52 protein-coding genes and 1 tRNA gene (1 of these 53 running past the window's edge) are annotated in these 56701 nt (G+C 66.0%); 30 read left to right on the top strand and 23 right to left on the bottom strand.

From position 1 onward, the window contains the following. The 3 genes from galU to cysQ form a co-directional block, all read right to left on the bottom strand. Window positions 1-826, bottom strand: partial view of a UTP--glucose-1-phosphate uridylyltransferase GalU gene (galU, locus tag BLR51_RS03580; RefSeq protein WP_089843969.1) — the 5' portion only. 68 nt of this gene lie to the left of the window's left edge; only the first 826 of its 894 coding nucleotides appear in the window; its start codon is at window positions 824-826; the stop codon falls past the left edge of the window. A gap of 127 nt (window positions 827-953) precedes the next feature. Beyond that, window positions 954-2183 (bottom strand): glycosyltransferase family 2 protein, encoded by a 1230-nt coding sequence (locus BLR51_RS03575; protein WP_089843965.1) that lies wholly within the window; start codon window positions 2181-2183, stop codon window positions 954-956. Window positions 2184-2189: 6 nt separating this feature from the next. Continuing rightward, complete coding sequence (cysQ, locus tag BLR51_RS03570) at window positions 2190-2987, bottom strand: 3'(2'),5'-bisphosphate nucleotidase CysQ (RefSeq protein WP_089843963.1); 798 nt, start codon at window positions 2985-2987, stop codon at window positions 2190-2192. A 125-nt stretch (window positions 2988-3112) separates the two neighbouring features. On the opposite strand from cysQ, the gene BLR51_RS03565 reads away from it, so the two are divergent. After that, entirely contained in the window at window positions 3113-3943 is an 831-nt protein-coding gene (locus BLR51_RS03565; protein ID WP_089843960.1) for an ABC transporter permease, read from the top strand. Here the strand turns inward: BLR51_RS03565 and BLR51_RS03560 are convergent, their stop codons facing one another. Next, the gene (locus BLR51_RS03560) at window positions 3944-4549 is read right to left on the bottom strand and encodes an alpha-ketoglutarate-dependent dioxygenase AlkB family protein (protein WP_089843958.1); all 606 of its coding nucleotides are present in this window, start codon (window positions 4547-4549) and stop codon (window positions 3944-3946) included. It abuts the gene before it with no gap. A gap of 218 nt (window positions 4550-4767) precedes the next feature. Between BLR51_RS03560 and dnaK the strand changes: the two genes are divergently transcribed. The 3 genes from dnaK to radC all read left to right on the top strand — a co-directional run bounded on the left by dnaK (window position 4768) and on the right by radC (window position 8781). Beyond that, window positions 4768-6690, top strand: coding sequence for a molecular chaperone DnaK (gene dnaK, locus BLR51_RS03555; RefSeq protein ID WP_089843955.1), 1923 nt, complete (start codon window positions 4768-4770; stop codon window positions 6688-6690). A 75-nt stretch (window positions 6691-6765) separates the two neighbouring features. Beyond that, entirely contained in the window at window positions 6766-7914 is a 1149-nt protein-coding gene (gene dnaJ / locus BLR51_RS03550; RefSeq protein WP_089843952.1) for a molecular chaperone DnaJ, read from the top strand. 102 nt (window positions 7915-8016) lie between these two features. Beyond that, window positions 8017-8781, top strand: coding sequence for a RadC family protein (radC, locus tag BLR51_RS03545; protein ID WP_089843949.1), 765 nt, complete (start codon window positions 8017-8019; stop codon window positions 8779-8781). Window positions 8782-8783: 2 nt separating this feature from the next. Here radC and BLR51_RS03540 read toward each other — a convergent pair whose 3' ends face one another. The 3 genes from BLR51_RS03540 to secA all read right to left on the bottom strand — a co-directional run bounded on the left by BLR51_RS03540 (window position 8784) and on the right by secA (window position 14124). Then, window positions 8784-10340, bottom strand: coding sequence for a phosphate ABC transporter substrate-binding/OmpA family protein (locus tag BLR51_RS03540; protein ID WP_089843946.1), 1557 nt, complete (start codon window positions 10338-10340; stop codon window positions 8784-8786). A 19-nt stretch (window positions 10341-10359) separates the two neighbouring features. Continuing rightward, the gene (locus BLR51_RS03535; RefSeq protein ID WP_089843943.1) at window positions 10360-11283 is read right to left on the bottom strand and encodes a hypothetical protein; all 924 of its coding nucleotides are present in this window, start codon (window positions 11281-11283) and stop codon (window positions 10360-10362) included. 117 nt (window positions 11284-11400) lie between these two features. After that, window positions 11401-14124, bottom strand: a complete 2724-nt coding sequence (gene secA / locus BLR51_RS03530) for a preprotein translocase subunit SecA (RefSeq protein ID WP_089843941.1) — start codon at window positions 14122-14124, stop codon at window positions 11401-11403. Between the two features lie 185 nt (window positions 14125-14309). Here secA and BLR51_RS03525 point away from each other — a divergent pair, with 185 nt between their 5' ends. The 4 genes from BLR51_RS03525 to BLR51_RS28420 all read left to right on the top strand — a co-directional run bounded on the left by BLR51_RS03525 (window position 14310) and on the right by BLR51_RS28420 (window position 17199). Next, window positions 14310-15182, top strand: coding sequence for a peptidylprolyl isomerase (locus BLR51_RS03525; RefSeq protein ID WP_089843938.1), 873 nt, complete (start codon window positions 14310-14312; stop codon window positions 15180-15182). After that, window positions 15183-16412, top strand: coding sequence for a bifunctional glutamate N-acetyltransferase/amino-acid acetyltransferase ArgJ (gene argJ, locus BLR51_RS03520; protein ID WP_089843936.1), 1230 nt, complete (start codon window positions 15183-15185; stop codon window positions 16410-16412). It begins immediately after the preceding gene. A gap of 91 nt (window positions 16413-16503) precedes the next feature. Next, window positions 16504-16905: an 8-oxo-dGTP diphosphatase MutT gene (gene mutT / locus BLR51_RS03515; RefSeq protein ID WP_089843933.1), complete on the top strand. Its 402-nt coding sequence runs from the start codon at window positions 16504-16506 to the stop codon at window positions 16903-16905. A 165-nt stretch (window positions 16906-17070) separates the two neighbouring features. Continuing rightward, window positions 17071-17199, top strand: a complete 129-nt coding sequence (locus tag BLR51_RS28420) for a hypothetical protein (RefSeq protein WP_089843929.1) — start codon at window positions 17071-17073, stop codon at window positions 17197-17199. Window positions 17200-17333: 134 nt separating this feature from the next. Here the strand turns inward: BLR51_RS28420 and infB are convergent, their stop codons facing one another. The 4 genes from infB to rimP are packed head-to-tail and all read right to left on the bottom strand — an operon-like array spanning window position 17334 to window position 22754. Further along, window positions 17334-19865 (bottom strand): translation initiation factor IF-2, encoded by a 2532-nt coding sequence (gene infB / locus BLR51_RS03505; RefSeq protein WP_089843926.1) that lies wholly within the window; start codon window positions 19863-19865, stop codon window positions 17334-17336. Next, window positions 19855-20529 (bottom strand): RNA-binding protein, encoded by a 675-nt coding sequence (locus BLR51_RS03500; protein WP_089843924.1) that lies wholly within the window; start codon window positions 20527-20529, stop codon window positions 19855-19857. The genes infB and BLR51_RS03500 overlap by 11 nt, the downstream gene beginning before the upstream one ends. 7 nt (window positions 20530-20536) lie before the next feature. Then, window positions 20537-22156: a transcription termination factor NusA gene (nusA, locus tag BLR51_RS03495; protein WP_089843921.1), complete on the bottom strand. Its 1620-nt coding sequence runs from the start codon at window positions 22154-22156 to the stop codon at window positions 20537-20539. A gap of 4 nt (window positions 22157-22160) precedes the next feature. Then, window positions 22161-22754, bottom strand: coding sequence for a ribosome maturation factor RimP (gene rimP, locus BLR51_RS03490; protein WP_089843918.1), 594 nt, complete (start codon window positions 22752-22754; stop codon window positions 22161-22163). Window positions 22755-22959: 205 nt separating this feature from the next. Between rimP and BLR51_RS03485 the strand changes: the two genes are divergently transcribed. After that, on the top strand, window positions 22960-23961 hold the full coding sequence (locus BLR51_RS03485; protein WP_089843914.1) for a zinc-binding metallopeptidase family protein: 1002 nt from the start codon (window positions 22960-22962) through the stop codon (window positions 23959-23961). Here BLR51_RS03485 and BLR51_RS03480 read toward each other — a convergent pair. Together BLR51_RS03480 and BLR51_RS03475 are read right to left on the bottom strand one after the other, a co-directional pair. Continuing rightward, window positions 23929-25383, bottom strand: a complete 1455-nt coding sequence (locus tag BLR51_RS03480) for a sensor histidine kinase (protein ID WP_311135829.1) — start codon at window positions 25381-25383, stop codon at window positions 23929-23931. The two genes, BLR51_RS03485 and BLR51_RS03480, sit on opposite strands and share 33 nt — an antisense overlap. Then, window positions 25380-26108, bottom strand: a complete 729-nt coding sequence (locus tag BLR51_RS03475; RefSeq protein ID WP_089844112.1) for a response regulator transcription factor — start codon at window positions 26106-26108, stop codon at window positions 25380-25382. The genes BLR51_RS03480 and BLR51_RS03475 overlap by 4 nt, the downstream gene beginning before the upstream one ends. Before the next feature lie 167 nt (window positions 26109-26275). On the opposite strand from BLR51_RS03475, the gene BLR51_RS03470 reads away from it, so the two are divergent. The 11 genes from BLR51_RS03470 (at window position 26276) to BLR51_RS03420 (ending at window position 38837) form a co-directional block, all read left to right on the top strand. Then, entirely contained in the window at window positions 26276-27520 is a 1245-nt protein-coding gene (locus BLR51_RS03470) for an ABC transporter substrate-binding protein (RefSeq protein WP_089843910.1), read from the top strand. Window positions 27521-27586: 66 nt separating this feature from the next. Continuing rightward, window positions 27587-28459, top strand: a complete 873-nt coding sequence (locus BLR51_RS03465; protein WP_089843906.1) for a carbohydrate ABC transporter permease — start codon at window positions 27587-27589, stop codon at window positions 28457-28459. Beyond that, a complete protein-coding gene (locus BLR51_RS03460) occupies window positions 28452-29354 on the top strand; it encodes a carbohydrate ABC transporter permease (protein ID WP_089843902.1) in 903 nt (300 codons plus the stop codon). Before BLR51_RS03465 ends, BLR51_RS03460 begins: the two co-directional genes overlap by 8 nt. Window positions 29355-29359: 5 nt before the next feature. Next, window positions 29360-30445 carry an ABC transporter ATP-binding protein gene (locus tag BLR51_RS03455; protein WP_089843899.1) on the top strand — a complete coding sequence of 362 codons (1086 nt, stop codon included), beginning with the start codon at window positions 29360-29362 and terminating at the stop codon, window positions 30443-30445. Window positions 30446-30588: 143 nt separating this feature from the next. Then, entirely contained in the window at window positions 30589-32061 is a 1473-nt protein-coding gene (locus BLR51_RS03450) for an aminotransferase class V-fold PLP-dependent enzyme (RefSeq protein ID WP_207543540.1), read from the top strand. A gap of 202 nt (window positions 32062-32263) precedes the next feature. After that, window positions 32264-33352 carry an ABC transporter substrate-binding protein gene (locus BLR51_RS03445; protein ID WP_375342673.1) on the top strand — a complete coding sequence of 363 codons (1089 nt, stop codon included), beginning with the start codon at window positions 32264-32266 and terminating at the stop codon, window positions 33350-33352. Between the two features lie 164 nt (window positions 33353-33516). Further along, complete coding sequence (locus tag BLR51_RS03440; protein ID WP_089844106.1) at window positions 33517-34332, top strand: ABC transporter permease; 816 nt, start codon at window positions 33517-33519, stop codon at window positions 34330-34332. Further along, window positions 34329-35111, top strand: coding sequence for an ABC transporter permease (locus BLR51_RS03435; protein ID WP_089843893.1), 783 nt, complete (start codon window positions 34329-34331; stop codon window positions 35109-35111). Before BLR51_RS03440 ends, BLR51_RS03435 begins: the two co-directional genes overlap by 4 nt. Next, window positions 35108-36154, top strand: coding sequence for an ABC transporter ATP-binding protein (locus BLR51_RS03430; protein WP_089843890.1), 1047 nt, complete (start codon window positions 35108-35110; stop codon window positions 36152-36154). The genes BLR51_RS03435 and BLR51_RS03430 overlap by 4 nt, the downstream gene beginning before the upstream one ends. 99 nt (window positions 36155-36253) lie before the next feature. Beyond that, entirely contained in the window at window positions 36254-37975 is a 1722-nt protein-coding gene (locus BLR51_RS03425; RefSeq protein WP_089843887.1) for a tetratricopeptide repeat protein, read from the top strand. Next, on the top strand, window positions 37962-38837 hold the full coding sequence (locus BLR51_RS03420; RefSeq protein ID WP_089843884.1) for a 4-(cytidine 5'-diphospho)-2-C-methyl-D-erythritol kinase: 876 nt from the start codon (window positions 37962-37964) through the stop codon (window positions 38835-38837). Before BLR51_RS03425 ends, BLR51_RS03420 begins: the two co-directional genes overlap by 14 nt. On the opposite strand, the gene BLR51_RS03415 is transcribed toward BLR51_RS03420, so the two are convergent. Then, window positions 38831-39832: a polyprenyl synthetase family protein gene (locus tag BLR51_RS03415; RefSeq protein WP_089843881.1), complete on the bottom strand. Its 1002-nt coding sequence runs from the start codon at window positions 39830-39832 to the stop codon at window positions 38831-38833. The genes BLR51_RS03420 and BLR51_RS03415 overlap by 7 nt on opposite strands. On the opposite strand from BLR51_RS03415, the gene BLR51_RS28695 reads away from it, so the two are divergent. From BLR51_RS28695 to BLR51_RS03400, 3 genes are all read left to right on the top strand, one after another. After that, a complete protein-coding gene (locus BLR51_RS28695) occupies window positions 39722-40102 on the top strand; it encodes a putative signal transducing protein (protein WP_511229352.1) in 381 nt (126 codons plus the stop codon). The genes BLR51_RS03415 and BLR51_RS28695 overlap by 111 nt on opposite strands. Further along, the gene (locus tag BLR51_RS03405; protein WP_089843876.1) at window positions 40092-40889 is read left to right on the top strand and encodes a tRNA1(Val) (adenine(37)-N6)-methyltransferase; all 798 of its coding nucleotides are present in this window, start codon (window positions 40092-40094) and stop codon (window positions 40887-40889) included. Before BLR51_RS28695 ends, BLR51_RS03405 begins: the two co-directional genes overlap by 11 nt. A 91-nt stretch (window positions 40890-40980) precedes the next feature. Then, on the top strand, window positions 40981-41154 hold the full coding sequence (locus BLR51_RS03400) for a YdcH family protein (RefSeq protein WP_089844103.1): 174 nt from the start codon (window positions 40981-40983) through the stop codon (window positions 41152-41154). A gap of 151 nt (window positions 41155-41305) precedes the next feature. Here BLR51_RS03400 and BLR51_RS03395 read toward each other — a convergent pair whose 3' ends face one another. The 4 genes from BLR51_RS03395 to BLR51_RS03380 all read right to left on the bottom strand — a co-directional run bounded on the left by BLR51_RS03395 (window position 41306) and on the right by BLR51_RS03380 (window position 45409). Next, on the bottom strand, window positions 41306-42232 hold the full coding sequence (locus BLR51_RS03395) for a VOC family protein (RefSeq protein WP_089843874.1): 927 nt from the start codon (window positions 42230-42232) through the stop codon (window positions 41306-41308). 141 nt (window positions 42233-42373) lie between these two features. Further along, window positions 42374-43096, bottom strand: a complete 723-nt coding sequence (gene phbB, locus BLR51_RS03390; RefSeq protein WP_089843871.1) for an acetoacetyl-CoA reductase — start codon at window positions 43094-43096, stop codon at window positions 42374-42376. Window positions 43097-43242: 146 nt separating this feature from the next. After that, window positions 43243-44418, bottom strand: a complete 1176-nt coding sequence (locus BLR51_RS03385; protein ID WP_089843868.1) for an acetyl-CoA C-acetyltransferase — start codon at window positions 44416-44418, stop codon at window positions 43243-43245. 181 nt (window positions 44419-44599) lie between these two features. Next, window positions 44600-45409, bottom strand: coding sequence for an EAL domain-containing protein (locus BLR51_RS03380; protein ID WP_089843864.1), 810 nt, complete (start codon window positions 45407-45409; stop codon window positions 44600-44602). 247 nt (window positions 45410-45656) lie between these two features. Between BLR51_RS03380 and rpsD the strand changes: the two genes are divergently transcribed. The 3 genes from rpsD to preA all read left to right on the top strand — a co-directional run bounded on the left by rpsD (window position 45657) and on the right by preA (window position 49092). Beyond that, the gene (gene rpsD / locus BLR51_RS03375) at window positions 45657-46277 is read left to right on the top strand and encodes a 30S ribosomal protein S4 (protein WP_089843861.1); all 621 of its coding nucleotides are present in this window, start codon (window positions 45657-45659) and stop codon (window positions 46275-46277) included. A 175-nt stretch (window positions 46278-46452) separates the two neighbouring features. Beyond that, window positions 46453-47775: an NAD(P)-dependent oxidoreductase gene (locus tag BLR51_RS03370; RefSeq protein ID WP_089843858.1), complete on the top strand. Its 1323-nt coding sequence runs from the start codon at window positions 46453-46455 to the stop codon at window positions 47773-47775. A 12-nt stretch (window positions 47776-47787) separates the two neighbouring features. Then, window positions 47788-49092 (top strand): NAD-dependent dihydropyrimidine dehydrogenase subunit PreA, encoded by a 1305-nt coding sequence (gene preA / locus BLR51_RS03365; RefSeq protein WP_089843855.1) that lies wholly within the window; start codon window positions 47788-47790, stop codon window positions 49090-49092. A gap of 76 nt (window positions 49093-49168) precedes the next feature. On the opposite strand, the gene BLR51_RS03360 is transcribed toward preA, so the two are convergent. Together BLR51_RS03360 and BLR51_RS03355 are read right to left on the bottom strand one after the other, a co-directional pair. Continuing rightward, window positions 49169-49411 carry a hypothetical protein gene (locus BLR51_RS03360; protein WP_089843852.1) on the bottom strand — a complete coding sequence of 81 codons (243 nt, stop codon included), beginning with the start codon at window positions 49409-49411 and terminating at the stop codon, window positions 49169-49171. 23 nt (window positions 49412-49434) lie between these two features. Further along, window positions 49435-50085: a TetR family transcriptional regulator C-terminal domain-containing protein gene (locus tag BLR51_RS03355; protein ID WP_089843848.1), complete on the bottom strand. Its 651-nt coding sequence runs from the start codon at window positions 50083-50085 to the stop codon at window positions 49435-49437. Between the two features lie 168 nt (window positions 50086-50253). On the opposite strand from BLR51_RS03355, the gene BLR51_RS03350 reads away from it, so the two are divergent. Continuing rightward, complete coding sequence (locus tag BLR51_RS03350) at window positions 50254-51504, top strand: Zn-dependent hydrolase (RefSeq protein WP_089843844.1); 1251 nt, start codon at window positions 50254-50256, stop codon at window positions 51502-51504. A 93-nt stretch (window positions 51505-51597) separates the two neighbouring features. Next, on the top strand, window positions 51598-53052 hold the full coding sequence (hydA, locus tag BLR51_RS03345) for a dihydropyrimidinase (protein WP_089843841.1): 1455 nt from the start codon (window positions 51598-51600) through the stop codon (window positions 53050-53052). A 182-nt stretch (window positions 53053-53234) separates the two neighbouring features. Here hydA and BLR51_RS03340 read toward each other — a convergent pair whose 3' ends face one another. Further along, the gene (locus tag BLR51_RS03340; RefSeq protein WP_089843836.1) at window positions 53235-53606 is read right to left on the bottom strand and encodes a hypothetical protein; all 372 of its coding nucleotides are present in this window, start codon (window positions 53604-53606) and stop codon (window positions 53235-53237) included. Window positions 53607-53698: 92 nt separating this feature from the next. On the opposite strand from BLR51_RS03340, the gene BLR51_RS03335 reads away from it, so the two are divergent. After that, the gene (locus tag BLR51_RS03335; RefSeq protein WP_089843833.1) at window positions 53699-54430 is read left to right on the top strand and encodes a Crp/Fnr family transcriptional regulator; all 732 of its coding nucleotides are present in this window, start codon (window positions 53699-53701) and stop codon (window positions 54428-54430) included. A gap of 3 nt (window positions 54431-54433) precedes the next feature. On the opposite strand, the gene BLR51_RS03330 is transcribed toward BLR51_RS03335, so the two are convergent. Further along, window positions 54434-55456, bottom strand: coding sequence for a LacI family DNA-binding transcriptional regulator (locus BLR51_RS03330; RefSeq protein WP_089843830.1), 1023 nt, complete (start codon window positions 55454-55456; stop codon window positions 54434-54436). A 169-nt stretch (window positions 55457-55625) separates the two neighbouring features. Here BLR51_RS03330 and BLR51_RS03325 point away from each other — a divergent pair. Continuing rightward, window positions 55626-55702, top strand: a tRNA-Arg gene (locus tag BLR51_RS03325). 77 nt (window positions 55703-55779) lie between these two features. On the opposite strand, the gene BLR51_RS03320 is transcribed toward BLR51_RS03325, so the two are convergent. Further along, window positions 55780-56691, bottom strand: a complete 912-nt coding sequence (locus BLR51_RS03320) for a LysR family transcriptional regulator (RefSeq protein WP_089843827.1) — start codon at window positions 56689-56691, stop codon at window positions 55780-55782. Window positions 56692-56701 lie beyond the last annotated feature (10 nt).

The following is a 56701-nucleotide window of genomic DNA, read 5'->3' as shown; positions in this document are numbered from 1 at the left end:
CGCGCGCCAGACCGAAGGCCACGGTGGCCTGCAGGAACCCGGCCTTGGAGCCGCAGTCATAGCGTTCGCCGTTGAAGCGGAAGCCGAACACGCCCTCTGCGCCGCCGATTTCCTTGGCGATGGCATCGGTCAGCTGGATTTCGCCGCCCGCGCCTGCGGTCCGGTTGTTGAGGTTCTTGAGGATCTGCGGCGACAGGATGTAGCGGCCGATCACGGCAAGGTTCGACGGCGCCGTGCCGGGAGCGGGCTTTTCGACCATGCCCTTGACCGAGACGAGCGCGCCCATGTCCTCGGCGATGTCGAGCACGCCATAGGACGAGGCCTTGTCGGCAGGCACTTCCATGGCCGCGACCATGTTGCCCCCGGTTTCCTGATAGGCTTCGACCATCTGCTGCAGGCAGGGCTTGTCGGCGGCGATGACGTCATCGGGCAGCATGACCGCGAAGGGCTCGTCCCCGATCAGGCGACGGGCGCACCACACGGCGTGGCCCAGACCCAGTGCCTTGTGCTGGCGGATATAGGCGACTTCGCCCGAATCCATGTTGGTGGACTGGAGAATCTCCAGAAGGTCATCCTTGCCCTTGCGCTTCAGCTCTTCTTCCAGTTGCGGGGCATGGTCGAAATAATCTTCCAGAGCGCCCTTGCCGCGCGAGGTGACGAAGATGAATTCTTCAATGCCAGCGGCGCGGGCTTCGTCGATGGCGTATTGCACCAGCGGACGGTCGACGAGGGTCATGATTTCCTTCGGCACCGACTTGGTGGCGGGCAGGAAGCGGGTTCCCAGCCCTGCCACCGGGAAAATCGCTTTGGTAACCTTGTTGCTCATAATCTGGCTCCTTGTGCGTCACGGGTATCGCCGGACCCCGCGACTGAAATCTTCTGCGCATTTTATTGCCTGCGCCTATCCAATGTAAATGACGCTTCTGGGCGCCGGATCACTCGTATAACGACTTTCAGGTCGACCCGCGGAATTTTGCCACTCGATTGACCTCTGCCCGAAGTCTTGCTGCAAACAGCCATGGCTGCAAGGGCACATCGCCACGCAGGCTACGCCCCCAAAGTCCGCCGATCTGTTCCCAGTATCCTTCGGGTCGAAATGTGACATGATGATAAAGGGCGGTGTGGCTAAATCGGAAAACACTGACAATTTCGCCGCTTGCGGCAAATTCGGCAGCCTGCCGCCGCATCCGGCGGCGCGACCAGACCCGCCCGGACAGGATGCGGCGGGGGGCTCCGGGGCGCCCGGGGAAGGGCAGGAAGGCCGCGGCAGGGGCTGCGAGCGGGGGCAGCGGACCCGCCGGACGCAGCAGCCCCGCCGCATGGCCCCGGTCGAGCCCGCGCAGCAGGCCCATCACGTCATCAGGGCCCAGCGGGCCGCGGATCATATGGTCCAGCAGGCGGCGGCGCTGCGCCTCGCGCAGGCGGGCCCAAGCGGCGGCGCGCTGCGGTTCGGGACAGTGCTTGCGCAGGAACAGCGCGAGCGAGGCGCCGATCTCGGTCAGATCGCGCGGGCTGCGGTCGGGCCCGCGCCGCGCGCTTTCGGCATAGCCATGATGCACCTCGGCCAGCGGCACCACCGCGACGCGGTGCCCGGCCCGGGCGTGACGCAGATCCAGATCGGTGTCGTCCATATAGAAGCGGAAGCCCGGATCGAACCCGCCCATCCGTGCCAGAACATCGCGGCGATGCGCCATGTTGGTGCCCTGCAGCTTGACCGCAGCGTCAGACAGGTGGGGGAAATGCGGCCCGTCGCCGGGCAGATCCAGCGGCCTGTCGCAGCCGGTTGCGGTGATGCTGCGCGCGCGCCACTGATGGTCGATGCCGTTGCGCCCGCGCACATATCCGCCCGCCGCCGCGACCTCCGGATCGGCAAAAGGCGCGCAGAGGCGGGCAAGCCATGTCGGTTCCGGCACCGCGTCATCGTCGATGAAGGCCACCACCTCGCCCGCAGCCTGCGTCAGCGCCAGATTGCGCGCGGCGGCGATGTTGGGCGCGTCGAACTCCAGCAGCTTGATATGCGCGGCATGGGGCCCTGCCCCCAGGGCGGCGGCGCCGGCGGGGCAGGCGACCACCACCACCTCATAGGCGGGATGGTCGAGGTGCGCGATGCCGGTCAGGCACAGGCTCAGCGCCGCCGGACGGCCCCGGCTGACGATGACCACGCTGACCGGCATTGCGGCCATGGGCGATCAGCCCTCTTTCAGATCCACGCCGGGAGCATAGGCGATGAAGAACGGGTTGGCATAGCCCGCCTTGCCATAGGCCAGCGGCGTCAGGTCATCAAAGCGCACCACATGGCCGCCCGCGCCGTTCAGCACCGCATGGCCTGCGGCGGTGTCCCATTCCATCGTGCGGCCAAGCCGCGGATAAAGATCGGCCTCGCCCGTCGCCACAAGGCAGAACTTCAGCGAGGATCCGGCGCTGGTCATGTCCTTGACCTCGTATTTGCCGATGTAATCGTCGGTGGCCTGATCGCGATGCGATTTGGAGGCCACGACCATCAGCGCGGAATTGTCGGGCTTCGACACGTGCAGCGGCGTGGTTTCGCCCGCCGCGTCCTTGTCGAAGGGGCCGGTTTCCTCGACCGACTGGCCGACGCTGTTGGTGTAGAACATGCGGCCCTTGGCGGGCGCATAGACCACGCCGCGCGTCGGCACGCCGTCTTCAACCAGTGCGATGTTCACGGTAAAATCGCCGCGACGGTTGACGAATTCCTTGGTGCCGTCCAGCGGATCGACGATGAGAAACGTCATCGCGTCGATATCATGGCTGTCGGCCTGTTCCTCGGTCACCAGCGCCACCTCGGGGAAGGCGTCGCGCAGCCCGGCAGAGATCAGCGCATCGGCGGCTTCGTCGGCTTCGGTCACGGGGCTCTGGTCCGACTTCGATTTCACCTCGAAATCATCGGAATTGTAGATCTCCATGATCCGGTCGCCTGCCTCAAGCGCGAGCCTGCGGATCACCGTCACAAGCGTTTCGTAATTCAAAGCCGATCTCCTTTTCCGCAAGCTCGCGGATTTATTGATTTGAAAGCCTCTCCGACTTATGCTGCGGTTCACCCAAGAGGGCAAGAAGACCCGCCATCTTCCGACCGGGCCGGAGCAGCAGTGCCATGTTTCAGACCACCGTGCCGCGCTCCCGTCTGGGAACGGCCATCTACATTGCCGAGCTGATCTATCACAATTCGGTCCGTGCCGTGCGCAAAACGCATGGCAACGCGTTCCTCGCGATCTTCATGAACATGCTGCAGACCATCATTTTTGTGCTGGCCTTTTATTTCATGTTCTTCGTGCTGGGCATCCGCGGCAGCGCGATCCGCGGCGATTTCATGATCTACATCATGACCGGGGTGTTCCTGTTCATGACCCATTCCAAGACCCTCGGCGCCGTGGTCAGTTCCGAAGGCCCCGCCAGCCCGATGATGCAGCACGCCCCGATGAACACCGCCATCGCCATCGCCGCCGCCATGGTGTCGACGCTGTATATTCAGGTGCTGTCGCTGTTTGCTATCCTGTTCGTCTATGACGTGGCCTTCAACCCCTTCGTCATGCAGGAGATTCATGACCCGATCGGCTGTCTGGCCATGCTGCTGCTGTCGTGGTTTTCCGGCGCGGCCATCGGTATGGTGTTTCTGGCGGCCAAGCCGTGGTTCCCGACGCCGGTCTCGATCCTGTCCACCGTCTACCAGCGCGCCAACATGATCGCGTCGGGCAAGATGTTCGTGGCCAATTCGCTGACCCCGGCGATGCTGGCGGTGTTCGACTGGAATCCGCTGTTCCACACCATCGATCAGGCGCGCGGGGCGGCCTTCGTCAATTATTTCCCGCGCAATTCGACCTGGGAATACGCACTGTGGGTGTCGATCGTGCTGCTGATGATCGGGCTCATGGGCGAATTCTACACCCGCAGACATGCCTCGGCCTCGTGGGGCGCGCGGCGCTGATCAGGTCACGACCCGCAACGTCAGGTTGATCCGCCCGCCCTGCGGCAGCAGCGTCGACGAGCCGAAGCGGATGCGGTCCACGCCATGATGGCGCAGCCGCGCCTCGCCGCCCATCACCACCACGTCGCCCGACCGCAGCCAGACCGATTCGGTCTTGCCGCCGCGTTCGGTGTTGCCCATGCGGAACAGCCCGTCATCGCCCAAGGACACCGACACCACCGGGCAGGAGAAATCCGCCTCGTCGCGGTCCTGATGCAGGCCCATGCGCGCGCCTTCGCCATACCAGTTGATCAGGCAGCATTCCGGCGCCCGCGCGCCGTCCGTGACCGCCTCCCAGATCTCCAGCACCTGCTGCGGGATCGGCGGCCAGTCCATGCCCGCCGGGTGGCGCGGTTCATAGCGGTAGCCGCGGCGGTCGGTGACCCATCCGAACCGGCCTGCCGCGCTCATCCGCACCGACATTTCCTGCCCGCGCGGCGTGACGGGGCGGTAAAGCGGCGCCTGCCGCAAAATTTCGCGCAGCGTGGCCACAAGCATGTCCTGCGCGGACCGGTCCAGCCACTGCGGATAAAGCCGGAAGCCGCGAATCTCCAAGGCATCAGTCATGCCGTCTTGTCAGGCATCGGCAAAGATCTGGCAAAGAAATTCGCGGCAAATGCGGGCAAGTCGCGGAAGCGGGCGCTTGCAGGCCCGAAACCCCCTCCTTATATACCCTCCGAACGCCGCGAGGCCCTGCCGGACGGCTTCTGGAACAAGCGGGGCTGGATGCCGTAACGGGTCCGTATGCCTCGCGACATCGCCTTGACTCAGAAAGGGATCGAAACATGGCCAAAGTGATCGGTATCGACCTCGGCACCACCAACTCCTGCGTCGCCATCATGGATGGCAGCCAGGCCCGTGTGATTGAAAACGCCGAAGGCGCCCGCACAACGCCCTCCATCGTCGCCTTCACCGACGACGAGCGTCTTGTCGGCCAGCCCGCCAAGCGGCAGGCCGTCACCAACCCCGAAGCCACCATCTTCGCCGTCAAGCGTCTGATCGGTCGCCGCACCACCGATGCGGAAGTGACCAAGGACCAGAAGATCGTCCCCTACAAGATCGTGGACGGCGGCAATGGCGACGCCTGGGTGGAAGCGCGCGGCACCAGATACAGCCCCAGCCAGATTTCCGCCTTCATCCTTGGCAAGATGAAAGAAACCGCGGAATCCTATCTGGGCGAAGAAGTGACGCAGGCCGTCATCACCGTGCCCGCCTATTTCAACGACGCCCAGCGTCAGGCCACCAAGGATGCCGGCAAGATCGCCGGGCTTGAGGTGCTGCGCATCATCAACGAACCGACCGCGGCCGCGCTGGCCTATGGTCTGGACAAGAAAGAAGCGCGCACCATCGCGGTCTATGACCTTGGCGGCGGCACCTTCGACGTGACCATTCTGGAGATCGACGACGGCCTGTTCGAAGTGAAATCCACCAACGGGGACACGTTCCTTGGCGGTGAAGATTTCGACATGCGCATCGTCAACTACCTCGCCGACGAGTTCAAGAAAGAGCACGGCGTCGACCTGACCACCGACAAGATGGCGCTGCAGCGTCTGAAAGAAGCGGCGGAGAAGGCCAAGATCGAGCTGTCCTCCAGCCAGCAGACCGAAATCAACCAGCCCTTCATCTCGATGGGCAAGAACGGTCAGCCGCTGCACATGGTGATGAAGCTGACCCGCTCCAAGCTGGAACAGCTGGTGGGTGACCTGATCAAGGCCTCGCTGAAGCCCTGTCAGGCCGCGCTGAAGGATGCGGGCATCTCCAAGGACGAGATCGACGAGGTCGTTCTGGTCGGCGGCATGACCCGGATGCCCCGCGTCGTGGACGAGGTGACCAAGTTCTTCGGCAAGGAGCCGCACAAGGGCGTGAACCCGGACGAAGTGGTGGCCATGGGTGCCGCCATTCAGGCCGGCGTGCTGCAGGGCGACGTCAAGGACGTGGTGCTGCTGGACGTGACCCCGCTGAGCCTTGGCATCGAAACGCTGGGCGGCGTGTTCACCCGGCTGATCGACCGCAACACCACCATCCCGACCAAGAAGTCGCAGGTGTTCTCCACCGCCGAGGACAATCAGGGCGCCGTGACCATCCGCGTCTTCCAGGGCGAACGGGAAATGGCAGCGGACAACAAGATGCTGGGCCAGTTCAATCTGGAAAACATCCCGCCCGCGCCGCGCGGCATGCCGCAGATCGAGGTGACCTTCGACATCGACGCCAACGGCATCGTGTCGGTCAGTGCCAAGGACAAGGGCACCGGCAAGGAGCAGAAGATCACCATTCAGGCCTCGGGCGGTCTGTCCGATTCCGACATCGAGAAGATGGTGAAGGACGCCGAGGAAAACGCCGAAGCGGACAAGAAGCGCCGCGAACTGGTGGAGGCCCGCAATCAGGCCGAAAGCCTCATCCATTCGACCGAGAAATCGATCGAAGAGCATGGCGAAAAGGTCGATCCCTCCACCGTGGAAGCGATCGAGTTGGCGATTGCCGCGCTCAAGGATGATCTCGAGAAGGACGGCGTGACCGGCGAGAAGATCAAGTCCGGCATCCAGAACGTGACCGAAGCGGCCATGCGTCTGGGTGAGGCGATCTACAAATCGCAGGCCGAAGAGGGCGACAGCAGCGATCATCCCGACTCCGGCAAGTCCGGTCCGGCGGATGACGACAACATCGTGGACGCGGATTTCGAAGACCTCGACGACCGCAAGCGCAGCTGACCCATCACGGAACCGAAAAGGGGCCGGTCCGTATACCGGGCCGGCCCTCATCCGTTCCGGCCAAGGAGGGCATGAATGTCCAAGCGTGACTATTACGAGCTGCTCGGCGTCGCTAAAGGGGCCTCCGCGGACGAGATCAAGAAGGCCTATCGCGTCAAGGCGAAAGAGCTTCACCCCGACCGCAACAAGGACGATCCCAGCGCCGAGTCCCAGTTCAAGGAAGTGAACGAGGCCTACGAGGTTCTCAAGGATGCCGACAAGAAGGCGGCCTATGACCGCTTCGGCCATGCGGCATTCGAGGGCGGCATGGGCGGCGGTGGCGCGCGTCCCGGTGGCGGCTTTGGCCAGCAGGGCGATTTCGCCTCGGCGTTCTCCGATGTGTTCGACGACCTGTTCGGCGATTTCATGGGCGGACGGCAGGGCGGGCGGCAGCGCGCGGCGCGCGGGGCTGACCTGCGCTACAACCTGCGCGTGACGCTGGAAGATGCCTATACCGGCCTGCAGAAAACCATCAACGTGCCGACTTCGGTGCAGTGCGGGGCCTGCCACGGCTCCGGCTCCGAAGGTGGCGCCGAACCGACCACCTGTCCGACCTGTTCGGGCATGGGCAAGGTGCGGGCGACCCAAGGCTTCTTTACCGTCGAACGGACCTGTCCCACCTGTTCCGGGCTGGGCCAGATCATCAAGAATCCCTGCGTCAAATGCGGCGGTGCCGGTCGCGTCCAGAAGGACCGCGCGCTGTCGGTGAACATTCCCGCAGGGGTAGAAACGGGCACACGCATCCGTCTGGCTGGCGAAGGCGAGGCGGGCATGCGCGGCGGACCGCCGGGCGATCTCTATATCTTCATCGAAGTTGCCCCGCATGACATCTTTGAACGCGAAGGCACCGAACTGCACTGCCGCGTGCCGGTGTCGATGACCGCCGCCGCCCTTGGCGGCGACATCGAGGTGCCGACGATGGACGGGGGCCGGTCGCGGGTGAAAATCCCCGCCGGAAGCCAGTCCGGACGCCAGATGCGTCTGCGTGGCAAGGGCATGCCCGCGCTGCGCGGCGGCGGTGTCGGCGACATGTTCATCGAACTTGCGGTCGAGACGCCGGTCAACCTGACCTCGCGCCAACGCGATCTGCTGCGCGAATTCGAGGCACTGAGCGAAGACAACAACCCGGAATCAAAAAGCTTTTTCTCTTCGGTAAAAGGCTTCTGGGATTCCATGAAGGGCTGACCGGGGCAAAAGGCTCTGGCTCTGGCTCTGGCGGCGTGGGGGCAACCTCGCGCCGCTTTTGCGTTAACTCCTCCCTAACCTGACCGCGCGCAGTCTGGAGGGATGAGCAGATTTCGCCATTTCTCTGATTCTCAGGCCCCGCTCTTTGACCGGGACGAAGCGCCGGAGGCGCCGCTGGCGCGTGGCGCGGCGGCGCCCTCCTATCTTCGGGATCATCGCGCCCGCCTGCGGGAGCGGTTTCTGGTCGGGGGCGCCGATGCGCTGCCCGATTACGAACTGCTGGAACTCGTGCTGTTCCGCGCCATCCCGCGCCGCGATGTCAAACCGCTGGCGCGGCAGCTGCTGGATCTGTTCCGCGATTTCAACGGCGTCGTCTCTGCCCCCGCCGCCCGCCTGCGCGAGGTGCCCGGGGTGGGGGAGGCGGTGATCACCGAGCTCAAGATCGTGGAAGCGGCGGCGCATCGGCTGGCGCGGTCCCGCGTGCTGCAGAAACAGGTGGTCAGTTCGTGGGATGCGCTGCTGGCCTATTGCCAGACCGCCATGGCGCATCAGGATACCGAACAGTTCCGCATCCTGTTTCTGGACCGCAAGAACGTGCTGATCGCCGACGAGCCGCAGGCGCGGGGCACCGTCGATCATGTGCCGGTCTATCCGCGGGAGGTGGTGAAGCGCGCGCTGGAACTGAACGCCTCGGCGCTGATCCTTGTGCACAACCACCCGTCCGGCGACCCGACCCCAAGTCAGGCCGATATCGCCATGACCGACCAGATCCGCGTCGCGGCGGACGCGCTGGGGATCATCCTGCACGACCATCTGGTCATCGGCCGGTCACGGGAACTCAGCTTCCGGGCCGAGGGGCTGTTATGAGCCTAGCGCAGCCAGACCTCGACCCGCCGGTTGACCTGCCGCCCCCAGACGGTGTCGTCGCAGGCCATGGGCATCGCCTCGCCAAACGCTTCCGCGCTCAGCGCGACCCGGGTGAAATCGGCGGTGTCCGCGCTGGTGCGGACCGCCTGCAGCACGGTGTCCGCCCGCTGCCGCGCGATGACCAGATTGTCCGGCGCGGGGCCTTGACCGTCAGAAAAGCCGACAAACAGCAGATCCTTGCCATCATACAGGCCGTTTTCCAGCGCCTCTGCCAGCTGCTCCACGTTGGAGCGGGACTGTGCGTCGAGCCCCGTGGCGCCCGCGTCAAACCGGAACGACGTGGTCAGGCGCCGTCGCGGCGCCAGACTGGCCGCCAGACGCTGAAGCTCGCGCAGGCCCTCTTCGCCCTCGGCCACCTGAATCGCATTGGCCAGCCGGTCGCCCTGCTGGCCAAGCGGCAGGTCTTCGGGCAGCTGGTCGACAAAACCGGCCCGCCGGATGACGATCTGCGCCGGGCCCGAGCGGGTATAGGCCAGAAAATCGCGCGCCAGCGCGGGCAGCCGCCGCGCGGGCTGATACAGGAACAGGGGCAGGGTCAGCGGGTAATCCTCGGTCTTGACCGCCGCGCGGCTGCCGCGCAGCGTAAAGCCACAGCTGCCGCCCAGCACCAGCGTCTGGGTCAGGCCGCCATGGTCCAGCCGCACCAGCCCGAAGCCGAAAGGGTCACGCGCCAGCGCCTGTTCCAGCGCGGCGGGGCTGTCATGCTCGCGATAGGCTTGCGCCAGCTGCAGACCGGTGGGCGCCAGCAGCCGGTCCTCCAGCGCCTGCACGGTGCCGCTGTCCCGCCGGGTCAGATGCAGCACGATCGGCGCATCGGGCCCGCCCAGATCCTGCCAGTTCACCAGATCTCCGGCGAGGATCCGCGCCAGATCCGCCAGCGCGAGGCTGGTCAGCGGGCTGCCCGGCGCAACGGCGGGCAGCAGCCCATCCAGCGCCAGCACCCGGCTGCGGGCCGGAGCGGAAAGATCGCCCAGCCCGGCCTCGCGGGCCCGCTGCACCTCGGCGGGGCGAACTTCGCGCAGGGCCATCACCAGATCCGCCTCATCCGCCAGCAGATCGGCAAAGCCTTCATCCGTGTCGCTGAGGCGCAGCGTAAACTGGCCCACGCGGCGGTCCTGCGCCGGATCCTGCAGCATATATGTCAGCTGGTCCGGGCCTTCGGTCGCGTCGCGCGTGGCGACAAGCCCGCTGCGCAGGGCAAAGCCCTCGATCAGCGCGGGCAGCAGCACTTCGCCCATGGTCGCCGCGCCGGAGATGCGCAGTTCGGCAACGTAATCGGTCAGCGAAGGGCAGCCGGGCCCCTCGCACAACACGCCGGAACTGTCGACGGTCAGCTCCCCATAGCGGGTGGAGACACGGTAGAAATCGCCATCAAAACCCAGCATCGTGCCGTTCAGCTCGATGCCGCCGTCACGGGACCGCAGGGTGACATCCTGCGCCTCCGCCTCGCCAGCAGCAAGGCAAAGTGCGGCGAAAACCGCCGCACGGACCTGTCGCATCTACGACCCTCACCCAAGCTCAGTTGGCGGCGATCTTCAGGTCTTCGATCAGGTTTTTCAACACAAGAAAGTCCCCCGTCGACTCGCAGTCGGGCATCTCCAGCGACAGGTCCGCCGCATGCGGGGCTTTGCCGCTGCGCAGGTCAAGCGTCAGGGCCTCCACGCGCTGCGCGCAGTTGGCCGCCGTGACTTCGGCCTCGATGCTCAGGTTGATCGTTCCGGAGACGCGCGCGGCAGCGCGGGGGAAGGTATAGACCTCCGCCTGCAGGGCGTCGGGCGTATCACGCGCGCCGAGCAGGGTCAGAAACCCGCCTTCGCCTGCGGCGGTGCGGGTCAGATCTCCGGCGGAAGCGGCCCAGACATGGCCGGAGCCGAATTCGCGTGCGTGCAGATGCAGGCCGCTATCTCCCTTCCATTGCAGGACGACGCGGTCATAAAAGGCGAGGCTTGGCACTTCGATCTGGGTGGTGGCGCCGCGCCCGCTGTCAAAGGCGGCGATGACCATCGCCTGTTCGGCGAGTGCGGGCAGTTCAAGGCTCAGCCGACCTTCGGCATCGGTGACTTCGGTCAGCATCAGCCCCTGATGGTGCAGGGTCAGCCGTTCCTCGCGGTGGCAGGGCGCCTCCAGCGTCAGGGCCATCATGGCGCCCGCCGCGACATCGGCGGTCAGCGTCACCGGACAGTCCGGCGCCTGTGCCGTCTGCGGCGCAGGCAGGGCCATGTCAGGACTGGCCGAGGCAGGCGCGGGCAGGCGCATCATCGCCGCCTCGGAAGGCAGGCGGGGCAGGGCTGCGGCGGAGGAGGTGTCGGTGATGGCGGCCAGCGTCAGCGGCTCTGCCCCCCGCGCCGGGCCCACCGTCGTGCTGCGCTGCATCACGTAGCCGGTGCCAAGTGCGATGGACAGGGTCGCCGCGGCAAGAAGGTAGGTGTTGAGACGTGCCATGGCCAGATGCCTCCCGAAGCTTCGGTCTGGAAACAATCTGCCGCGCAAAAGTGGCGCTGTTGCGGCGTGAAGGCGGAGTCATTCGGGCGCGCGGGGAACCCTGCGCGCCCGGTCAGGTCAGGCCAGCCGACCGTGGCAATGCTTGAACTTCTGGCCCGAGCCGCAGGGGCAGGGGTCGTTGCGGCTGGGATTGCCCCAGGTCGCGGGATCAGTCTCGTCGAAGCCTTCGACCAGCGGCAGACCGGCAGCGGGCGTAGCCACGTTTTCGGTGGGCCCCACCGCCGTGGCCTGTTCCGCCTGCTCGCGCAGCTGCGCCTGCTGGGTCGCCATCTGCTGCATCATCGCCCGCTGTTCTTCTTCGGACATGGGGCGGATGCGGCCCAGCTGTTCGGTGACCCGTTCCCGCAGCGATTCCAGCATCGATTCGAACAGCTGGAAGGCCTCGGTCTTGTACTCGTTCAGCGGGTCACGCTGCGCATAGCCGCGGAAGCCCACGACAGAGCGCAGATGCTCCAGCGTCAGCAGATGTTCGCGCCATTTGGTGTCGATGGTCTGCAGCAGCACCTGCTTTTCGATCTGCCGCATGGTGTCGGGACCAAATGACTCGGTCTTTTTGGCCATGAAGCTGTCCGACAGCTCGCCCAGACGCTCGCGCATGATCTCTGCATCCACGCCTTCCTCGTCGCCCCATGCGATGACCGGCGCGTCGAAGCCCATCTTTTCCAGCACGGCAGCGTAAAGCCCGCGGGTGTCCCACTGATCGGCATAGCTTTTCGGCGGAATATAGGTGTCGATCAGGTCGTCGATCACCTCGTGGCGCATATCCTCCACGATCTCCGACAGATCCTTGGCTTCCATGATCTCGCGGCGCTGCGCAAAGATCACCTTGCGCTGGTCGTTCATCACGTCGTCGAATTTCAGCAGCTGCTTGCGGATGTCGAAGTTGCGGCCCTCGACCTTGGCCTGAGCGCGCTCCAGCGACTTGTTGACCCAAGGGTGAACAATCGCCTCGCCTTCCTTCATCCCGAGCTTGGACAGCACCCGGTCCAGCCGTTCAGAGCCGAAGATGCGCATCAGGTCATCTTCCAGCGACAGATAGAAGGAGGAGCGCCCCGGGTCGCCCTGACGCCCCGACCGGCCGCGCAGCTGGTTGTCGATGCGGCGGCTTTCGTGGCGTTCGGTGGCCAGAACGTAAAGCCCGCCCGCCTGCTTCACCGCTTCCTCGTCGGCGGTATGGGCGGATTCGATGCGCTTGCGGATCTCTTCGGGATCGGCATCGGGGCTGGCGGCGATGGCCTCCATCACCTTGAATTCGACATTGCCGCCCAGCTTGATGTCGGTGCCGCGCCCGGCCATGTTGGTGGCGATGGTGATGGCGCCCAGCTTGCCCGCATCGGCGACGATCTGCGCTTCCTGCTCGTGCTGGCGCGCGTTCAGCACGTTATGCGGCAGCTTGGCCTCGGTCAGCAGCCGGCTCAGCATCTCGGATTTATCGATGGAGGTGGTCCCCACCAGCACCGGCTGGCCCTTGCCATGCGCCTCGCGGATTTCCTCCACGATGGCCTCGTATTTCTCGCGGGCGGTGCGGTAGACCTTGTCGTCCTCGTCGATCCGCGCGATGGGCCGGTTGGTCGGAACCTCGACCACGCCCAGCTTGTAGATCTCCATGAACTCCTCGGCCTCGGTCAGCGCCGTGCCGGTCATGCCCGACAGCTTTTCGTACAGCCGGAAGTAGTTCTGGAAGGTCACCTGCGCCAGCGTCACGTTTTCGGGCTGGATCTGGCAAGCTTCCTTCGCCTCGATCGCCTGATGCAGCCCGTCGGACAGACGGCGCCCCAGCATCATGCGGCCGGTGAATTCGTCGATCAGCACCACCTGCCCGTCGCGGACGATGTAATCCTTGTCGCGGGTATACAGCTTGTGCGCGCGCAGCCCCTGATTGACATGGTGCACGATGGTGGTGCTTTCGGGATCATAAAGCGACTGACCCTCGGGCAGCACGCCCCGCGCCAGCAGCTTCTGCTCCAGCGCCTCGTTGCCCTCGTCGGTGAAGGTGACGCTGCGGCTTTTCTCCTCGATCTTGTAATGCTCTTCCTCAAGCTCGGGGATCAGCCGGTCGATGGCGATGTAAAGCTCGGACCGGTCCTGCGACGGGCCGGAGATGATCAGCGGCGTGCGGGCCTCGTCCACCAGAATGCTGTCGACCTCGTCGACGATGGCGAAGTAATGGCCGCGCTGCATCATCTGGGCCAGCTCGGCCTTCATGTTGTCGCGCAGGTAGTCGAAGCCCAGCTCGTTGTTGGTGGCATAGGTGATGTCGCAGGAATAGGCCTGCTTCTTCTCGGCCTCGTCCTGATGCGGGTAGACCACGCCGGTGGTCATGCCCAGCATCCCGAACACCTTGGACATCCATTCGGCGTCGCGGCGGGCAAGGTAATCGTTCACCGTCACCACATGCACGCCCTTGCCGGTGAGCGCGTTGAGATAGGCCGGGAAGGTGGCGACCAGCGTCTTGCCCTCGCCGGTCTTCATTTCAGAGATATTGCCCTGATGCAGGAAAATCCCGCCCATCAGCTGCGTGTCGAAGGCGCGCAGCCCCAGCGCGCGCTTGGCGGCTTCACGGCAGTTGGCAAAGGCCTCGGGCAGCAGCGCGTCCAGCGTCTCCCCCCCGGCGAGCCGCTCGCGCAGCTCTGCCGTCTTGGCGGCGAGCCCGGCATCCTCGAGTTTCTCGAACTCGGGCTCCAGTGCGTTGATCCGCTCGACCGTGGGTCTTGTGGACTTGATCTGGCGGTCGTTCGGGGTTCCGAACATTTTCCGCGCGAGTTTTCCAATCCCCAGCATTATGGTCTGCCCGTCCTGTCTGACAAGTTTGTGTTCCGCGTGCGGCATCCGCTTGCCCGCCTCGCACACAGCCCATATGACACAGGGGAACGACCGGCCTTGCAGAGCCTTGGGGCGATGTAAGCGGCAGGTCCCCAAGTGTCAACGCCGCCCGTCATGGGGCGGCTCTCAGGAAGGAGGCAGAAATGCCGCAACCCCTCATGAAATCCAGTGCCGCGGCGCTGGCGCTGGCCATTGCCCTCGCGCTGCCCGCACAGGCTCAGGACGCGACCCCCGCCCCCGAGATGACCGCCGACACGGTGGTCGCCACCGTCAACGGTCAGGACATCACGCTGGGCAACATGCTGGCGATCCGCGCAAATCTGCCGGAACAGTATCAGCAGCTGGGCGACGAAGTGCTGTGGGACGGCATCCTTGACCAGCTGGTGCAGCAGAGCGTGCTGGCGCAGGACGAGAAGGCCGAAGAGACCCGCCGCGTGCAGGTCGCGCTGGAAAATGAACGCCGTGCGCTGCTTGCCGCCGAAGTGGTTGCCGCGATTGCCCGCGACGCGATGACCGACGATGCGGTGCAGGCCGCCTATGACGCGCAATATGCCGGTGCCGAGCTTGGCACCGAATACAACGCCTCGCACATCCTCGTGGAAACCGAGGAAGAGGCGCAGGCCATTGCCGAAGAAGTGAAGGGCGGCGCCGATTTCGCCACCGTCGCGCGTGAAAAATCCACCGGCCCCTCCGGCCCCAATGGCGGCGAACTGGGCTGGTTCGGTCCCGGCATGATGGTCGAGGAATTCCAGCAGGCGGTCGAAGGCATGGAAGTGGGCGCCGTATCCGACCCCGTGCAGACCCAGTTCGGCTGGCATGTCATCAAGCTGAACGAGGAGCGCGCCATGGAGGCCCCGGCGCTCGACTCCGTGCGCGCCGAGCTGGAAATGCAGATCCAGCAGGAGGCGGTGAAGAGCTATATCGACGAAAAGCTCGCCGCTGCCGAAGTGACCCGCACCCCCTCCACCGAGGTTGACCCCTCGGCGCTCTCCAACATGCAGCTGCTGGAGGAATAAGTGGCCAAGACCCTCGCCGTCTCCCCGCTGGCCCCTGCGGCCTTTCCCGATCTGCCGGTCATTGGCGGCGTGCGCTTTGCCGCCGCCGCAGCCGGCGTCCGCTATGCCGGTCGCACCGATGTGATGCTGGCCATGCTGGATCCGGGCAGCACGGTGGCGGGGGTCTTCACCCGCTCGGCCACCCGGTCCGCCCCGGTGCTGGACTGTCAGGACAAGATTGGTCACGACTCCGCCGAAGGTGCGGCGATCATCGTGAATTCCGGCAATTCCAACGCCTTCACCGGGCGCAACGGGATCGAAGCGACCCGCGCCGTCACCCATGCCGTGGCCGTGGCCACCGGCCTGCCGGAGGAGCGGGTCTTTTCCTCCTCCACGGGCGTGATCGGCGAGCCGCTGCCGCATGAACGCATCACCGCCAAGGTGGATCAGCTGGTCGGCGCGCTGGATGAAACCGGCATCGCCGGGGCCGCGCGCGCCATCATGACCACCGACACCTTCCCCAAGGGCGCCATGGCCACGGTCGATCTGCCCGGCGGGCAGGTGAAGATCGCGGGCATCGCCAAGGGCTCGGGCATGATCGCGCCCGACATGGCGACGATGCTGGTCTATGTCTTCACCGATGCCCGCATCGCGCGCGCGGATCTGCAGGCGATGGTCTCTGACATCAACGCCCGCAGCTTCAACTGCATCACCGTGGACAGCGACACCTCCACTTCGGACACGCTGCTGATGGGCGCCACCGGCGCCTCGGGCGTGACGGTGACAGCTGCCGACACCGCCTTCACCACGGCGCTGGAAGCGGTGTTCGTCGACCTTGCGCATCAGGTGGTGCGTGATGGCGAAGGCGCCACCAAGTTCGTCACGGTCGAGGTGACGGGGGCTGCCAGCGATGCCGATGCCCGCACCCATGCGCTTTCCATCGCCAACTCCCCGCTGGTCAAGACCGCCATCGCGGGCGAGGATCCGAACTGGGGCCGCGTCGTCATGGCCGTGGGCAAATCCGGCGCCGCTGCCGACCGCGACCTGCTGACCATCCGCTTTGGCGATGTGCTGGTGGCGGAAAAGGGCTGGGTGTCGCCCGATTACCGCGAGGAAGACGGTGCCGCACTGATGCGCCAGCCCGAAATCACCATCCATGTGGATCTGGGTCTGGGGCAGGGGAAGGCTACGGTCTGGACCTGCGACCTGACCCACGGCTATATCAGCATCAACGCCGACTACCGGTCCTGAAGGCTCTGGCCTTCTTCTGACCAGAAATATCCCGGGGAGCGCGAGGGGCAGAGCCCCTCGCCTGTCCTCCCGCTGGCAAAAGGCCCCTCCCATGACCAAGATCGTTCTCGTCTCCGCCGTGGCCCTGATCGACGTGGAGGGGCGGGTGCTGCTGGCGCAGCGGCCCGAAGGCAAATCCATGGCCGGGCTCTGGGAATTTCCCGGCGGCAAGGTCGAGGCCGGAGAGACCCCGGAAGCCGCGCTGATCCGCGAGCTGCACGAAGAACTGGGCATAGAGACATGGTCAAGCTGCCTTGCGCCGCTGACCTTCGCCTCGCATGCCTATGACAGCTTCCACCTGCTGATGCCGCTTTTTGCCTGCCGGAAATGGCAGGGCGTCCCGCAGTCGCGCGAAGGGCAGGCGCTGAAATGGGTGCAGGCGCGCGATCTGGCGAGCTATCCCATGCCCCCTGCGGACATTCCGCTGATCCCGATCCTGCGCGACTGGCTCTGATCCAAAGCGGCAAAGTCCAGACTAAAGTCTTAATGAACAAGATTAAGGCGAAAAAAAACCGTGATCTGCTGCGAAAAGCGACAGTTCTGCGACATATTCCTATAGTTTCGTTAACGTTTCCGTCCTACCTTGAAGGGGTCATCGGCTTTTTTGAGGGAATCGAACATGTTGCGCACCATCGTTCTGGGAACCTGCGTTTCGGTGCAGGGTATCCTCGAGAAGAAACTTCCGGACGGTCGTATCGCTGTCCGCGTCGGCAACCGCGTGGTCACCGGCACCCCGGCTTCGGCCTGATGTGATCGGGCTTCCGGCCCGCATCTCGGAACAGAAAAAGGGAAGGCGAAAGCCTTCCCTTTTTTAATGTCTGCGGGGCAGGGCCCCGATAGGGTCGCTGTCCCGGCCAGATCAGGGCCGGGACAGGGCGGGGATCAGAGCGTGCGCTCGACCTCTTCCCGCTCGAAGATTTCGATGACATCGGAGGGCCGGATGTCGTCATAGTTCTCGAAGGCCATACCGCATTCCTGACCGGACTGGACCTCGGACACTTCGTCCTTGAACCGCTTGAGCGTCTTGAGCGTGCCTTCGTGGATGACCACGTTGTCCCGCAGCAGACGCACCCCGGCAGAGCGGCGTGCCACCCCTTCGGTCACCAGACAGCCCGCGACCTTGCCCACGTTGGAGACCTTGAAGACCTCCTTGATGGTGGCATAGCCGATGAAATGCTCGCGGATTTCGTTGGACAGCAGGCCGGAAGCCGCCGCCTTCACGTCATCCACCAGATCGTAGATCACCGAATAATACCGGATCTCCACGCCCTTCTGGTTGGCGGCACCGCGCGCCGGGGCATTGGCCCGGACGTTGAAGCCGATCACCGGGCAACCCGACGCTTCGGCAAGGCCGATATCGGTTTCGGTGATGGCGCCCACGCCGGAATGGATGACCCGCACCCGCACTTCGTCGTTGCCGACCTTTTCCAGCGCCTGAACGATCGCTTCCGCCGAGCCCTGCACGTCCGCCTTCACGACGACCGGCAGTTCCGAGACGCTCTGATCGTCCTTGGCCTTCTTCATCAGCTGTTCCAGCGTGGTGGCAGCACCCGCCGCCGCGCGCTTGTCCTTGGTGACCTTGGCGCGATATTCCGCGATCTCGCGGGCCTGCGCTTCGGTTTCCACCACGTTCAGCACGTCGCCAGCCTCGGGGGTGCCGTTCAGACCCAGCACCTCCACGGGAACCGACGGCCCCGCTTCCTTCACGCGCTCGCCCTTGTCGTTGATGAGCGCACGGACCTTGCCGTACTGCTCGCCCACGACAAAGATGTCGCCCTGCCGCAGCGTGCCGTTCTGCACCAGAACGGTGGCCACGGGACCGCGACCCACATCCAGCTGCGCCTCGATCACGGCGCCAAGGGCGGCGCGTTCGGGGTTGGCCTGCAGTTCAAGGATCTCGGCCTGAAGCGCGATGGCTTCCAGCAGGTTGTCGAGCCCCTTGCCGGTCTTGGCGGAGACTTCCACATCCTGCACGTCGCCGGACATTTCTTCCACGACCACTTCGTGCTGCAGCAGATCGGTGCGGACCTTCAGCGGGTTCGCCTCGTGCTTGTCCACCTTGTTGATCGCCACGATCATCGGCACCTTGGCCGCTTTCGCGTGGTTGATCGCCTCGATGGTCTGCGGCATCACCGCGTCATCCGCAGCCACCACCAGCACCACGATATCCGTCACCTGAGCCCCGCGGGACCGCATGGAGGTGAAGGCGGCGTGGCCCGGCGTGTCGAGGAAGGTCAGCACGGCGCCGTCCTTCGTCGTCACCTGATAGGCGCCGATATGCTGGGTGATCCCGCCAGCTTCACCGGAGGTGACGCTGGTGTTGCGGATCGCGTCCAGCAGCGAGGTCTTGCCGTGGTCCACATGGCCCATGATCGTGATGACCGGGGGGCGGGTGTGCAGATCTTCGGGCTTGTCCCGCGCGGTCTGGATCACGTCTTCGACGTCGGCATCGGACACGCGGGTAACCCGGTGGCCAAATTCTTCGATCACCATTTCTGCGGTGTCGGCGTCGAGGCTCTGGTTCTGGGTCGCCATGATGCCCATCTGCATCAGCGACTTGACCACATCGGCGACGCGTTCGGCCATCCGGTTGGCCAGTTCGGCCACCGTGATCGCCTCGGGCAGCTGCACGTCGCGCACCACCTTTTCGCGGTTCTGCGTGCCCATGGCCTTCTGACGCGCGCGCTCCTGCTTGCGCTTCATGGCAGCCATGGATTTCTGCCGGCCGCCTTCGCCGCCAAGCGCCTGATTCAGCGTCAGCTTGCCCGCGCGGCGTGCGCCGTCATCGCGGGTCCGGGTCGACCGGCCGCGTTCTTCACGTTCGCGATCCGCCTTGCGCTGCGGCGTGGGTCCGGGCGCAGCGCCAGGAGCCCCCGCCGGACGCGGCGCGGCAGAGCTTGCCGGTGCGCCCGCATCCGCCTTGGCGGCGGGACGTGCCGCAGGTGCGGCAGCGGCAGCTTCGGCACGCTTGGCGGCCTCGGCTTCCTCGCGCTTGCGGCGCTCTTCTTCTTCCGCTTTCAGGCGGGCCTTTTCTTCGGCCTCGCGCTGTTCGCGCTCTTTCTGTTCCTTTTCGGCGCGCATGCGCTCACGCTCTTCAGCGCGCGCCTTTTCATCGGCCGCGCGCTGTGCGGTCTCTTCGACCTCGCGGGCCTTGGCGGCCTGCAGCGCCCGCAGCCGGCGTTCCATCTCCGCGTCGGAGATCCCCGCCGGACGGTTGCCGCCCGATCCGCCTTGCGATCCGCCCGAGCCCTTGGCGCCGTTCGCGGCACCGGGTTTGGGCACCACGACGCGCTTGCGCTTGGTCTCCACCACGACGTTCTTGGTCCGTCCGTGGCTGAAGCTCTGCTTCACATTCCCCGAACGGGGTCCGCCGCCGCGCAAACCCAAAGTCTTCTTGCCGTCGTTATCGCTCATTCAGCTTCTCTTGTCCTTTCCGGCGGCCCTTGCCGCCCGCGGCAGCCCCTGCTGCCGTTGCCGCGTCTGCCATTGCGACGCGCAGGCCCTTCAATCGTTGGGCCTCGTCTACAACACGTTTGGTGAGTCCACCAGCGCCAAGCGCCGCATGTATCACCTTTTCCCGGCCAAAGGCCAGCCCAAGTTCGTCTGCCGTCAGCCACCCGATGTAATTGCCCCCGTAGGGCGTGCTTAATTTGGATTTGCCACGGCTTGACCCGTCTTCGGCCTGAATGAGCACGCGCGCGTCCTCCCGGGCCAGCCAATCCTTTACCTTTTCATAGCCAGAAACCGCCACGCCGGATTTCCGGGCAAGGCTCACCAGTTCCACCACGCGTTTGGCCAGCATCTCCTCGATCAGATCCGCCAGCCGATCGGGCACCGTCACCGGTGCCTTTGCGGCGCGGGCAAAAAGTCCCTTGCCCGCCGCCTTGTCCAGTGCCTTCCGCTCCGCCGCGACCCAGATTCCCCGGCCCGGCAGCTTGCCGGCAAGATCGGGAACGATCTGGTTGTCGGGACCGACCACGAAGCGGATCAGTCCCGTCGCGGGCGCAGACTCGCCGGTGGCGATGCAGCGCCGTTCGGGGCCGTCTTCCCTGTCTTTGTCTACACCACCACGGCTCATCTGGGAATCAGGCCTCCGCCTTGTCTTCGGCTGTGGCCTCCGCCTCGGCAGCGGCCTGAGCCACCATGTCCTCGGGATCGACCCAGCCCAGCATGACGCGGGCGGTCATGATCATGTTCTGCGCTTCTGCGAGGTCGACGGAGAATTTCTCCAGCAGGCCCTCGTCCTTGGTGCGCTGGCCGTCCACCGTGGTCCAGCCTCCGGCCAGTTCCCAGTCGGCGCAAGTGGCGAAATCCTCAAGCGTCTTGATGCCATCTTCGGCCAGTGCCTCCACCATCTGGGGTGTCAGGCCCTCGAATTCAACCAGGCTGTCCTCCACACCCAGCTCGCGGGCATGTTCCAGCGCCTTGCGGGCCTGTTCTTCCAGATGCTCGCGGGCGCGGGTCTGCAGTTCGTGCGCGGTGTCCTCGTCGACGCCGTCGATCACCAGCAGTTCGTCCTGCTCCACATAGGCCACCTCTTCGAGGTTGGTGAAGCCTTCGGCGACCAGAAGCTGCGCGAAGAATTCGTCCAGATCCAGCGTGTCCATGAACAGCTGGGTGCGCTCCTCGAATTCCTTCTGGCGGCGCTTGGATTCTTCTTCCTCGGTCATGATGTCGATGTCGAGCCCGGTCAGCTGGCTGGCCAGACGCACGTTCTGGCCGCGGCGGCCAATGGCAAGGCTCAGCTGCTCGTCCGGCACCACGACTTCGATGCGCTCGGCATCTTCGTCCAGCACCACTTTCGACACTTCGGCGGGCTGCAGCGCGTTCACAAGGAAGGTCGGCACATCCTCGTTCCACGGGATGATGTCGATCTTTTCACCCTGAAGCTCGTTGACCACGGCCTGCACGCGGCTGCCGCGCATGCCGACGCAGGCGCCGACAGGGTCGATGGAGCTGTCATAGGAGATGACGGCGATCTTGGCGCGCGAGCCCGGATCCCGGGCCACGGCCTTGATCTCGATGATGCCGTCATAGATTTCGGGCACTTCCATCTTGAACAGTTCGGACATGAATTCCGGCGCGGTGCGCGACAGGAAAATCTGCGGCCCGCGGGCCTCGCGGCGCACATCCTTGACATAGCAGCGGATGCGGTCGCCGGGGCGATAGCTTTCGCGGCCGATCTTCTCGTTGCGGCGCAGGATCGCCTCGCCGCGGCCCACGTCCACGATGAGGTTGCCATATTCCTCGCGCTTGACCTGACCGTTGATGATCGTGCCCTGACGGTCCTTGAATTCTTCATACTGGCGGTCGCGCTCGGCTTCGCGGACCTTCTGCAGGATCACCTGCTTGGCCGACTGCGCGGCGATGCGGCCCAGATCGACGGGCGGCACTTCCTCTTCATAGACATCGCCCACCTTGGGCTCCGCCATGTACTGCCGCGCCTGCTTGACGGTCAGTTCCGACTGGTAGTTCTCCAGCGCCTCGTCCTCGACCACGGTGCGCACGCGGGTAAAGGTCGCCCGGCCGGTGCGGCGGTCGATCTTCACGCGGATGTCCATTTCGGAGCCGTAGCGGCTCTTGGCGGCCCGGGCGAGGCTTTCCTCCATCGCTTCGATGACCAGACCGGGGTCGATCATCTTTTCGCGCGCGACGGCTTCGGCGGTCTGCAGAAGCTCCAGCTGGTTGGCAGAGGTGATCGCCATGTCTTTAGTCCTCCTGAGCGGCCGCGTCGTCGGCCTCGATGTCGTCGAATTGGGTTTCGTCCACTTCCTGCGCCTTGCGGGCGCGGAGCATGTCGCGGATCAGGTCGTCGGTCAGCACCAGCTTGGCATCCGACAGCCAGTCAAAATCGAGCCCGATGGTCTGCACCTCGCCGCCTTCGCTTTCGGGGTCGATGTTCAGCAGCACCTCGTTGCCCTCGACACCGGCCAGCACACCGCGCCAGCGCTTGCGGCCCTCGATCATCTCGGCGGTCTCGATCCGGACCTCATAGCCTTCGAACGTGTCGAAATCCTTGAGCCGGGTCAGCGGGCGGTCGATGCCGGGGCTCGACACTTCCAGCGTATAGGCGTCGATGATCGGATCTTCCACATCCAGCGTGGCCGAGACGGCGGTGGAGATGCGCGCGCATTCATCCACCTCGATCCCGCCTTCGGGACGTTCGGCCATGATCTGCAGCGTGGGTGTCTTGCCGCCCATCAGCCGGATGCGCACAAGTTCAAACCCCATATCCTCTAGAACGGGGGTCACGATTTCAGCCAGACGCCGGTCGATGGCGGTTTTGGCGATGAGCTCGGTCATGTGGGTCCGATCCTTGGAAACAAAAAGACGGGCGCGCGGCCCGTCGATGGTTCCCGGTGGGCTTCGGTCAGGGACCGACGCGCCGCTGTTGAAACGGGGATATACGCGCGGCGTCACGATTCCGCAAGGCCCTTTGCCGGACCGGGTGTATGGAACCGAAAGGCCATGGCCGCCGTTCGTTGGCGGGCCTTCAAAGGACATCATGATGCAAGTCTTCCGCTGCCCCGCCTGCCGGGCCACGCTTTATTTCCACAACACCGCCTGCACCTGCGGGCAGCCGGTGTGGTTCGATCCCGATGCGCAGACCATGCGCGCCGAAGGGACGGACTGCGCCAACCGCGCCGAGATCGGCTGCAACTGGCTGGCCGAGGCCGGAGGGCTCTGCCGGTCCTGCGCGATGACCGAAACCGTCCCCGACCTGCGCGAACCCGACAACCTGCCGCTCTGGACGCGGGCGGAACTGTCGAAGCGGCGGATGCTTGCCAACCTGTCGCGCTGGGGCTGGCTGACCCCGAACGATCCCGGCCAGCGCCCGGTGTTCCGGATGCTGTCGGAACAGACCGCCACGGGCGGGGCGAACGTGGTCATGGGCCATGCCGACGGGGTCATCACCATCAACGTGACCGAAGCCAGCGACACCGTGCTGGCCAAGCGTCAGGAACAGTTCGGCGAGCTTTACCGCACCATGCTGGGCCATATCCGGCACGAGATGGCGCATTTCCTGTTCCTGCGGCTTGCGGAACATCCCGGTTTCCTGCGGTCCTTCCGGGAGCTGTTCGGGGATGAACGCGCCGATTACGCGGCAGCCCTTGCCGCGCATTACGAGTCGCCGGGCGCGCCGGGCGAAGAGCATGTCACCAGCTATGCCTCTGCCCACCCGCACGAGGACTGGGCCGAAACGCTGGCGCATCTGCTGCATCTGGTCGATCTTACCGACAGCGCGGCCTCGGCGGGGCTGTCGCTGGCAGAGGCGCGGGCCAATGTGCCGGGCGGCGGCTATGACGCCTATGCCGAAGCGGACAGCGAGGCGCTGCTGACCCGCGCCATTACCCTGTCCATCGCGGTCAACCATGTGAACCGGGCGCTGGATCTGCCCGACATCTACCCCTTCGTGCTGAAGAAGGGGGTGCGCGAAAAGCTGGCCTTCGCCCATGGCCATCTGCGGCAGGGCGCATCAGCTGCGGGCGATCTCCAGCCGGGCGCATAGCCCGCGCGCGCCGCGGTCGAAGGTCAGCCGCCCGCCATGCTGTTCGGCCACGGCGGCCACGATGGTCAGACCCAGCCCGAACCCTTCCGCCGTGGCCGCGTTCGGCCCGCGGCGGAAGGGCGCGATCAGCGCCTCGATCTCGGCGGGATCGCCGGGGCCCTCATCCTCCACGGTGATGATGGCGCTGTCGGCATGGGCCTCCAGCCCGACATGGGCGCGGCGGCCATATTTCAGCGCATTGTCCACAAGGTTCGACACCGCGCGCTGCAGCGACACGGGGCGCGCCACCACCAGCACGCGCCGCGCCTCGGGCAGCGATCCTTCGCCCGCGCGCGACATGAACAGCGACCGCCCGCCCCGCACCACGATGGGCTCGGCAGGCAGCAGGTCGACCGGGCGGCCCATGTCCTGATAATCGGCCACCAGCGCATCAAGAAGCGCCGACAGCGACAGCGCGCGCGGCACCTCCACACTCAGTTCCGACCGGGTGTAGGTCAGCACGCTTTCGATCATGCCGGTCATGCGGTCGATGTCGGTCTCGAACCGGGCGCGCAGCGCGTCATCCTCGATCAGCGCCGTGCGCAGGCGCAGCCGGGTGGCGGGGGTGCCCAGATCATGGCTGACCCCGGACAGCACCGTCAGCCGCTGCGACAGCGCGGCGCGTTCGGATTCCAGATGCGCGTTCACCGCCGCCACGATCTCGCGCAGCTCCTCCGGTCCTTCGGCCTCGTAACTGTCCGGCCCGCCCAGACGGCGGCGCCCCATAAGGCTGCGGGCAAAGATCTCGAACCCGCCGGTGACGCGGGCGACATGGCTCAGCAGCCCCGCCAGCGCCAGCACCGCCCCCAGCGCGCCGACCAGCCGGTAATCGCCCGGTGCCGCCCCGCAGCCCCAGACCGCGCGCCCGTCGATGCGCGTCCACAGCCCGTCCGGCGTGCGCGAAAACAGCACCGGTTCGCTGCAGAAGCTGGCCAGCAGCCGGGTGACCCGGCCAAATTTCTCTGCCGCGCCATGCGCCCCCGCCGCGTCCAGCGCCGCCACCGGATAGCGCAGGCTGTCCGACACGATGGCAAGGCTCAGCGCCTCGCCCGCCGGGGTGCCGGGCACCTCGGGGCGGATGCTGACCTGCGTGACATAGGCAGGCTGCGGCGCGCCGGGCAGGCGGGCAAAGGCGCCCGTTTCGGCCAAGGCGACAAGCTCGGGGGGCAGGGGGCTGATGATGACCCCTGCGGGCGGGGTGGTGCCGTGGCGCAGGCTTTCCCATGTGGCGATGCCGCCGATTTCCGCTCGCGCGAGATAGGCCCGCCACGCATTGGCGGAGCCCAGCCACAGCAGCGCCGCCCCCAGCCCCAGACCGAAGGCCAGCGCCACCCAGATCATGCCGATGCTGCGCAGCCGCAGCCCGGGGCGGGGCGGGGTCACGCCTCCTCCGTGGTCACGTCTGTCGCCAGAACATAGCCCAGCCCGCGTTCGGTGCGCAGAAGCTGCGGATCGCGCGGGTTGCGTTCGATCTTGCCGCGCAGGCGGCCCACCAGCACGTCGATGGCGCGGCCCGGCTGGTCGGTCCCGTCTCCGGCCACATCCAGCGCCGCCGCGATCTCCTCCCGCGTCAGCGGGATGCGCGGATTGGCCAGCAGCACCTTCAGCAGCGCCGTCTCGCGCCGCGACAGCGCCACCTCGAAGCCTTCGGGCGAGCGCACCTCGTCGCGCCGCGCGTCATAGACCCAGCCCGCGAAACGGTAGGTTTCGGTGCGCCGCCGATAGGCCAGCGAGGGCGTGCGCTGCGCCCGGTGCAGCACGGCGCGCACCCGCGCGATCAGCAGATCGGGGTTGAAGGGCTTCGCGATGTAATCATCCGCCCCCACCTCATAGCCCGCCATGCGCTGGTGATCGGCGGACAGCGCCGAGACGAAGATCACCGGCACGTCCTGATCGCGGCGCAGCCTTGCGCAGATCTCGGTGCCGTTTTCATCACCCAGCATCACGTCCAGCAGGATCAGGTCGATCCGCCCCGCCTCCAGATGGGCGCGAATCTCGGCCTCGGTCCCGGCGGGCAGGGCGGCAAAGCCGCTGCGGTGCAGAAAACGGGTCATCATGGACCGCATGTCCTCGTCATCGTCGACAACCAGCAGGCGGGGAATGGTCACGGGCAGGCTCCGGGGCATGGCGGGGTCACGTCTAGGTAACAAGATGTAACAGAACTGCCGACAAAAAAGGCAAGCCCTCCGCCGCGACAGTTGCGCAAAGCCCGGCGGCTGACGCACTCTTTGCCGCACCGCCGCCTTGCCGGCGGCTGTCTTGGGAGGACAAGATCATGAAACATACGACATTTGCGACCGCTTCGGCGGTGTCTCTTCTGCTGGCCGGAACGGCCCTTGCCGAGCCTCAGGCAGAGGTGCTGCATTGGTGGACCTCGGGCGGCGAGGCCAAATCCGTGGCCGTGCTGCAGCAGGAATTCGCCGACAATGGCGGCACATGGACCGACATGCCGGTGGCGGGCGGTGGCGGCGACGCGGCGATGACCGCGCTGCGGGCCCGTGTCCTGTCCGGCAACGCCCCCACGGCGGTGCAGCTGAAGGGCCCGGCCATTCAGGAATGGTATGAAGAAGGTGTGCTCGCCGACATTTCCGGCGTGGCCGAGGCCGAAGGCTGGGGCGACCTGCTGCCCGAGGCGCTGGCCGAGCACATGAAATGCGAAGGCACCTGGTGTGCCGCACCGGTGAACGTGCACCGCGTGGACTGGATCTGGGCCAATGCCGACCTGCTGGAGCAGAACGGCATCGAGATGCCCACCACATGGGACGAATTCAACGCCGCCGCCGAAAAGCTGCAGGCAGCCGGGGTGATCCCGCTCGCCCATGGCGGGCAGTCGTGGCAGGACGCCACCGTGTTCGAAACCGTGGTGTTGGGCCTTGGCGGGCCGGAGTTCTTCCGGTCGGCGCTGATCGATCTCGACCCCGAGGCGCTGGGGTCCGACACGATGGTGCAGGTGTTCGACCAGATGCGCACCATGCGCGGCTTTGTCGATGACAACTTCTCGGGCCGCGACTGGAACCTTGCCACCGCCATGGTGATGAATGGCGAAGCGGCATTCCAGATCATGGGCGACTGGGCCAAGGGCGAATTCATCGCCGCAGGCAAGGTGCCGGGCGAGGATTTCCTCTGCGGCTCCACCCCCGGGGACGGCTTCCTTTACAACGTCGACAGCTTCGCCATGTTCACCGTGGAAGGCGAGGACAAGATCGCCGGTCAGGACCTGCTGGCCAAGCTGATCATGGGCCCGAACTTTCAGGAAGTGTTCAACCTGAACAAGGGCTCCATCCCCGCCCGCACCGATGTCGCGCTGGATGACTTCGACATGTGCGCGCAGAAATCCTCCGAAGACATGACCGCAAGCGCCGACAGCGGCGCGCTGCTGCCCTCCTATGCGCATGGCATGGCGCTGCGCGGGGCGCAGGCCGGGGCGATCACCGATGTGGTGACCGCGCATTTCAACTCCGACATGTCGTCCGAAGACGCGGTGAAGATGCTCACCGACGCCGTCGCCAACTCCATGTAAGTCCGCGCGTCTGGCGCGCCCGTCCCGCCCCCGTTCCGGGGGCGGGGTTTTTTCGGAGGACCGACAATGACCAAATGGTTCGAGACCCATCTGCCCAAGATGGTGCTTGCCCCCTCGTTCATCGCCGTGCTGATCTTTGTCTATGGCTTCATCGCATGGACGGCGTGGGTCAGTTTCACCCGGTCAAAGCTGCTGCCGCGCTATGATCTGGACGGCGTGATCCAGTATGAGCGGCTGTTCGCCAGCCCGCGCTGGGACACCGCGATGAACAACCTGTTCCTGTTCGGGGCACTGTTCATCGGCATCGCCATGGTGCTGGGGCTGGCGCTGGCCATCCTGCTGGACCAGCGCATCCGCATCGAAGGCGCGATCCGCACCATCTATCTTTACCCCATGGCCCTGTCGATGATCGTCACCGGCACCGCGTGGAAATGGATCCTCAACCCCGGTCTGGGGATCGAGGCGACGGTGCGCGGTTGGGGCTTCGAAAGCTTCACCTTCGACTGGCTGGTGAACCCCGATTTCGCCATCTACACCATCGTGCTGGCCGCGATCTGGCAAAGCTCCGGCTTCGTGATGGCGCTGTTCCTTGCCGGGCTCCGCTCCGTCGACGGCGAGATCATCAAGGCCGCGCAGGTGGACGGCATCCCCACATGGCGCATCTATTCGGCCATCATCATCCCGTCGATGGCGCCGATCTTCCTGTCGGCCTTCATCGTGCTGTCGCACCTCGCGATCAAGAGCTTCGATCTGGTCATCGCGCTGACCGGGGGCGGCCCCGGCTATGCCACCGATCTGCCCGCCACCTACATGTATGCCATGGCCTTTTCCCGCGGCGACATCGGTCAGGCGGCAAGCTCTGCCATGATCATGATGCTCGTCGTCTTCGCGATCGTGGTGCCTTACCTCTATTCCGAACTGAGGGCGAAGAATGACTGATCTTGCAGCTTCCGCCACCCCCGCCGCGCGCCCCCGTCGCGGGGCCGGGCGCATCGCGCTGCGCTGGGGGCTTTACCTCCTGCTCTGCCTCTTTGCGCTTTATTATCTGTTGCCGCTTTTCGTGATGGTCACCACCTCGCTGAAAAGCCTTGATGAAATCCGCTCCGGCAGCCTTGTGGCCCTGCCGCGCGACATCACCTTCGAAGCGTGGCGCACCGCGTGGTCCGGCGCCTGCACCGGCATCCAGTGCGAAGGCCTGCGGCCCTATTTCTGGAACTCCGTGCTGCTGGCGGTGCCCGCCGTGCTGATCTCCACCGTGGTGGGGGCGCTCAACGGCTATGTCGTGGCGCAGTGGCGGTTCCGTGGCGCAAACATCATCTTCTCGCTGATGCTGTTCGGCTGCTTCATCCCGTTTCAGGTGGTGCTGCTGCCCATGGCGCGGCTGCTGGGGCTGATGGGCATCGCGGGCACCATCCCGGGGCTGATCTTTGTCCATGTCATCTATGGCATCGGCTTCACCACGCTGTTCTTCCGCAACTACTACGTCACCATCCCGTCGGAACTGGTGAAGGCGGCCAAGGTGGACGGGGCGGGGTTCTTCCGCATCTTCTTTGCCATCTTCATGCCGCTGTCGCTGCCGATCCTCGTGGTCTCGGTCATCTGGCAGTTCACCCAGATCTGGAACGACTTCCTGTTCGGCGTGTCCTTCAGCTCGGCCGGCACCCAGCCCGTCACCGTGGCGCTGAACAACATCGTCAACTCCACCACCGGCGTCAAAGCCTACAATGTCGACATGGCCGCCGCGATCATCGCGGCCCTGCCGACGCTGCTGGTTTACATCGTCGCCGGGAAATATTTCATCCGCGGGCTTACCGCCGGTTCGGTCAAAGGATGACGCCCATGGCTCCCATTCTCGAAATTTCCAAGCTCCGGAAAAGCTACGGCTCCACGGAGATCCTCAAGGACATCAACGTGTCCATCGACAAGGGCGATTTCCTTGTCCTTGTCGGGCCTTCGGGCTGCGGCAAGTCCACCCTGCTCAACTGCATCGCGGGGCTGGAGCCGATCACCGGCGGGTCGATCCTGATCGACGGGCAGGACATGACCCATGTCAGCCCCAAGGACCGCAACATCGCCATGGTGTTCCAGAGCTACGCGCTTTACCCCACCATGAGCGTGGCCAAGAACATCACCTTCGGCATGAAGGTGCGCGGCGTGGATCAGGCGACGCAGGACCGCAAGCTGCGCGAAGTGGCGCAGCAGCTGCAGATCGAGGCCTATCTGAACCGCCGTCCGGGCCAGCTTTCGGGCGGGCAGCGGCAGAGGGTGGCCATGGGCCGGGCGCTGGTGCGCGACCCCAAGCTGTTCCTGTTCGACGAGCCGCTGTCCAACCTTGACGCCAAGCTGCGCGTCGAGATGCGGTCCGAGATCAAGAAGCTGCATCACCGGCTGGGCGCGTCGATCGTGTACGTGACCCATGACCAGATCGAGGCGATGACGCTGGCCACCAAGATCGTGGTGATGAAGGGCGGCGTGATCCAGCAGATCGGCACCCCGCAGGAGATCTACAACCGTCCCGCCAACCTCTTCGTGGCGGATTTTATGGGCTCTCCGGCGATGAACCTGATCCCGGCGCGGGTGCGCGGCACGCAGGTGGAAATCGACCGGCCCGGCGCCGCGCCGATCCTGCTCAGCGATCCCAAGGTGGCGGGCCTGCCGGAGAACGTGATCCTTGGCCTGCGTCCCGAAGACATCGCCGAAGCGGGCTATCGCGCCGGGTCGGACGTGCAGCAGGCGGCCTGCCAGATCGATCTGGTCGAACCGGCGGGGGCGGACACCTATGTCGTCTCCACGCTGGGGGGCAAGGCGGTGACGGCCCGGCTGCATACCGAAACCCGCGCCGCACCGGGGGAGTCGCTGGATCTGGCCTTCGATCTGGGCAAGGTGTCCTATTTCGAACCCGACAGCGGGCGGCGCCTGAACTGAGGGCATAAGAAAAAGATCTGCGCAGGGGCGGCGGTGTCTATCAGATGACCCGTTTCTGCGCAGATCACGGTGAGGAAGGTGAGGTTTTGGCGCTTTCATCGGGATAACCTGTCCGCGCACAGACCGCAGGACCGGAGCCCGACATGCCGAATGACCGCGCCACCTTCACGCAGACCACCGCCCTTGGCCGCTTTGCCCTTGCGATGCGGCAGGGCGATCCGCTGGCGGCGCTGCGCGCCGGTCTGATCGGCGAAGGGATGGACTTCGACACGCCCTTCGGCACGAAACGGATGATCTATGCCGATTACACCGCCTCGGGGCGGGCGCTGCGGCAGGTCGAAGAGTTCGTGATGACCGAAATCCTGCCCATCTATGCCAACAGCCATACCGAGGCGTCGCATTGCGGGCGCGCCATCACCCGGATGCGCGAAGAGGCGCGCGGCATCATTGCGCGCGAGCTGAACGCGGGACCCGGCTGCCATGTGATCTTTGCGGGCAATGGTGCCACGGCGGGCATCAACCGCATCGTGGGCCTGCTGCGCCTGCGCGACCGGGTGGCGGCAGGCGAAGATATCCGCGTGCTGATCGGCCCTTACGAGCATCATTCCAACATCCTGCCATGGCGCGAAAGCGGCGCGCAGGTGGCGGAGATTCCCGAAGCGGCGGAAGGCGGCGTGGACATGGACGCGCTGGCTCAGGCGCTGGCGCAGACCAAGGGCGCCGATCTGGTGGTGGGGGCGTTTTCGGCGGCGTCCAACGTCACCGGGCTGCTGACCGATGTGGATGCGGTGACCCGCGCGCTGAAGGCTGAGGGCGCGCTGGCGGTCTGGGATTACGCCTGCGCCGGGCCCTATGTGGCGATGGACATGTCGCCCGCGCCCGACGCGCAGAAGGATGCCATCGTGCTGTCGCCGCACAAGTTTCCGGGCGGGCCGGGAGCTTCGGGGCTGGCGGTGATCCGCGACACGCTGGTCCAGACGACGCGGCCCACCGCGCCGGGCGGCGGCACGGTGTCTTTCGTGTCGCCATGGGATCACATCTATTCGCCCCGGGTCGAAGCGCGCGAGGAGGCGGGCACCCCCAACGTCATCGCCGACATCCGCGCGGCGCTGGCGCTGCTGGTCAAGGCCGCCGTGGGCACCGACACCATCCACGCGCGCGAAGAAACGCTGCGGGCCCGCGCGCTGGACCGTCTGGGCGCGCTCCCGGGCTTGCAGCTGATGGGCGCGCCCGAAGGGCGGCGGGGTCTGCCGATCTTTTCCTTCCAGATCCACGGCGCCTCGGGGCGGGTACATCACCAGCTGGTGACACGGATGCTGTCGGATCATTACGGCGTACAGGCGCGGGGCGGCTGTGCCTGCGCGGGCCCCTATGCGCATCGGCTGATGGGGCTGGACGCGCCCGCCTCCGGGGCGCTGATCGCGCGGCTCGCGGCGGGGGAGGAACTGGCCAAACCCGGCTGGACCCGGCTGAACCTCAGCTACTGCCACAGCGACGCGCAGGTGGAGGCGATCCTGTCGGCGCTCTGCGATCTGGCGGCGCGGGCCGACACGCTGGCAAAGGATTACGAGGCCTGCCCGGTCACCGCCCGCTTCCACGCCCGCCCCGCCGCCTGACCCTGTTCCCCGGCGCCGGATCCCGCTCCGGCGCCGCGCGCCCCAAAGGCTTTTGTTGCAAGCTTGCAGATTTCGGGCAAATCTGCCCGGGGCAGGGCTTGGCTCTGTCACGAGACTGTCAAGGTAACAGCATAAACGCGCGACAGTGCCCGGGCGGGACTGAACCGGCGTCCGGGGAAAAAGGGACATTATCATGAAATCGATGAACTGGCTCGCGGGTATTGCCGCGCTGCTGTCGACCACCTCCATGGTGCAGGCGCAGGATCTGGCGGCGCTTGAAGCTGCCGCCATGGAAGAAGGCATGCTGACCACCATCGCCCTGCCGCACAGCTGGTGCGGCTATGGCGAGGTGATCGCGGGCTTCAAGGCCAAATATCCCGAGATTGAAGTCAACGAACTGAACCCCGATGCGGGCTCTGCCGACGAACTGGAAGCCGTGCGCGCCAACAAGGGCAATACCGGCCCGCAGGCGCCCGACGTTCTGGACATCGGGCTGTCCTTCGGCCCGCAGGCCAAGGAAGAAGGGCTGCTGCAGCCCTACAAGGTCTCGACATGGGACGAGATCCCCGAGGCGATCAAGGATCCCGAAGGCTACTGGTATGGCGATTATTACGGCGTCATGTCCTTCATGGTGAACAAGGATCTGATCGACACCACCCCCGAGGACTGGTCCGATCTGCTGAAGCCGGAATATGCGGGCTCGGTCGCGCTGGCTGGCGATCCGCGCGCCTCGAACCAGGCGATCCTGTCGGTTCTGGCCGCGGGCATGGCCAATGGCGGTGCCGCCGGTCAGGAGGCGGGCGAGAAGGGTCTGGAATTCTTCAAGCAGCTGAACGAGGCCGGGAACTTCGTGCCCGTCATCGGCAAGGCCGGCACGCTGGCACAGGGCGCCACCCCCATCACCATCATGTGGGATTACAACGCGCTGGCCGCCCGTGACACGCTGAACGGCAACCCGCCGGTGGATGTGGTCGTGCCGAAAACCGGCGTTCTGGCCGGTGTCTATGTTCAGGCGATCTCGGCCCATGCGCCGCACCCGAACGCCGCCAAGCTGTGGATGGAATACATCTACTCGGACGAAGGCCAGAACCTGTGGCTGAAGGGCTACTGCCACCCGGCGCGCTTCAACGCGATGGCCGCCGATGGCAAGATCCCGCAGGAACTGATCGACGCGCTGCCGCCCGCCGAGGCCTATGAGCAGGCCTATTTCCCGACGCTGGACGAGCAGGGCGCCAACAATGACGCCGTGGTCGGCGGCTGGGATTCGGTCGTGGGCGCCAACGTCCAGTAAGCCAATGGACCGGGGGCCCGCGCGGGCCCCCGTTTCCCGTCCGGGACGGTGCCGTGGCGGGCCCTGTTCCTTCTGTCCAGCCCCGACCGGATGATCCCGTGACCGAGCAGTCCCCCCCTCCGCCCCGGCGGACCTTCCACCTGAATCTGAACTGGCTGGGCGTGATGCCCTTTGCCCTGTTCGTGCTGCTGTTTCTGGTCATGCCCACGATGAAGATCGTGGTGGGCGCGTTCCAGCGCCCGGATGGCAGTTTTACCTTTGCCAATATCGCCGGGCTGTTCACGCCATCGATCCTGTCCTCCTACTGGATCTCCATCAAGATTTCCGTCTCTTCCGCCGCGATCGGCTGCCTGATCGGCTTCCTGATGGCCGCCGCCATGGTGCTGGGCGGCCTGCCGCGCGGGCTGCGCAGCCCGCTGATGACCTTTTCCGGCGTGGCGTCGAATTTTGCGGGCGTGCCGCTGGCCTTCGCCTTTCTGGCGACGCTGGGACCGCTGGGACTGGTCACCGTGTTCCTGCGCACCGAATTCGGCATCAACCTGCGCGCCATGGGCTTCAACATCCTCAGCTTCTGGGGCCTGACCATCACCTATCTGTTCTTCCAGATCCCGCTGATGATCCTGATCGTCACCCCGGCGCTGGACGGGCTGAAACGGGAATGGCGCGAGGCCGCCTCCTGTCTGGGCGCCACGGGCGCGCAATACTGGCGCATGGTGGCGCTGCCGATCCTGTTCCCCACCATCCTTGGCACCTTCGCGCTGCTTTTCGCCAATGCCTTCGGCGCCGTGGCCACCGCCATCGCGCTGACCGGCAGTTCGCTCAACATCGTGCCCATCATGCTCTTTGCGCAGATCCGCGGCGACGTGCTGGGCGATCCGCATCTGGGCTATGCCATGGCCTTTGGCATGATCCTTGTCACGGGGCTGGCCAATGTCGTCTATATCGTGCTGCGGATGCGCTCAGAGAGGTGGCTGAAATGACCCGCGCCGCGTCATGGGCCATCCTGCTGCTGGGGCTTACCTATTTCATCCTGCCGCTGCTGGGGATGATCGAATTCTCGCTGTCGATGCGGCGGGGCGAATACAGCTTTGACGCCTATGTGGCGGTGCTGGGCGATCCGCAGTTCCGCCAGACCTTCAGCTATTCGGTGATGATGGCGCTGCTGACCATCGTGTTCGGGATGCTGCTGGTGGTGCCGACGGCGTTCTGGGTGCGGCTGAAACTGCCGCATCTGCGCCCGGTGATCGAATTCATCACCCTGCTGCCGCTGGTGATCCCGGCCATCGTGGTCGTGTTCGGCTATATCCGGCTTTACAACACCTCCAGCTGGCTGCCGCTGACCGGCTCGGTGCTGGGCACCAACCTGCTTCTGATGTTCGGCTATGCCACGCTGTCGCTGCCTTACATGTATCGCGCCGTGGATACCGGGCTGCGCACCATCGACGTGACCACCCTGACCGAGGCGGCGCAGAGCCTTGGCGCGGGCTGGATCACCATTCTGGGCCGGATCATCCTGCCCAACGTGCTGGTGGCGGTGCTGTCCGGCGCCTTTGTCACCTTTGCCATCGTGATGGGCGAATTCACCATGGCGGCGCTGCTCAACCGTCCGGCCTTTGGCCCCTATCTGCAGCTTATGGGCGCGAACAAGGCCTATGAGCCGTTTGCGCTGGCCACCATCGCCTTCATCATCACCTGGGCCTGCATGGGGCTGATCCAGCTCGTCACCCGGTTCACCAAACACGACAAGGCCGCCCGATGACCTTTCTCACCATCTCCCGTCTGGAGAAGAGCTTTGGCGCGAACCGCGTCGTCAAGGATTTCAACCTCGAGGTCGAGAAGGGCGAGTTCATCTCGCTGCTGGGGCCCTCGGGCTGCGGCAAGACCACGGTGCTGCGCATGGTGGCGGGGTTCGAACTTCCCAGCGCCGGGCGCATCACCATCGCGGGCAAGGACGTGTCGCGGCTGCGGCCCAACCACCGCAACATCGGCATGGTGTTTCAGGCCTATGCGCTGTTTCCCAACCTGACCGTCGCGCAGAATGTCGGCTTCGGGCTGAAGGTCAAAGGCGCGCCCGCGCGCGAGATCGCGGCGCGTGTGGCCGAGATGCTGGCGCTGATCGGCCTGCCCGAGATGGGCGAACGCTACCCCTATCAGCTGTCGGGCGGGCAGCAGCAGCGCGTGGCGCTGGCCCGGGCGTTGGCCCCAAAACCGCAGGTGCTGCTGCTGGACGAGCCGCTGTCGGCGCTGGATGCCAAGGTGCGCGTCAGCCTGCGCAACGAAATCCGCGCCATCCAGCGTGAACTGGGCATCACCACCATCTTCGTGACCCACGATCAGGAAGAGGCGCTGTCGATGTCGGACCGCATCGTGGTCATGCATCAGGGCGTCGCGGATCAGGTGGGCACGCCCTTCGACATCTACAACCGCCCCGCCACGCGCTTTGTCGCGGGCTTTGTCGGCACGCTGAACACGCTCACCGCGCAGGTGATCGACCCCGCCTCTGGGCATGTGCGGGTGGGGGGATCGGATCTGGTGCTGGGCCGTGCGCTGCCCGGCGGCGAGGTGGTGCTGGGCCTGCGTCCGGAAATGCTGCGGCTGGGGGCAGAGCCGGGCATGGCCAGCCTGACCGGCACCATCACCGAGCTTGATTTTCTGGGCTCGGTGATCCGGCTGCGGCTGGATCTGGGCGACCAGCGGCTGGCGGTGGATCTGTTCAACACCACCCGCGCCACACCGCCGCGCGTCGGCGACAGCGTGACGCTGGCGCTGGATCCGGCGGATGCGCTGGTGATCGGCGCCTGAGCGTCCGCCCGCTGCTGTGACAAGGCCGTGAAGCCGCCTGCATTGCGCCGTGAGGCGCGGCAGGCTAGGCTTGGCCCAACTCAGAATGCAGGAGACGGCATGGCAGGCAAGGCTCGGGGAACTCTGCGCGGCATGGTGGCGGCGCTGGCGCTGCTGGCTCCGGTGCCGGTGGCGGCGGATGGTCTGGCGGGGGCCTATCTGGCGGCGCGTCAGGCCAGCTTTACCGGCGATTTCAAGGCGGCGGCACAGTATTACGCCCAAGCCGCGACCCATGACCCCACCAATACCGAAATCATCGAACGCGCGACCTATGCCCATATCGGTCTGGGCGAGATCGACGCGGCCACGGCACTGGCGGACCGGCTGACCGAACGCGGCGTGCGCAGCCAGATCGGCACCATGGCGCAGGTCGCCACGATGGCGCGGGACGAAGATTACGCGGCCATCCTTGCCAGCCTGAAGGGCGAAAACAGCATCGGGCCGCTGGTCGACGGGCTGGTGATCGCATGGGCCGAACTGGGCGGCGGCAATATGGATGCCGCGCGCGCGGCCTTCGACGCGGTGGCGCAGGATCGCGGGCTGGCGGGATTTGCCGCCTATCACAAGGCGATGGCTCTGGCCTCGGTCGGGGATTTTGGCGGCGCGGAGGCGATCTTTGCCTCCAGCCAGACGGGGGGCATGCAGCTGACCCGTCGCGGCATCATGGCGCGCGCCGAAATCCTGTCGCAGCTGGGCCAGCCCGAACAGGCGGCGGATCTGATCGAGGAGGCCTTCGGGCAGGTGCTGGATCCGGAACTGCGCGCGCTGCATGATCGGCTGGCGTCGGGCGAGGCGCTGCCCTTCAGCGGCGTGCGCAGCCCGCGCGACGGCATCGCCGAGGTGTTCTATACGCTCGCGGGCGCGCTGGCCGATGAGGCCGACGAGGATTTCACCCTGCTTTACGCCCGCATCGCGGATTTCCTGCGCCCCGACAATGCGGGGGCCATCCTGATGACCGCCGATCTGCTGGACCAGCTGGGCCAGTATGATCTGGCCGCGACCACCTATCGGCGCGTGCCGCGCGAGGATCCGAATTACCACATCGCCGAGATGGGCCGCGCCGATGCGCTGCGCGCCGAGGACAAGATGGATGCGGCGGTCGAGGTGCTGGAACAGCTGGCCGAAACCCATGGCAACCAGCCTGCGGTGCATTCCGCGCTGGGCGATCTGCTGCGCCAGCTGGAACGCTATGACGCTGCCGTGGCCGCCTATGACCGCGCGCTGGGCGCTTTTGAACGGCCCGATCCGGCGCAGTGGTTCCTGTATTACGCGCGCGGCATCAGCAAGGAGCGGCTGGATGACTGGCCCGCCGCCGAGGCCGATTTCCGCGAGGCGCTGGAGCTGAACCCCGACCAGCCGCAGGTGCTGAACTATCTGGGCTATTCGCTGGTGGAGCATCAGCAGAATCTGGACGAGGCGCTGGCGATGATCGAACGCGCCGTCGCGGCGCAGCCGCAGGCGGGCTATATCGTCGACAGTCTGGGCTGGGCGCTCTATCGCCTTGGCCGCTATGACGAAGCGGTGGGCCATATGGAACGCGCCGCCGAACTGATGGCGGTGGATCCTGTGGTCAACGACCATCTGGGCGATGTCTACTGGGCTGTGGGCCGCCATACCGAGGCGCGGTTCCAGTGGCAGCGGGCGCTGTCCTTCGTCGACTGGGAAGAGGCATCCGAGGAACTGGATCCCGACCGCATCCGCCGCAAGCTGGAGGTGGGATTGGATCAGGTGCTGTCCGAAGAAGGCGCACCGCCCCTGAAGGTGGCGAATGACGTGCATTGAGGTCTTTGCCCCGGCAAAGATCAACCTCGCCCTGCATGTCACCGGCCAGCGCGCCGACGGTTACCATCTGCTCGATTCCCTCGTGGCCTTCGCCCCGGTCGGCGACGTGCTGCAGCTTCGCCCTGCCGAAGCGCTGAGCCTGACGCTGGCCGGGCCGGAATCCGCAGGGCTGAGCCCGGGGCCGGACAACCTTGCGCTGCGCGGCGCAGCGCTGGTGGCGGCGGGGCAGGGGGCGGCGATCCATCTTGCCAAACATCTGCCGGTGGCCTCCGGCATTGGCGGCGGCTCTGCCGATGCGGCGGCGGCGGTGCGCGGCATGCTGGCGCTGCGCGGAACCGAGGCGCCCGCCGGGCTGGGGCAGGATCTGCTGGCGCTGGGGGCCGATCTGCCCATGTGCCGGATGAACGCGCCGCTGCGCGCGCGCGGCATCGGCGAGGTGCTGGAGCCGCTGTCGCTGCCGCCGCTGCCCGCGCTGCTGGTCAATCCGCGCCTGCCCGTCGCCACGCCCGCGATCTTTCGCGCGCTGGCCTGCCGCAGCAATCCGCCGCTGCCCGAGGCGCTGCCGGTCTTTGCGGGGCCCGAGCCGCTGATCGACTGGCTGGCGTGGCAGCGCAACGACCTGCAGCCCGCCGCCTGCGCGGTGGAGCCTGCCATTGGCGCCGTGCTTGACGCGCTGCGTCAGCTGCCCGGCTGCCGTCTGGCGCGCATGTCGGGATCAGGGGCCACCTGTTTCGGGCTTTTCGACACCGAAGCCGAGGCCCTTCAGGCGGCGCAGCTGCTGCGCGCCGCCCGGTCGGGCTGGTGGATCGCGCCTGCCGTGCTGGGGGACCAGACGCAGCGCGCGACGCCGCGCCGTCAGTAAAGCCGCGACACCACAAAATCCGCCAGATCGATCAGCACGTCGCGCATGTCTGACGGCGGCAGCGTCGCCATCGACTCCTTGGCGCGCCCGGCCCAAAGCAGCGCCTCGTCCCGCGTCGCCTCCAGCGCGCCGTGCTTTTTCAGCAGGGCCAGCGCATGGTCCAGATCGCCGTCTTCCTGACGGCCCTTTTCGATGGTGCGCTGCCAGAAGGCGCGTTCGGTCGCATCGGCGGCGGCCACGGCCTTGATGACCGGCAGGGTCAGCTTGCGTTCGCGGAAATCGTCGCCGACATTCTTGCCGGTGGCGCTGCTGACGCCCTGATAGTCCAGCAGGTCATCGGCGATCTGAAAGGCGATCCCCAGCGCGTCGCCATAGGCGTAAAGCGCCTGCACCTGCGATTCCTCGGCGCGGGCGATGACCCCGCCCACCTCGGTTGCGGCGGAAAACAGCGCGGCAGTCTTGCCCCGCACCACCTGCAGATAGATGGAGTCGTCGGTGCGCAGATCCTGCGCGGCGGTCAGCTGCAGCACCTCGCCTTCGGCGATGGTGGCGGCGGCGTTGGAGAGGATCTCCAGCACGCGCAGATCGCCGGGTTCGGTCATCAGCTGGAAGCTGCGGGCGAACAGGTAATCCCCCACCAGAACCGAGGATTTGTTGTCCCACAGCAGGTTGGCGGTGGGGCGACCGCGCCGCTGGCGGCTTTCGTCCACCACATCGTCATGCAGCAGCGTCGCGGTGTGGATGAATTCCACCGTGGCGGCCAGATGGATGTGGAACGGCCCGTCATAGCCGCAGATCCGCGCGGCGGCGAGCGTCAGCATGGGGCGCAGGCGCTTGCCGCCCGCCTCCACCAGATGCGCCGTCACCTCGGGGATGCGGGGCGCGTGTTTCGACGCCATCCGCGCCCGGATCAGCGTGTTGACCTGCCCCATGTCGTCTGCCAGCATCGCCGCAAGGCGGTCGTGCGGCTTTGCATCCGGTGTGTCCAAGCCCATAAGACCCTCGCCCAAGGCTCGACAAGGCCGCAGCCCTGCCATTACATCCCCATTATGGAAGAGCTTCTCAGAACCAACGACATAACCTTGATCCCGCTGGCGAAGACCCTCCTCGATGCGCAGGGTATAGCCAGCTTTGAGTTGGACGTAAACATGAGCATCCTCGAGGGAAGCTTGGGCATTCTGCCGCGCCGCCTGATGGTCCGCGGCTCCGAACTCGAAGCGGCGCGGCGGGTGCTGCGCGAGAACGGGGTCGTCTTTGAGGGCTGAGCCCTTTGCCGAGGCGGATCTGGACTGCTGCGCCTTTCTGGGCGGGCGGCTGCGGCTGTGGCAGCCGCGTCACGGCTATCGTGCGGGCATCGATCCGGTGCTGCTGGCAGCCTCGATCCCGGCGCGGGCGGGGCAGCGCGTGCTGGAACTGGGCTGCGGCGCCGCGCCCGCGCTCTGCTGTCTTGGGGTGCGGGTGCCGGGGCTGGCGCTGACCGGGGTGGAGATTCAGCCCGCCTATGCCGCGCTTGCCCGCCGCAACCTTGCCCAGAACGGCCTGACCGGCGAGGTGCTGGAGGCTGATCTGGCCGCGCCCCCCGCCGCGCTGAAGGCGCAGAGCTTTGACCATGTTCTGGCCAATCCCCCCTATTTCGAGGAGGGCCAGCGCAGCGCCGCCCCCGATGCCGGGCGCGAACTGGCGCTGGCGGGGCCGCTGCCGCTGGCAGGCTGGGTGGCACTGGCCGCGCGCAGGCTGGCGCCGCGCGGCACTGCGACCTTCGTGCAGCGGGTGGAACGGCTGCCCGAGCTTCTGGCCGCATTGGGCGCACATCTGGGATCGCTGGAGGTGCTGCCGCTGGCGCCGCGCGCGGGCCGCGCGCCCCGGCTGGTTCTTGCCCGTGGCCGCAAGGGCGGGCGTGCGGCTTTCCGCCTGCAGCCGCCGCTGGTCCTGCACGAGGGCGCGACTCACCTTGAAGACGGCGAGAGTTACACAAATGTCATACAGGCAGCGTTGCGGGACGGCGCGCCGCTGGCTTTTGCCGCTGACGACCGCGGAAAGGGCAGAGTGTAACGTTTCGTCAAGCAATGCTGCGGGTGCGGCGTGACAGAATGTAAAAGTTATGTTGCACTGGTTTTTGCTTATTCAGCACAAGGAGGACGATATGAGCGTGACTTCGCACTTGCAGGAACTGAAGAAGAAGCACCAACACCTCTCCACGACGGTTGAACAGATGCAGCGCAGTCCGGGCGTGGACGATCTGCATGTCGCCAACCTCAAGAAGCAGAAGCTCCGCATCAAGGAACAGATCACCCGTCTGTCGTCTCAGCCGCACTAGGCGGAGGCGGACAGGCTCGGGTCTGCGGTCCCGGCCAGTTTCCGCCCTGCCATGTGTGCGCCTGTCTGAAGCAGTGCAGAAACAGGAAACGCCCCGGGGGAGGAGCCCGGGGCGTTCTTCTGTTCTGGCCTGACGATTCTATCTTAACGGGTCAGTCGCCCAGCGGTTCGAGGCGGCGTTCCAGATCGGCGCGCAGATGGGCATGCTGCTGCGGCAGTTTCAGAGCCTCGCCCAGATGGGCAAGATCCTCGTCGCGGTCGAAGCCGGGCTCGTTGGTGGCGATTTCGAACAGCACGCCGCCGGGGCTGCGGAAATAGATCGCCCAGAAATAGTCTCGGTCGATCACCGGGGTGATCTGCGCCCCCGCCTCGGTCAGGGCCTGCCGGATCTGCAGCTGTGCGGCGCGATCATCGACCGCGAAGGCGATGTGATGCACGCTGCCCGCGCCCTGATCGGCCTGCGGCGCATCCACCTGCGCCAGATCGACAGTGCCCGCGCCATTATGCGCGGGCAGGACAAAGCGGGTCACGTTGCCCTGACGGCATTCTTCCTGATAGCCCATCAGGCCCAGCAGATCCGCCGTGGGGCCGGTGTCGCGCAGGCGCAGTTCCACCGAATGAAAGCCGCGAAGCGCGGTATCGGCGCCGATGCCGTTGCCGGTCCATGGCGTGCGGTCATCTTCGGCCTCGACCAGCGCCAGTCCGTCGCCATCCGGGCCCTGAAACAGCAGGCGGTTTTCGCCAAAGGTGTTCACCCGCTCCAGCCCGGGAACGCCCGCCTCGCCCAGCCGGGCCTCCCACGCGTCCAGCGTGCCTTCGGGCACGGCAAAGGCGGTGGTGGACACCTCGCCGCTGCCCGCACGGCCCCGGCGGGCGTGGGGGAAGGGGAAATAGGTCATCACCGAACCGGGCGTGCCAGCCTCGTCGCCGTAATACAGGTGATAGACATCGGGCGCGTCGAAATTCACCGTCTTCTTCACCCGGCGCAGGCCCAGCGTTCCGGTGAAAAAGGCGTTGTTGCGAGCGGCGCTGCTGGCCAGTGCGGTGACGTGGTGCAGGCCCTTGATGGTGTCAGGCATTGGGGTTCTCCTGATGCGGATATGACCCGAATATAGGCGGATCCGGCGTGACGGAAACGGGAGGCTCCGCAGGGGAGGGCTGCGTCTGCGCACATCAAGGCCCCGGCGCGGAACGCCGGGGCCGTGGTTCAAGCGTCGGGATCAGACGAAAAACTGCCCGCCATTGGCCGAAATGGTCGAGCCGTTGATGAAGCCCGCATCGTCAGAGGCGAGGAACACCACGCAGCGCGCGATCTCCTCAGGTTCGCCCAGACGGCCCGCGGGGATCTGCCCGATGATTGATTCACGCACCTTTTCCGGCACCGCCATCACCATTTCCGTGGCGATATAGCCCGGGCAGATGGCATTTGCGGTGATGCCCGCGCGCGCGCCTTCCTGTGCGAGGCTTTTCACGATGCCCAGATCGCCCGCCTTGGTCGCGGCATAGTTCACCTGCGCGAACTGTCCCTTCTGGCCGTTGATCGAGGAAATCACGATGACCCGCCCGAACTTGCGCTCGCGCATGCCGGGCCAGACCGGGTGCACGGTGTTGAACACGCCGGTCAGGTTGGTGTCGACCACCTCTTTCCACTGCTGCGGGGTCATCTTGTGGAAGGGCGCGTCGCGGGTGATCCCGGCATTGGCCACCACCACGTCGATGGGCCCCAGATCGGCTTCGACCTGCGCGATCCCGGCCTTGGACTCGTCGTAATCGGCCACGTTCCACTTGTAGGTCTTGATGCCGGTGGTTTCGGTGAACTTGGCCGCAGCCTCGTCATTGCCGGCATAGGTCGCGGCCACCTCATATCCGGCCGCCTTCAGCGCCTTGGAAATCGCCTCGCCAATGCCCCGGCTGCCCCCGGTCACCAATGCAACTCTTGCCATGCTATCCTCCAATATGGCCGATGTCTTGTAACGTTGTTACCCAATGAATACCTTATTCGCAACAATATTGCGCAGTTCTTCGCAGATGCAGCAAGGCGGGCAAAAAGAAAAAGGGGCGCGGCGGCGCCCCTTTTTACGTCGAAGGGTCAGGGGCGTTCCACGCAGAGCGCGACACCCATGCCGCCGCCGATGCAGAGCGTCGCGAGGCCTTTCTTGGCGTTGCGGCGCTTCATCTCGAACAGCAGCGTGTTCAGCACCCGCGCGCCCGAGGCGCCGATGGGGTGGCCGATGGCGATGGCGCCGCCGTTGACGTTCACGATGGCCGGATCCCAGCCCATGTCCTTGTTGACGGCGCAGGCCTGCGCGGCAAAGGCCTCGTTGGCCTCGACCAGATCCAGATCCTCGACACGCCAGCCCGCCTTGTCCAGCGCCTTGCGCGAGGCGTGGATCGGGCCCACGCCCATGATCGACGGATCAAGCCCGGCGGTGGCGTAGGACGCGATGCGCGCCAGCGGTTCGATCCCGCGCTTTTCGGCGTTTTCGGCGGTCATCAGCAGCACGCCCGCGGCGCCGTCATTGATGCCCGAGGCATTGGCCGCCGTCACGCTGCCATCCTTGGCGAAGGCGGGGCGCAGTTTCTGCATCGCTTCGATGGTGGCGCCGTGACGGATGTATTCGTCTTTGTCGACCACGGTCTCGCCCTTGCGGGTCTTGACGGTGAAGGCGATCACCTCGTCGTCGAAACGCCCGGCCTTCTGCGCGGCTTCGGCCTTGTTCTGCGAGGCGAGGGCGAATTCGTCCTGCATCTCGCGGCTGATCTGCCACTGGGTCGCGACGTTTTCGGCGGTCTGGCCCATGTGATAGCCGTTGAAGGCATCCCACAGACCGTCGCGGATCATGGTGTCCACATAGGTCACGTCGCCCATCTTGTGCCCGGCGCGCAGATAGGCGGCATGGGGGCTGAGCGTCATGTTTTCCTGACCACCGGCGCAGATGATGTCGGCATCACCCAGCAGGATGTGCTGCGCGCCAAGCGCCACGGTGCGCAGGCCGGAGCCGCAGACCTGGTTGATCGACCACGCGGCGGATTCCTTGGGCAGACCGGCATTGATATGGGCCTGACGGGCGGGGTTCTGGCCCTGCGCCGCGGTCAGCACCTGTCCGAGGATGGTTTCGGACACTTCACCCTTTTCGATTCCGGCGCGGGCCACCAGCGCCTCCAGCACCGCGGCACCCAGATCATGGGCCGGAGTGTTGGCGAAGGCGCCGCTGAAACTGCCCACGGCTGTACGTGCCGCGGATGCGATAACCACATTGGTCATGAATTCTCCCTCCATGCAGAGCCTCGGCGCTGATGCGCGGTCCCGCCCTCGTGGCAGGAACCGACCTTCCGCGCCTGACTTCCCGCCCTTGATACCGCGCTGCAGGGCCGCAGGACAGTGTTTCTGCACATGTTTTGCAGCTGGTAGCGCAATTTGTCGCTGCCCCGGCAGGGCGTCCCGCTCAGGCGCGGGCCTGCGCCGGACGCGCCTGCGGCCTGCGCCATGCGGGGGTGACGGTGGGTGCGCCGAAATGGTAGCCCTGCAGGCAGTCGACGCCAAGCGCGGCAAGATAGGCGGCGTCTTCGGCCCGCTCCACCGATTCGGCGACGGTGAACATGTCGAACTGGTCGGCGATGGCCAGCATGGCGCCGGTCAGCACCTGATTGTCGGCATCCTGCGCGATGCCGGTCACGAACTGCCCGTCGATTTTCAGGATGTCGAAGCTGAACTGCTTGAAATGGCGCAGCGCGGTATAGCCCGCGCCAAAATCATCCAGCGCGAAGGTGATGCCGCGGCGCTGCAGCGAAGCCATAAAATCCACCACCAGTTCGGGCACCAGCATGGCCGAGGATTCGGTGATTTCCAGAATCAGCCGTTCGGCCACGGTGGGGTCGCGGTCGATGCCGCGGGTCAGCGTGCGCGACCATGCGCGATAGCCGATGGAGCGGGCCGACATGTTGACCGACAGCCGCAGCCCCGGTTCCCGCGCCAGTTCCCGCAGCCCGTGATCCAGCGCGATGCAGTCCAGCAGGCGGCCATATTCCGTGTCTTCCAGCGCGGGCATGAAGTCCCGGGCGGGGACGATGCGCCCGGTCTCGTCCAGCACGCGAATCAGCGCCTCGTGAAAGGCGATGGTGGCGGGGTCGCGGGCGCGCACCACCGGCTGATAGGCCAGCAGCACCTGCCGGTGCCGGATCGCGTCGCGCACCATGTCGACGATGCCGCGGTCCCGCGCGTCCAGCGCCAGATCCAGTGCGGTGGGTGCAATCATCTCCGGCCCGTTCCCCTGTGTGCTGGCGGTCTTTGCGCCCCGCCATCCTGCGCCTGTGGACTTAACGGCGGTTTAAAGGACAAACTTGGCGGCAAATTCGCGGCTCACCTCGGGCTGGCGTGTTGACTCCGGGCCAAAGCCGCATATAAGCGCGCCTTCATTGGTGTTGGTGGCCCCCGCAAGGGGATGCCCTGTCGGCCTTCGGGCAAAGGACAACGCCCTTCGTCACATATGAAGGAGATCAGCCGTGACCAAACGCACGTCTGCCAAGTACAAGCTTGACCGCCGCATGGGCGAGAACATCTGGGGCCGTCCCAAGTCCCCGGTGAACAAGCGCGAATATGGCCCCGGCCAGCATGGTCAGCGCCGCAAGGGCAAGCTGTCGGACTTCGGTCTGCAGCTGCGCGCCAAGCAGAAGCTGAAAGGCTATTATGGCGATCTGACCGAAAAGCAGTTCCGCCGCATCTTCTCGGATGCCGAGCGCCTGAAGGGCGACACCGGCGAGTTGCTGATCGGCCTGCTGGAGCGCCGTCTGGACGCCGTCGTCTACCGCGCCAAGTTCGTGCCGACCGTGTTCGCCGCGCGTCAGTTCGTGAACCACGGCCACGTCATGGTGAACGGTCGCCGCGTGAACATCCCCTCCTACCGCGTGAAGGAAGGCGACGTGATCGAGGTCCGCGAGAAGTCGCGCCAGATGGTCGTGCTGCTGGAAGCCGTGCAGCTGGCCGAGCGGGACGTGCCCGATTACATCGAGGCCGACCATTCCAAGATGACCGCGACCTTCGTGCGCACCCCCGGCCTTGCCGACGTGCCCTATGCCGTGATCATGGAACCGAATCTGGTCATCGAATATTACGCGCAGAACTGATCCTTCTGCCCGCGATCTGTGCAAAGGCCGTCCCTTCGGGGGCGGCCTTTCTGCATTGTCTGCCGGATTTTTGAGCAGACGTCCCGACAGGGGCGGGGCGAATTTCTTTACCGATTGATAAAAATTTTGACCCGTGAGAGCGTTTTTCCATAGCGCAGGCAGCGGGAGGCGACCGATGGACGCAAGGCAACTGGCAGAGGGCATCCGCCCCGGACGGCTGGACCGGGCCGTGATCGAGGCGGGTTTCGCCGATCTGCACCCGCCGCTCAGCGCTCACGAGGCGCAGGTCGCGGCGGACCGCTGCTATTTCTGCCATGATGCGCCCTGCATCACCGCCTGTCCCACCGGCATCGACGTGCCGCTGTTCGTGCGGCAGATCAGCACCGGCCAGCCCGAGGCGGCGGCCCGCACCATTCTGGAGCAGAACATCCTTGGCGGCATGTGCGCCCGCGTCTGCCCGACCGAAACGCTGTGCGAACAGGCCTGCGTGCGTGAAGCCGCCGAAGGCCGCCCGGTAGAGATCGGGCGCCTGCAGCGCCACGCCACCGACAGGATCATGGCGCGCAACGCGCATCCCTTTGACCGCGCCGCCCCCACCGGCAAGCGCGTGGCCGTTGTGGGCGCGGGGCCCGCAGGGCTGGCCTGTGCCCACCGTCTGGCGCTGAACGGGCACGAGGTTACGCTGTTCGACGCGCGGCCCAAGCTCGGCGGGCTCAATGAATACGGCATCGCCGCCTATAAAAGCCCGGAGAATTTTGCCGCGCGCGAGGTGGACTGGCTGCTGGGCATCGGCGGCATCACCCTGCGCCCCGGCATGGCGCTGGGGCGCGACCTGACGCTGGACGACCTGCGGGCCGGGCATGACGCGGTGTTCCTTGGCCTTGGTCTGGGCGGGGTCAATGCGCTGGGGGTCGAGGGCGATCACCGCGAGGGCGTGCTGGACGCCGTGGGCTTCATCGCCGATCTGCGGCAGGCCGAGGATCTGTCCCGCTTGTCCGTGGGGCGCGACGTGGTGGTGATTGGCGGCGGCATGACCGCCATCGACGTGGCGGTGCAGGCTAAGTTGCTGGGGGCGCTCAACGTCACGGTGGTCTACCGGCGGTCGCAGGCGCGGATGGGCGCCTCGCGCTTCGAACAGGATCTGGCGCAGAGCAAGGGCGTGCGGATCCTCTGCAATGCGGTGCCGGTGGCGGTGCATGGCAATGGCGCGGTGCGCGAGGTTGAGTTCGAATTTGCCGATGACGCGCTGCAGCCCACCGGCACGCGGATCCGGCTGGCCGCCGATCAGGTGTTCCGCGCCATCGGCCAGACCCTGACGGGCGACGCGCTGCCGGACCTGACAGGCGGCAGGATCGCGGTGGACGGGCAGGGGCGCAGTTCGCTGCCCGGGGTCTGGGCCGGTGGCGATTGTGCCAGCGGCGGCACTGATCTGACGGTGACGGCGGTGGCGCAGGGTCGCGACGCCGCGGACGCCATCCACACAAGCCTGATGGGCTGAGGAGCACGCGACATGGCTGATCTTTCCTGTGACTTCGTGGGCATCTCCTCGCCGAACCCGTTCTGGCTGGCCTCGGCGCCGCCCACCGACAAGGAATACAATGTCCGCCGCGCCTATGAGGCCGGCTGGGGCGGGGTGGTGTGGAAAACGCTGGGCGAAGCGGGCCCGCCGGTGGTCAACGTCAACGGTCCCCGCTACGGGGCGATCTGGGGCGCGGACCGGCGGCTGCTGGGGCTCAACAACATCGAACTGATCACCGACCGCCCGCTGGAGGTGAACCTGCGCGAGATCAAGGCGGTAAAGCGCGACTGGCCGGACCGGGCGCTGGTGGTGTCGCTGATGGTGCCCTGCACCGAAGAGGCCTGGAAGGCGATCCTGCCTCTGGTCGAGGAGACGGGGGCGGACGGGGTGGAGCTGAATTTCGGCTGCCCGCATGGCATGAGCGAGCGCGGCATGGGCTCTGCCGTGGGGCAGGTGCCCGACTATATCGAGATGGTGACACGCTGGGTGAAACAGGCCAGCCGCATGCCCTGCATCGTGAAGCTGACGCCGAACATCACCGACATCCGCAAACCCGCAGAGGCGGCGAAACGCGGCGGGGCCGATGCGGTGAGCCTCATCAACACCGTCAACTCGATCACCGCCGTGGATCTGGATCTGTTCGCGCCCGAGCCCACCATCGACGGCAAGGGCGCGCATGGCGGGCTGTGCGGTCCGGCGGTCAAACCCATCGCGCTCAACATGGTGGCCGAAATCGCGCGGTCCCCCGAAACGCGGGGCCTGCCGATCTCGGGCATCGGCGGCGTCACCACATGGCGGGATGCGGCGGAATTTCTGGCGCTGGGGGCGGGCAATGTGCAGGTCTGCACGGCGGCCATGACCTATGGGTTCAAGGTGGTGCAGGAGATGACGCGAGGGCTGTCGGAATATCTCGACAGCAAGGAGATCGGGCTTGGCGATCTGATCGGACGGGCCGTGCCCAATGTCAGCGACTGGCAGCATCTCAACCTGAACGCGGTGTCCAAGGCGCGGATCGACCCGGATCTCTGCATCAGCTGCGGACGCTGCTACGCCGCCTGCGAGGATACCTCGCATCAGGCCATCGCGATGCTGCCGGGCCGGGTTTTCGAGGTCAAGGACGAGGACTGCGTCGCCTGCAACCTGTGCGTCAATGTCTGCCCGGTCGAAAGCTGCATCACCATGGTGCGGCTGCCCGCAGGGGCGGTTGATCCCCGCACCAGGTTGCAGGTGTCAGCGGATCGGGCGGACTGGACGAGGCATCCCAACAATCCGATGGCCCAGCAGGCTGCGGAGTGAGGTTCGAGATTTTTCGACGAAAAATCTCGAAATCGTGCGCCGGGAGTCGCGAGAAAATTCGGACGAATTTTCTCGCTCAACACACCACGCGCAGCTGGCCGGAATTGCAGATGATCACATACTGATCGCCGCATTCCAGCAGATGAAATCCGCGCGCCTTGACCTCGGCGATCAGGGCGTCGCGTCCGATTTCGCGGTGAACATCGCGGATCTTGCGCCGGACCACGCCGCCCGTCTGTACGGACTTCGCCCCGAAAATCCGTGCCTGCCAGCACCGGTTCGGGATCACGTCTGGCGAAGGGGAGAGATGCGGGTCCATATCCGCACTCTGCGGCATTCTGATTAACGCAGAGTTGACGCTGCAGGGGCGGGAGGTGCCGGGGTCAGCAGCTTCCGAACGACCGTCAGCACATGGTCCTGCGCCGCGCGCCATCCAGCGGACTCGTCGGGGACCAGAATCCGGACCTGCGTGTCAAAATCCGCATAATGCTGGGTCAGCGCCCAGATCGAGATCAGAACCTGCGCCGGATCGGCCTTGGCCAGACGGCCCTCGTCCATCCAGCGCCGCAGCAGGGCGCATTTGGTGTCAAAAAGCGGCTTCAGCCTGTGCTGCAGATGGGGGTGCATCCGGGGGGCGCCTTGCAGGATCTCATTGGCAAAGAGACGGCTTTCCCGCGGGAAGCGGCGGCTCATCTCCATCTTGCGGCGGACATAGCCCAGAATCTCGTCGAGCGGCTCACCTGCCGGATCGAGATGGTCGAGCGGCGCGAGCCATTTTTCCATCAGCGCATTCAGCAGCTGGACATGGATGGCTTCCTTGCTCTCGTAATAATAGAGCAGGTTGGGCTTCGACATGCCTGCGGCATCGGCGATCTGGTCCAGAGTCGCGCCGCGGAACCCCTGCTGCGAAAACACCTCCAGCGCCGCCTCAAGGATGCGGCGGCGGTTTCTGGTCTGGATGCGGCTGGTCTTTTTGGCCGGTGTCGCCTCCATGGGGCTCCTCTGCTGCTTTTGCGGGCGCTGCGGGACACTGCCGGACCCTGCCCCGTGGGGGTTTTCTTGACAGGCTTGGGGCGGATTGCAATCGTGGCTTGACCAAACGGTAAAAAATCGCCGCGTCTGTGCAGGCTGCGCGCCGGGACGGGCGGAATGGAGGGCAGAATGGCGGCAGCGGGAGAAAACCTGCGCATCAATGGCGACCGGCTGTGGGACAGCCTGATGGAGATGGCCCGGATCGGCCCCGGAGTTGCGGGGGGCAACAACCGCCAGACCCTGACCGATGCCGATGCCGAAGGCCGCGCGCTGTTCCAGCGCTGGTGCGAGGCGGCGGGGATGACCATGGGTCTGGATGCCATGGGCACGATGTTCGCCACCCGCGCGGGCGAGGATCCGGAGGCGCTGCCGGTCTATATGGGCTCGCATCTCGACACCCAGCCGACGGGCGGCAAATATGACGGGGTGCTGGGGGTGCTGGGCGCGCTGGAGGTGGTGCGCAGCATGAACGATCTTGGCATCCGCACCCGGCATCCCATCGTGGTCACCAACTGGTCCAATGAGGAAGGCGCGCGCTTTGCGCCCGCCATGCTGGCCTCCGGCGTCTTTGCCGGGGTGCACACGCTGGATTACGCCTATGGCCGCACCGATCCCGAGGGCAGGAGCTATGGCGAGGAACTGGCGCGGATCGGCTGGAAGGGCACCGAGGAGGTGGGCGCGCGCCGCATGCACGCCTATTACGAACTGCATATCGAACAGGGGCCCATTCTGGAGGCGGAAGGCCGGCAGATTGGCGTGGTCACCCATTGTCAGGGCCTGTGGTGGCTGGAATTCACCCTGACGGGACGCGCCGCGCATACCGGGTCCACCCCGATGGCGATGCGGATCAATGCCGGGCTCGCCATGGCGCGGATCATCGAGATGGTGCAGGAGGTGGCGATGGCCGCGCAGCCCGATGCCATGGGCGGCGTGGGGCAGGCGCGGTTCCTGCCGAATTCGCGCAACGTTCTGCCCGGATCGGTGGTCTTCACCGTCGATCTGCGGTCTCCCGATCAGGCGAAACTGGATGCGCTCCGCGCCGAGGTGGAGGCGCGCGCGCCCGCGATCTGTGCCGAGCTGGGCGTGGGCTGCGCGGTGGAGGTGGTGGGGCATTTTGATCCGGTCACCTTTGCGCCGGATCTGGTGCGCAGCGTGCGTGGTGCCGCCGAACGACTGGGATACAGCCATATGGATGTGGTGTCGGGGGCCGGGCACGATGCCTGCTGGGCGGCGAAGGTGGCGCCCGCCACGATGATCATGTGTCCCTGCGTCGACGGGCTGAGCCATAACGAGGCAGAGGAGATCAGCAAGGACTGGGCGGCGGCGGGGACGGAGGTTCTGTTCCACGCCGTGCTGGAGACAGCGGAACTTCTGCGCTGACAGGGGCTCTGCCCCGTCCGCGGCCGGGGGCCGCGGACTCCCCGGGATATTTGGACCAAGAAGAAGGGGCTGGTCCGCGACAGGGAGCAGGACATGTCCACAGTCATCAAGGGCGGCACCGTGGTCACCGCCGATCTGAGCCGCGCGGCGGATGTGCTGATCGAGGACGGGCGGATCCTCCGCATCGGGCCCGATCTGGCGGGCGACAGCGTGCTGGATGCCAGCGGCTGCTATGTGATGCCGGGCGGGATCGATCCGCATACCCATCTGGAGATGCCCTTCATGGGCACCTATTCGGCGGATGATTTCGACAGCGGCACCCGGGCCGCGCTGGCGGGCGGCACCACGATGGTGGTGGATTTTGCGCTGCCCGCGCCGGGGCAGGGGCTGCTCGACGCGCTGAAGATGTGGGACAACAAGGCGGCCCGCGCGCATTGCGACTATTCCTTCCACATGGCGGTCACATGGTGGTCGGAACAGGTGTTTTCCGAGATGGAGGCGGTGGTGCGCGAGCGTGGCATCACCAGCTTCAAGCATTTTATGGCCTATAAGGGCGCGCTGATGGTGAATGACGAGGAGATGTTCGCCTCGTTCCGCCGCTGCGCCGAGCTGGGGGCGATCCCGCTGGTTCATGCCGAAAACGGCGATGTGGTGGCGGAGCTGCAGCGCAGCCTGATGGCGGCGGGCAATACCGGCCCCGAGGCACATGCCTATTCCCGCCCGCCGCAAGTGGAGGGCGAGGCCACCAACCGCGCCATCATGATCGCCGACATGGCGGGGGTGCCGCTCTATGTGGTGCATGTCAGCTGCGAGGAGGCGCATGAGGCCATCCGCCGCGCCCGCCAGCAGGGCAAGCGCGTCTGGGGCGAGCCGCTGATCCAGCATCTGGTGCTGGATGACAGCGCCTATGCCCATCCCGACTGGGATCATGCCGCGCGGCGGGTGATGTCGCCGCCTTTCCGCAACAAGGCGCATCAGGACAGCCTGTGGGCGGGTCTGGCGGCGGGGTCGCTGTCCTGCGTGGCGACCGATCACTGCGCCTTTACCACTGCGCAGAAACGCACCGGGCTTGGCGATTTCACCAAGATCCCGAATGGCACCGGCGGGCTGCAGGACCGGCTGCCGATGCTGTGGACGGCGGGGGTGGCGACGGGGCGGCTGACGCCCGAGGAATTTGTCGCCGTCACCTCGACCAATATCGCCAAGATCCTCAACCTCTATCCGCGCAAGGGCGCGATCATGGAAGGGGCGGATGCGGATATCGTGGTGCTGGATCCGGCGCGGCGCCGCGTGATCTCTGCCGCGGACCAGCAGTCGGCCATCGATTACAACGTCTTCGAAGGCATGGAGGTCTGCGGGCTGCCGCGCTTCGTGCTGTCGCGCGGCAGGGTCGTGGTGACCGAGGGCGCCCTGACATCGCATGAGGGGCAGGGCCGCTTCGTCAGCCGCCCGCCCGCGGGGCCGGTCAACCGGGCGCTGTCGTCGTGGAAGGATCTGACGGCGCCGCGCCCGGTGCCCCGCAGCAGCATTCCCGCCAGCGGCGTCTGAAGGCGCAGCAATGGCAGGCAGAAAAACGGGGTGACGCATGGCGTCACCCCTTCGTGCTTAAATCACCTGTCAGTCGCCTTGGGGGGCCGGATGGGGATGATCGGTCCGGCACGGCGTCAGCACTTATGGACGCGGCGACACATAGCCGCGACACGTGACAGGGATATGACAGAAAACCGGCCCTAGCCTGCGCTGGCGCGGATCAGGCTGGACCACAGGTCGCGGTCGGTGAAGGGGCGGTGCAGAACCTCGAACTCTGCCGCGCGGCTTTCTTCGGCAGCAGAGCCGGTGAGGGCGATTCGGGTGCCCGCGAGGATCAGCGCCTGACCCAGCGCCGAAGTGCGCAGCTCCTCCGGACCCATCTGCACCAGCGCCACCTCGACCGGGCCGTGGTCGTGCAGCAAGGCCAGCGCCGTCTCGGCGCTGCTGGCGGTCAGCACGCCCTCCGCTCCCACTTCTGCAGCGATGGCGCGCACCACGTCTTCAGCGACGAAGCTGTCTTTCAGCAGCACGAGATAGGTTCTTGCAGGCAACAGGGCCTGTTCCGCGGTCATGGCAAATTCTCCGGATCCTGAAGCTGCACCATGGAACCATTCCGGTGACCCTGCATTAAACTACGACATACACCCCACACGGTTTTTACCCCATGACATCGATTTCCTGTGAAACCTGCCCGTTGCGCCGGAAGTCTTTCTTCCGGCCTTTCGAGGAGGAGCAGATAGACTTCCTGGCGCGCTTCAAATCAGGGGAACTGACAGTAGATCCCGGCACTCATATTCTTATCGAGGGCTCGACCGCGCCGCAATTCTATACCGTGCTCGACGGCATGGGGTTACGTTACAAGACACTCGAGAACGGGCGGCGGCAGGTCATCAATTTCCTGTTCCCGGGCGATCTGGTCGGGCTGCATGCGGGGCTGCTGGGCGAGATGAAGCATTCGGTGGAAGCCACCACCGCGATGCGGCTCTGTGTCTTTAAACGGGACGACCTGTGGACGCTGTTCCGCAACCAGCCCTCTCTGGCCTATGACGTGACATGGATCACCGCCACCGAAGAGCATTTCCTGGGCGAGACCGTGGCCACGCTGGGCCAGCGCACCGGCACGCAGCGCGTCGCCTGGGCGCTGCTGAAAGTCTACCAGCGGCTGCGCGCGCTCGACATCGGCAAGGAGGGCGAGGTGCCGCTGCCCTACCGTCAGCAGGACATGGCCGATGCGCTGGGCCTGTCGCTGGTCCATACCAACAAGACGCTGGCGCGGCTGCGCGAGCGTCAGCTGGCCTCTTGGGGGGAGGGCAGGCTGCGCATCCCCGATGTGGACACGCTGGCCGAGGTGGCGCTGGCCGATGCCGCCCTGCCGGACATGCGCCCGCTGCTCTGACGGCTAGCGGCGCAGCGTGTCGCCATAGGTGATCTTGGGGGTCAACTCGACGATCCGCTCGAACTCCGCCGCCGGGTTTTCGGTGCGCGCGGCGATGATCTCGGCGGCCTTGCGCCCGATCTCCTCGCGATGGGCGTCCATCGTGGCCAGACGGCGGGGCAGCCCTTCCAGCAGTTCCACGCCGTTGAACCCGGCAAGCCCGATGGAACCGGGAATGTCGCGGCCCTGCTCCAGCAGGTACAGCAGCCCGCCCGCGCCGATCATGTCGTTGGAGTAGTAAAGGAAATCAATCTCCGGCTCGCGCTCCAGCAGCGCCTGCGTCATCTCGCGGCCCTTTTTCAGCGCGGAGCCGCCGGAATAGAATTCCTGATCCACCACCTCGACGCCGCTTTTGGCCAGCGCTTCGGTGAAGCCTTCGAACCGTTTGCGGGCGCGGTGGTCCAGCGGCATCTTGGTGCCCAGAAAGCCGATCTTCTGATAGCCCGCGCGCAGGATCGCCCGCGCCATCTCGCGCCCGGCGCGGCGGTGCGAAATGCCCACGGCGCAGTCCACCGGCGTGCCGTCGATGTCCATGATCTCCACCACCGGAATGCCGGAGGCTTTCATCATGGCCTTGGCCGCTTCGGTATGTTCCAGCCCCGCGATGATCACGCCAGAGGGCCGCCATGACAGCATCTCGTAAAGGACGCGCTCTTCTTTTTCGGGCAGGTAGTCGGTCACACCCACCACCGGCTGCAGGTCGGTCTGTTCCAGCACCGCCGAAATCCCGGCCATCACCTCGGGGAAGACCATGTTGCGCATGGAGGGGATGATGACCGCCACCAGATTGACGCGCTGGCTGGCCAGCGCCCCGGCGATCTTGTTGGGCACATAGCCCAGCGTCTTGGCCGCCTCCAGCACGCGGGCACGGGTCGATTCCGACACGTCGCCCCGGTTGCGCAGCACCCGGCTGACCGTCATTTCCGACACGCCAGAAGCTTCCGACACGTCTCTGAGCGTCAGCGGGCGCGGATCATCGTCTGCCACGGCGGGGCCTCCTTGATGCGGAAATTACCGGGGATGTTATCCGTTTCCCCCGCGCGCACAAGGTCTTGCCGCAGCCCGCGGCGATTTCCCCGCGCCCCCCCGCCGGGCAGGGCCGCAGCGTCGCTTCCGGGATGACAAGCCCGCCGCATCGCGCTATGGAACGGCGCGTGGTCCCGTGGCTCAACTGGATAGAGCAGCCCCCTCCTAAGGGGCAGGTTGCAGGTTCAAGTCCTGCCGGGATCACCAGTCTTTCCTGGCTGCTGCGTCCGGGTCAGGGGTCTGCTCTTTGGTTCAGTGAACCTCGACCGCTGCCGTCGCGCCCGTCAGGCCGGGCCGGACAGGGTCTGAAACTCCAGCACCAGATGGTCGATGAAGGCCCGCAGCGCCGGGGCGCGGGCGGTTTCGCGCGAGTAGACGGCGTAGATCGTGCCGACATGGGTGGTGAGATCCGGCAGGATCCGCTCCAGTTCCCCCGCCGCGATCTCGCGCGCGCAGAAATGTTCGGGCAGCTGCGCCACGCCCAGCCCCCGGACCGCCGCGCGGCGCAGCGTTTCCATATTGCTGGTGACCAGCCGGGGCGCCACGCGCACCGTCGAGACGGCGCCGGTCTGGTCCACCATGCGCCAGTCGCCTTCCTCTCCGGGCAGGACCAGCGCCGGAAGCTCCGCGATGTCGCGCAGGTCGCGCAGACCCGGGGCCGCGCGCAGCAGCGCGGGGGCGGCGACAAGGATGCCGCGCGACAGCCCAAGCCGCCGCGTCACGAAAGAGGCGCCCGCCTCCATCTGGGTGCGGGCGCGAAGGGCGATGTCCACATTGTCGGTGATCAGGTCGACCGGGCGGCCCTGCACCAGCAGCTCCACCTCTACCTTGGGATAGGTCGGCAGGAAGGTCAGGATGACCTCGTCCACAAGGTTTTCCAGCAGGCCCTGCGGACAGCTGACCCGCAGCCGCCCCGATGGCCCCTCGATCACGGCGGCGGCGGCAAGCCGGGCGGCCTGAAACGCCTCGACCATGTCGCGGCTATGGGCGCTGACGATGCGCCCGATCTCGGTGGGGCGCAGGCTGCGGGTGGTCCGTTCGATCAGCCGCACGCCCAGATCGGTTTCCAGCCGGGCGATGCTTTTGCTCAGGGTGCTTTTCGGCAGGCCCAGTTCGCGCGCGGCGGCGGCGAAGGAGCCTTTGTCCATCACCTTCTGGAAATGGGCGAGATCATCGAGGCTGGGCAGTTTTGGCATCGCGATTGTC

Origin of the sequence: Salipiger marinus (assembly GCF_900100085.1) — a bacterium.
Lineage (GTDB): Bacteria > Pseudomonadota > Alphaproteobacteria > Rhodobacterales > Rhodobacteraceae > Salipiger > Salipiger marinus.
The sequence above is the reverse complement of the archived record's forward strand: the minus strand, read 5'-3'. Positions and strand labels throughout refer to the sequence as shown.

Coding starts and splice junctions, on each gene's coding strand:
- BLR51_RS03450 (WP_207543540.1), top strand. CDS start 30,589: ATGCCGAATGACCGCGCCACCTTCACGCAGACCACCGCCCTTGGCCGC.
- BLR51_RS03535 (WP_089843943.1), bottom strand. CDS start 11,283: ATGGCACGTCTCAACACCTACCTTCTTGCCGCGGCGACCCTGTCCATC.
- BLR51_RS03465 (WP_089843906.1), top strand. CDS start 27,587: ATGACCAAATGGTTCGAGACCCATCTGCCCAAGATGGTGCTTGCCCCC.
- BLR51_RS03435 (WP_089843893.1), top strand. CDS start 34,329: ATGACCCGCGCCGCGTCATGGGCCATCCTGCTGCTGGGGCTTACCTAT.
- BLR51_RS03455 (WP_089843899.1), top strand. CDS start 29,360: ATGGCTCCCATTCTCGAAATTTCCAAGCTCCGGAAAAGCTACGGCTCC.
- BLR51_RS03370 (WP_089843858.1), top strand. CDS start 46,453: ATGGACGCAAGGCAACTGGCAGAGGGCATCCGCCCCGGACGGCTGGAC.
- BLR51_RS03420 (WP_089843884.1), top strand. CDS start 37,962: ATGACGTGCATTGAGGTCTTTGCCCCGGCAAAGATCAACCTCGCCCTG.
- BLR51_RS03575 (WP_089843965.1), bottom strand. CDS start 2,183: ATGGCCGCAATGCCGGTCAGCGTGGTCATCGTCAGCCGGGGCCGTCCG.
- BLR51_RS03425 (WP_089843887.1), top strand. CDS start 36,254: ATGGCAGGCAAGGCTCGGGGAACTCTGCGCGGCATGGTGGCGGCGCTG.
- preA (WP_089843855.1), top strand. CDS start 47,788: ATGGCTGATCTTTCCTGTGACTTCGTGGGCATCTCCTCGCCGAACCCG.
- hydA (WP_089843841.1), top strand. CDS start 51,598: ATGTCCACAGTCATCAAGGGCGGCACCGTGGTCACCGCCGATCTGAGC.
- BLR51_RS03415 (WP_089843881.1), bottom strand. CDS start 39,832: ATGGGCTTGGACACACCGGATGCAAAGCCGCACGACCGCCTTGCGGCG.
- BLR51_RS03355 (WP_089843848.1), bottom strand. CDS start 50,085: ATGGAGGCGACACCGGCCAAAAAGACCAGCCGCATCCAGACCAGAAAC.
- BLR51_RS03360 (WP_089843852.1), bottom strand. CDS start 49,411: ATGGACCCGCATCTCTCCCCTTCGCCAGACGTGATCCCGAACCGGTGC.
- BLR51_RS03400 (WP_089844103.1), top strand. CDS start 40,981: ATGAGCGTGACTTCGCACTTGCAGGAACTGAAGAAGAAGCACCAACAC.
- BLR51_RS03525 (WP_089843938.1), top strand. CDS start 14,310: ATGCCGCAACCCCTCATGAAATCCAGTGCCGCGGCGCTGGCGCTGGCC.
- BLR51_RS03340 (WP_089843836.1), bottom strand. CDS start 53,606: ATGACCGCGGAACAGGCCCTGTTGCCTGCAAGAACCTATCTCGTGCTG.
- BLR51_RS03335 (WP_089843833.1), top strand. CDS start 53,699: ATGACATCGATTTCCTGTGAAACCTGCCCGTTGCGCCGGAAGTCTTTC.
- BLR51_RS03445 (WP_375342673.1), top strand. CDS start 32,264: ATGAACTGGCTCGCGGGTATTGCCGCGCTGCTGTCGACCACCTCCATG.
- BLR51_RS03380 (WP_089843864.1), bottom strand. CDS start 45,409: ATGATTGCACCCACCGCACTGGATCTGGCGCTGGACGCGCGGGACCGC.
- BLR51_RS03460 (WP_089843902.1), top strand. CDS start 28,452: ATGACTGATCTTGCAGCTTCCGCCACCCCCGCCGCGCGCCCCCGTCGC.
- BLR51_RS03470 (WP_089843910.1), top strand. CDS start 26,276: ATGAAACATACGACATTTGCGACCGCTTCGGCGGTGTCTCTTCTGCTG.
- BLR51_RS03485 (WP_089843914.1), top strand. CDS start 22,960: ATGCAAGTCTTCCGCTGCCCCGCCTGCCGGGCCACGCTTTATTTCCAC.
- rimP (WP_089843918.1), bottom strand. CDS start 22,754: ATGACCGAGCTCATCGCCAAAACCGCCATCGACCGGCGTCTGGCTGAA.
- BLR51_RS03540 (WP_089843946.1), bottom strand. CDS start 10,340: ATGCGACAGGTCCGTGCGGCGGTTTTCGCCGCACTTTGCCTTGCTGCT.
- BLR51_RS03560 (WP_089843958.1), bottom strand. CDS start 4,549: ATGACTGATGCCTTGGAGATTCGCGGCTTCCGGCTTTATCCGCAGTGG.
- mutT (WP_089843933.1), top strand. CDS start 16,504: ATGACCAAGATCGTTCTCGTCTCCGCCGTGGCCCTGATCGACGTGGAG.
- BLR51_RS03350 (WP_089843844.1), top strand. CDS start 50,254: ATGGCGGCAGCGGGAGAAAACCTGCGCATCAATGGCGACCGGCTGTGG.
- BLR51_RS28420 (WP_089843929.1), top strand. CDS start 17,071: ATGTTGCGCACCATCGTTCTGGGAACCTGCGTTTCGGTGCAGGGTATC.
- BLR51_RS03500 (WP_089843924.1), bottom strand. CDS start 20,529: ATGAGCCGTGGTGGTGTAGACAAAGACAGGGAAGACGGCCCCGAACGG.
- BLR51_RS03385 (WP_089843868.1), bottom strand. CDS start 44,418: ATGACCAATGTGGTTATCGCATCCGCGGCACGTACAGCCGTGGGCAGT.
- dnaJ (WP_089843952.1), top strand. CDS start 6,766: ATGTCCAAGCGTGACTATTACGAGCTGCTCGGCGTCGCTAAAGGGGCC.
- BLR51_RS03440 (WP_089844106.1), top strand. CDS start 33,517: ATGCCCTTTGCCCTGTTCGTGCTGCTGTTTCTGGTCATGCCCACGATG.
- nusA (WP_089843921.1), bottom strand. CDS start 22,156: ATGGCGATCACCTCTGCCAACCAGCTGGAGCTTCTGCAGACCGCCGAA.
- secA (WP_089843941.1), bottom strand. CDS start 14,124: ATGCTGGGGATTGGAAAACTCGCGCGGAAAATGTTCGGAACCCCGAAC.
- infB (WP_089843926.1), bottom strand. CDS start 19,865: ATGAGCGATAACGACGGCAAGAAGACTTTGGGTTTGCGCGGCGGCGGA.
- BLR51_RS03320 (WP_089843827.1), bottom strand. CDS start 56,691: ATGCCAAAACTGCCCAGCCTCGATGATCTCGCCCATTTCCAGAAGGTG.
- dnaK (WP_089843955.1), top strand. CDS start 4,768: ATGGCCAAAGTGATCGGTATCGACCTCGGCACCACCAACTCCTGCGTC.
- BLR51_RS03430 (WP_089843890.1), top strand. CDS start 35,108: ATGACCTTTCTCACCATCTCCCGTCTGGAGAAGAGCTTTGGCGCGAAC.
- BLR51_RS03565 (WP_089843960.1), top strand. CDS start 3,113: ATGTTTCAGACCACCGTGCCGCGCTCCCGTCTGGGAACGGCCATCTAC.
- radC (WP_089843949.1), top strand. CDS start 8,017: ATGAGCAGATTTCGCCATTTCTCTGATTCTCAGGCCCCGCTCTTTGAC.
- phbB (WP_089843871.1), bottom strand. CDS start 43,096: ATGGCAAGAGTTGCATTGGTGACCGGGGGCAGCCGGGGCATTGGCGAG.
- BLR51_RS03395 (WP_089843874.1), bottom strand. CDS start 42,232: ATGCCTGACACCATCAAGGGCCTGCACCACGTCACCGCACTGGCCAGC.